Source organism: Deinococcus rubellus (assembly GCF_025244745.1).
Lineage (GTDB): Bacteria > Deinococcota > Deinococci > Deinococcales > Deinococcaceae > Deinococcus > Deinococcus rubellus.
The window spans coordinates 2,855,158-2,910,719 of the sequence record NZ_CP104213.1 but is presented as its reverse complement, the minus strand read 5'-3'; the positions used below and the strand labels follow the sequence as shown (position 1 = coordinate 2,910,719).

Here is a 55,562-nt window from a genome sequence, read left to right as displayed (position 1 = left end):
TCTACCGCCTGAGCGCCGACGAATGGGAAGACCTGGAAGTGGCCGTGAGGTACGCCCGCGAGCGCGGAGCCAAACGGATCGTGCTGATGGGCCTGAGCATGGGCGGCAGCATCACGCTGGCGTTCATGCGGCGCAGCCCACTCGCCCAGCACATCACTGCGGTGGTGCTCGACTCGCCGGCGCTGGAGTGGCGCGAGCTGGTGCGCCACCACGCCCTGCGTTACCGGCTGCCGGTGTTTCTGGCTCCCATCGTGGTGCGCCTGACCACCCTCAAGAGCGGGCAGGACTTCGACGCGGTCGACCACTACCAGCACGCGCACGTGTACGAGCGCCACATGCTGATCTTTCACGGCAGCGCCGACAACACCGTGCCGGTGGCGCAGCTTGACCGCTTGTTCGAGGACCGGCCCGATCTGATCGAGTACGTGCGCGTCGAGGGCGGCGAGCACCTGCGCAACTGGAATATGGACCCGGAGCGCTACGAGCGCCACCTGCGCCAGTACCTCTGGCGAATGCTGGGGCCACCCGAACAGCAGCAGCCCGACGTTTCCCTGCCTTCTCTCAAGGAGAATCCCAATGTCTGATCCCACCCCCAACCCCCGTGAAGCTGTCATCGTCTCCGCCGTTCGTACCGCCGTGGGGCGCGGCGTCAAAGGTACGCTCGCCAACACCCGCCCCGACGATCTGGCCGCGCTGGTCATGAAAGAAGCCCTGGCCCGCGTCGGCGTCGATGCGGCCATCGTCGAGGACGTCATCTTCGGCTGCGCCATTCCCGAGGCCGAGCAGGGCCTCAACATCGCCCGCCTGGCCGCGCTGCAAGCCGGATTCCCTGACTCGGTGGGCGGCGTGACCGTCAACCGCTTTTGCTCGTCGGGCCTGCAAACCGTGGCGATGGCGGCGGCGGCGATTCAGGCCGGCCACTTCGACGTGATTCTGGCGGGCGGCGTGGAGAGCATGAGCATGGTGCCGATGAGCGGCCACAACCCCAGCCCCAACCTGAGCCTCGTCGACAAGCGCCCGGAAGCCTACATCAACATGGGCCTGACCGCCGAGAACGTCGCCGCCCAGTACGGCGTGAGCAAGGCCGACCAGGACGCCTTCGCGGTGCGGAGCCACCAGCGGGCCGCCGCCGCCCAGGACGCGGGCAGATTCAAAGACGAGATCGTGCCAGTTCCGGTGCGGGTGGACAAGGTCAAAGGTACCAAGATCACTTCCGAAACCGTGATGTACAAAGACGACGAACTGATTCGCCGTGACACCACGCTGGAAGGCCTCGCCAAGCTGAGACCCGCCTTCAAGATGGGCGGCTCGGTGACGGCGGGCAACGCCTCGCCCTTCTCGGACGGAGCCTCGGCACTGCTGCTGATGAGCCGCGAGAAGGCCGACGAGCTGGGCCTGAAGCCGCTCGCCAGGTTCATCGGCTTCACGGTGGCGGGTGTGGGGCCGGAGGTCATGGGCATCGGGCCGGTGGAGGCCGTGCCAAAGGTGCTCAAGCAAAACAACCTGACGCTGGCCGACATGGACTTGATCGAACTTAACGAGGCGTTCGCCGCGCAGAGTCTGGCCGTCATTCGCACGCTGGGTATGAACGAGGAGATCACCAACGTCAACGGCGGGGCCATCGCGCTGGGCCACCCGCTGGGCTGCTCGGGGGCCAAGCTGATCACCACCGCCATTCACGAGTTGCGGCGGCGCGGCGGCGGCAAAGCGCTGATCACCATGTGCATCGGCGGCGGCATGGGCGCAGCGGGCATCATTGAGGTCTACCCGGCGCACGAGCAGGCGGCGGACTGAGAACGGGCCCCAGCCTCCAACAACAAAAACGTGTCCCCAGCCTTTACCGGGGGACACGTTTTTGTTGCCGCTCAATAGGAAAAGAACTTCACGCCAGGCTGACCAGCACGGGAGTATAAAAGAGAGATGAAACCTTTGCTCTTCCTAACCCTGGCCCTCGGCAGCTTTGTCAGCGCCCAGAACGTCGGTCCCGCGCCTGCTGTCGAGCTGCGGATTCTGGAAACCACTGACCTGCACACCTCTGCGCTCGGCTACGACTACTACCAGGACAAGCCCACCGGCGAGTTCGGCTTCGAGTACACCGCCACGCTGATTGAGAACGCCAAGAAAGAGAAGCGAAACACGCTGCTCTACGACAACGGCGATCTGATTCAGGGCAACCCGTTGGGCGATTATGTGGCCCGCGTCAATCCCCTCAAGCCCGGCGAAATGCACCCGATGCACGCGGCCATGAAGTTGCTCGGCTATGATGCGGGTAATCTCGGCAATCATGAATTCAATTACGGCCTGCCCTTCCTCCAGCAGGTGATGGCGGCGGCTCCCATGCCGATGGTCAACGCCAACGTCTACATCGATGACGGCGACAATAACCCCGATAACGACAAGAACGCCTTCACGCCCTACCTGATTCAGCGCAAGATCGTCTATGACGCCCAGGGCCGCCCCCAAATATTGAACGTGGGCGTGATCGGTTTCCTGCCGCCGCAGATCATGCAGTGGGACAAGACCAACCTCGACGGCAAGGTCACGACCCGCGACATCGTGGAAACGGCCAGAAAATTCGTGCCGATGATGAAAGCCCAGGGTGCCGACATCATCATCGCGATTGCCCACAGCGGCATCAGCGCCGACTACGTGCCGGGCCAGGAAAATGCGGCCACCGAACTCACCAAGGTCGGCGGCATCGACGTGGTGCTTAGCGGCCACAGCCACCAGGAATTTCCAGGGCCGGTGTACAAGGATCTTCCCGGCGCGGACATCACCAAGGGCACCATCAACGGCAAGCCGGTGGTGATGGCCGGATTCTGGGGCAACGATCTGGGCATCATCGATCTCAAGCTGCAAAAAGTTGGGCAAGTCTGGAAGGTGCAGGACTCCTCGTCGGCGCTGCGTGCGATCTGGGACAAAACGGCCAAGGCCAGCTTGGTCAAACCCGATCCCCGCATCGCCCGCGCCGTCAAGGTGGCCAACGACGGCACGCTGGCCTACGTGCGCGGCAAGGTGGCCGATCTGGCGACGCCGATCAATTCCTACTGGGCGCTGGTGCAGGACGATCCGAGTGTGCAGCTTGTCGCCAGCGCCCAGATCGCTTACGTCAAGGCGGCGCTGGCCGTTGGCAAATACGCTGACCTGCCGGTGCTCTCGGCGGCGGCTCCCTTCAAAGCGGGCGGACGCGCCGGGGCGAGCTACTACACCGACATTCCGGCGGGCACGCTGGCGATCAAGAACGTGGCCGATTTGTACGTGTATCCCAACACCGTGCAGGCCGTGCTGGTCACGGGAGCGCAGGTGCAGGAGTGGCTGGAGCGCTCGGCGGCCCAGTTCAAGCAGATCGACCCCAGGAACACCGCCCCGCAGGACCTGATCGAGACCAGCTTTCCCACCTACAACTTCGACATCATCGACGGCGTGACCTACCAGATCGACGTGAGCCAGCCCAACCGCTACGACGTGGGCGGCAAGCTGGCCGACCCCGGCGCGCACCGCATCAAGGACCTGATGTTCGGCGGCAAGCCGATTGACCCCGCCGCGCAGTTCGTAGTCGCCACCAACAACTACCGCGCTTCCGGCGGCGGCAACTTCCCCGGCCTCGACGGCAAGAACATCATCTTGCAGGCTCCTGACGAGACCCGTGAAGCCCTGGTCGCCTACTTCAAAGACCAGAAAACCGTCAACCCGGCGGCCGATAACAACTGGAAGCTGACGCCGCTGCCGGGTGTGAGCCTGCTTTACGCCACTGGCCCGAATGCCCAGAATTTCCTGCCCGCCAACGCCACCTTGCAGAAAATGCAGGACGACGGCTTCGCCCAGTACGTGATCAAGTTCTGAGCTTTTAGCACAAAGAAAAACGGCTACTCCAAAGCAAGGGGTGGCCGGTTTCTTTTGTTGCTGTTAAGCCAGCGTTTCTTCGGCCACCCTCGCTCCGCTGAGCTTGCGGTGTGCCGTCAGCGCCTGGGCCACGACCTGATCCATGTTGTAGTACTTGTAAGTCGCCAGCCGCCCCACGAACATCACGTTCGGCGTCGCCTGGGCCAGCGCCTCGTACTTTTTGTACAGCAGGGCATTTTCTGGCCTCGGTACCGGGTAGTACGGATCGCCCTCGGCGCGGGGCAGCTCGTAGACCACGCTGGTCTGGGCGTGCGTCTGCCCGGTGATGTGCTTGAACTCGCTGACGCGCGTGTAGGCGTAGTCGTTGGGATAATTGACCGTACCCACCGGCAGCAGTTGTTCCTGCGCGTGCGTCTCGTGAACAAATTCCAGGCTGCGGTAAGGCAGTTTGCCGAAACGGTAGTCGAAATAGGCGTCCACCGGGCCGGTGTAGATCATCTGGCCGAACGGCACGAAGTCGGCAATCTCCCGGTAATCGGTGTTGGTCATCACCTTGATGTTGGGGTGCGCCAGCATCCGCTCGAACATCCGGGTATAGCCGTGCAGCGGCATCACCTGATAGGTATCGGCAAAATAGCGGTCGTCGCGGTTGGTGCGGGTCGGCACGCGGGCCGTCACCGAGGCGTCGAGTTCGCTGGGGTCCAGGCCCCACTGCTTGCGGGTGTAGCCCCGGAAGAACTTGTTGTAGAGGTCGCGCCCGACCTTGCTGACCACCACGTCCTCGCTGGTGTGAATCTTCTCGACAGGTTCGGCCACTGAGGCGAAGAATTCTTCGACCTGAAAGGCGGTCAGATTCAGGCCGTACAGCTGATTGACGGTATCGAGGTTGATCGGAATGGGGAGCAATTGCCCGTCCACGCTGGCCTTGACCCGGTGCTGGTAGGGCCGCCACTCGGTGAAGCGCGAGAGATACTCGAAGACCTCGCGGCTGTTGGTGTGGAAGATGTGCGGGCCGTAGGGGTGAATCAGGATGCCCGCGTCGTCGTAGCGGTCGTAAGCGTTGCCGCCGATGTGCGCTCTCTTGTCCACGATCAGCACCGACTTGCCTTCTGAGGCCAGCCGCTCGGCCAGCACCGACCCGGCAAAGCCCGCTCCCACGATCAGGTAATCGAAGCCGCCGGACACCGGGTGACGCAGCAGCTCAGTCATCTGCCGCCTCGGTTTTTGCGGCTTTCCGGCCTCTTGCTTCATTCATCAATGTCTCCATCTCGGCCCAAGTCTGCGACCACGACAGCCCGGCCAAGTAGGCGTCAGCGCGGGCTTGGCGCTCCCGACTTTCCGGCTGGTGGCGTTCGGCAAGAGCGGCTTCACAGGCCGCCTCAAAGTCATCGGCGCGGTTGGCAATTCGCACTAAATCTTGCTCGCCGTAGGGCCGCACCACGTCGCGGATTTCGGTAGACACCACCGGCACGCCTGCTGCCAGGTATTCCGGCGTCTTGGTGGGCGAGATGAACTCGGTGGCCTCGTTGCGCGCGAACGGCATGAGCGCCACGTCCCAGTGCGCCAGATACGCAGGCAGCTCGGCGTAACTCTTCATGCCCAGATAATGAATATTGGCGGCGCGGGGCAGCTCGCTTTCCTCCAGCTTGACCACTGGCCCCAGCAGCACGAATTCCCAGTCGGGGCGGCAGCGGGCCAGCTCGGTGATCAGGGCAGTATCAAAGCGCTCGTCAATGACGCCGTAGAAGCCCAACCGGGGACGGCCCAGTGGGGCCTGATCGGCGGGGTCATTCAGCCCGGCGCGGGCCTGAGCGAAGTGGGCCTTCTCCACACTGGAGGGAAACGGGTAGACGTGCGGGTGCTGCCCTCGCTTGGCTTCCCACAGCCGGTGGCCGCCCGTGAAGACCAGGTCGGCCTGCCTGAAGAGTTGCTGCTCGCGGGGACGCAGTTCTGGCGGCGCGAAGCGGAAGTTGGCGAGTTCGTCCATGCAGTCGTACACCGTCAGGGCGGGGCGAAGCTGGGCGGCGACGGGCAGCTCCATTGGGGTGTAAACCCACAAGGTGAGGTCGCGCAGGTGTTCTCGCTCGGCCAATTCGGCCAGCAGTGCTGCCGTGCGGGCCTGCGACTCGGCGGCATCAAACCCGGTGCGGATATACGGCACGGCCACCTGCACGCTGCCGCCCACCGTTCGGATGTCCAGATGATCGTCCCAGTCGCCGAACATCGGCAGCTCGACGTAGTAGACCCGCCGGGTCAGCGCCGCCTGGATCATCAGATGCTGCGGGCGCTGGAACACGAAGTCCCACCTGAGATGCGACAGGCAGATCAGCGCCGCGTTGGTGTCCGAATAATGATCCATGCCTTTCTCCTCGATTCTCGCCCCTCATTGGAATGAAAGAGAGACAAGACAGTTCTTTTTTGCTTCTAATCTCAAAAAGACTCATTTAAGCTTTATCAATATGGAAAGAAGATCTTAAGAAGCTGGCCAATGAGAATATTGAGATGCCAGATGTAGATATTGACGAACAGTGGTTCAGATTCATGCCCAGATCACCCAAGTTCAAACAGACTAACTGCCGATGCCGCCCTGAACTAGGGGAGTTGGCACAGAGCAGCTTTAGTGGACATTTATCTGACAGTCGAATTCGATCAGGGTTTATTTAGATTGTAAGCGATGATACGGGATAGTCGAATACAGGAGGACAAAAGAATACTTTGAAGTCATATTACCATCTCAGAGAACGACATTCTTTCAAATGTCGGGCAAAAAATTTCGTATTTATGTCACTTTTTTGATGGTTACGGGCAAGCTGATTTTAAAGATGTGCCTTTTATCTCGTCTGATTGCCAGACCACGACACGGTGACCTGTCCCACTTTCATCTGAATGCCGGATTGCCAGCCCAGACTTGGGAAGCGCCGCCTGGACCCGTAAGGAGCCTTGTCCGCGCTTCTCGGAGGCACATCATGATGGGTATTCTCGAACCCGGCCATTTACTGCTCATTCTGCTCGCCGCCCTGCTGATTTTCGGTCCGCGCAAGCTGCCCGAACTCGGCAAGACCCTGGGCCAGACCCTGCGCGAGTTTCGCCAGCATACCAGCGGACTGTCTGCTGAGCTCTCAGGCAGCCTGGACACCCCCCAGATCGGTGCCCAGAGCTTACCTGCCGCCGCAACTGTGCCAGTAGAAAGAGTTGCAGCAGAGACGGTGCAACTGGTGGCGACCACGCCCGTGCCCGTTGCTGAGCACGCGCCGATCAAAGAGTAGGCCGTCAGCTCAAGGCTCGACCCGGCCCGGCAGTTCCTGCAAGGCGCGGACCGGCAGGGAGCTCTCGCCCTGTTTGAAGGCTGCCAGATAGCCGTGAACCGTGCCGCCGGAGCGCTCGACCAGGCGGGCCAGTGCTGTCGCCATCGCGCCGGTGGCGATCACGTCCTGCACGATGACCACTTTCTTGCCGCCCAGTCGCCTGGCATGCAGGCCGTCGAGCCACAGCGTTTCCGAGACGCCCAGGGTCAGGCCCGGCACTTCCTGAATCAGCGGAGCCTGCATGTAGGTGCGGCGTTTCTTGCGCGCCACCTCGTAGGGCAGCCCCGAGAGGTCGCTGAGTTCGTGGGCCAGCGGCAGGGCGTTGGTCACCACCGTCAGCAGCGCCTCGGTCCCTTCCGGGATCAGCGGCAGCAGTGCCTGGGCCACCGCGCGGGTGAGTTCGCTGTCGCCCAGAAACTCGACCAGTGGCACGAAGCCCATCTGGCCCACCGGCACCAGGCGCAACGAGCGGGTGACATTGCCGACGGTGATCTCAAACGGCTGGCTGGGCTGATTGGGCTGGCTCATGCCCTGAGCTTAACCCCAGATCGGGGAATTGGACGCTCGGATCCACCAACCGGCCTGGCTGCGTTCGTGCTAAAACAGAACCCAGCCCCGAAAAATTGTTCCTGAAAGAACTGGGGCGGGAGGCGCGGGCATGATGACGCAGGGCGATCTGAGTTTGAAAGGCGGGCGCACGCTCCATTTCTACGATCACTTCCACGGTGCGGGCGGGCTGGGCCGGACGGACTTGCTGGCGGTGTTCTGGCAGCATGGCACGCCCAACATCGGTGCACCGCCCGCGCCCCTGTTTGCCGCTGCCGAGCGCCTCGGCCTGCGCCTCGTCGGTCATGACCGGCCCGGTTACGGCGGCTCGTCACCCCTGCCGGGCCGGGACATAGCCTCAGCTGCCGCCGACGTGGCGGGCCTGGCCGACGCGCTGGGCATTGCCCGGTTCGCCGTGATGGGCCATTCCGGCGGCGGCCCGCACGCGCTGGCCTGCGCCGCCCTGCTGCCCGAGCGGGTCGTGGGGACCATCAGCGTGGCGGGCCTGGCTCCCTTCGGCGCTCCGGGGCTGGACTGGTATGCGGGCATGTACCCTGGCGGGGCAGCGGAGTTGCGGGCGGCCCAGGCGGGCCGGGAAGCGCTCGCCACCCGCCTGGCCACAGACCTCTTCGACCCGGAGATGTTCACCCCGGCGGATCACGCCGCCCTGTCCGGCGACTGGGCCTGGCTGCACAGCGTCGTGGGACCGGCTGCGGCGGCCGGCCCCGGCCCGATGATCGACGACGACCTGGCCTACGTGGCGGCCTGGGGTTTCGACCCGGCCCAGATCACCTGCCCAGTACTGCTGCTGCACGGCGGGCAGGACCGGATCGTACCCAGTTCGCACAGTCGGTGGCTGGCAGGCCAGTGCGCCTCGGCAGAACTGCGCCTGCGCCCGGACGACGGCCACCTGTCGGTGCTGCATGGTGCCGAAACGGCGCTGGAATGGCTGAGCGCCTGAGTAATTTGAACAGCCGCGCTAAGCGTCCAGCCGCTGCACACTGCTGCCTGCCACGCTCTTGCTCACCAGCAGGCGGCTGGGCAGCCGTTCCGACAGGCTCTCGACGTGGGTGATGACGCCCACCATGCGGCCCTGGGTCCGCAGGTTTTCCAGCGCGCCCGCCACCGAGTCGAGTGCCTGGGGATCGAGCGTGCCGAAGCCCTCGTCGAGAAAGAGCGCGCCCAGAATGCGGTTTCCGGCCAGGTAATCGCTGAGGGCAATGGCGAGTGACAGGCTCGCCAGGAAGGTCTCGCCGCCCGACAAGGTCTTGACGCCGCGCGTTTCGCCCGCGTTCCAGAGGTCTTGCACCAGGTAGTCGCCGCCGCCGTCGCCCAGGGCCAGCCGGTAGCGCCCGTCGCTGATCTCGTAGAGCAGTTCGCCCGCCCCGGCCAGCAAGCGGCTCTCGACGTCGTGGAGGAGGTACTGCTGAAACTCGCCCGCCCGCAGCGAGTTGGCCAGGGTGCTCCACAGATCCAGGGTGCTGGAGAGCCGCCCGGCGCTGGCTTCCAACTCGCTCTTGCGCCCCAGGCGCTCGGCCCCGGCACGCAGCGACTCGGCCAGCTCCCCGATGCGCCCGCGCGCCGCTGCCAGCGCCGACTCCGCTGCGTGGAGGTCGCGCTGGGCCTGACTGAGCCGGGCCTGACTGAGCCGGGCCGGGTCGAACGCTGCGCCGCCGAGTTTGGCTTCCAGGGCGGCCCGCTCGGCCAGCAGTTGCTCGCGCCCGGCGAGGTGGCTTCGCAGCGCCGCTTCCAGGGCACGAATCTCGGCTTCCGGCAGGGCGGCGGCCCGCACCTGCCCGGCGCTCAGCGCCAGGGAATCCAGCAGTATGCTCAGCGACAGCTCGGCCTGCTCGGCCTCGGCTCCTCGCTCGCTGGCCCGCTCGCTGGCGGCCTGGGCGGTGGCGGCGGCGGCAGCCCGGTCAGCCTGGGCCTGGGCCACTGCCTGGCGGGCTGCCTCGGCAGCGTCGGCCAGCAACTTGAGCTGCTGCTGGGCGGCGCGGCGCTCATCTGCCGGATCGCCTGACTGCTGCACCTGCCCGGCGCTCAAATCGAGGTGTTCCAGCGCCGTTTGCAGCACCTGCCTGGCCCGCTCAGCCTCAGCCCCGCGTTCGGTCAGGGTCTGCTGGGCCGCGTCCAGCCGGGCGGCGGCAGCGGCGCGGCCTGCCTGGGCGTCGGCCAGCGCCGCCCGGGCCGTGTCCAACCCCCTCTTGAGGTTCGTCACCTCGGTCAGCACCCGTTGCCGCTCGCCCGCCGGATCGCGGCCCGCCAGTTGCACCCGCGCTGCCAGACCCGCCAGCAAGCGCCGTGCCCGTTCCGGTTCCTCGCCCGTATAGCGGGCCTGCCCAGCGCGCAGATCGGCCTCGCGGTCTCGCAGCGCGGCTTCCCAGTCATTGAGTTCGCTGGCCTTTTCTTCTAATTGTTTGGCCCGCACGGTGCTGGAGGCGCGCAGGTTCTTGAAGCGGTCGCGCCGCTCCTCCAGCCGCTGATTCAGGGCGTCCACCGCCGCCGTCAGCGCGTCCACGTCGGCCACTGGGCCGCCCGGTAGGGTCGTCACGGGCTGCTCGCACAGCGGGCACGGCTGGCCCAGGTGCAGGTGCGCGCGGTAGGCGCTCAGACCCGCTTGCTCCCTGGCCGCTCTCAGCGCCGCCTCAGCCCGCTCGAAGTCGGCCTTGAGGACCCGCCCGTCTTGCTCGATCTGGTCCATCTCGATTTTTTCCTGGCGCTGCACTTGCTCCTGCTCGGTCTGCCGGGCGCGTCCGGCACTCAGCCCGGCCTTCTCGGACTCCAGCTTGACGCCCTCGGCCCTGAGCTGCTCTAACTTCTGGGCGGCCTCGCGGGCGGCGAAATGGGCGTCCTCGTCCCAGGGCAGCGGGTCGGGGTGGCTGGCCTGGAGGCTGCCCCCGGCCCTCTTGAGGCGGGCCAGATCGGTTTCGGCGCTCCTGAGCAGTTCGGCGTGGGCCTCCAGGTCGGGGATGCGCTGGGTCTGAATCTGGGCGGCCTGCTCGGTCTGGGCGGCGGCCAGTTGAGCGGCCTGGGCCTGGTCGAAGCTGGTCTGGGCGCTGCGGGCGGCCTGCCCGGCCCGCGCCCGCTGCTCGTCGGCCTGCGCCGCGCTTCTGAGCAAAGGCAGTGCCTCGGCCATCTTCTCGGCCCGCTCCAGGCGCGCGTTGGCTGCCGCGTTGCCGCTCTCCTGGGCATCCAGGGCGGCCTGCTCACGCCCGGCAGCCTGGCCGAGCGTGGTTTGCGCGCTTTCCAGCATGGCGTGTGCCCGGTCCGCGTCCTGCCCGGCCCGCGAGGCGGCTGAGCGCGCCGTGCTGGCCGCCTCCAGCAGTGGCAGCGCACCTGCCACCAGCCGGGCCCGCTCGGCCCGCTCGGCCCCGGCCCGCACGCCCGCCGCCTGAGTGTCTGTCTCCGTGAGCCTGCGCTGTGCGTCCTCGAACTCGTGGTGCAGGCTTTCCTGGGCGCGCAGGCGGGTCAGCTCGGCTTGCAGGGAGTCGCGGTCGTCGGTGAGGGTCTGGGCGTCGGTCTCGGTGCGGCCCTGCTCGGCCCGCAAGTCGCTGAGCCAGCTTTCCGAGACACCCGCGTACTCGCCTTCCAGCAGGTGATGCACGCCCGCCAGCTCGAACTTGAAGGTCTTGGCGCGCTCGGCGGCGTGCGAGTGCATCTCGGCCACGTGGCCGATGTTGGTCAGTTCGCCCAGCAGCTTCTGGCGCTCAGCCTTGGAGCCGCGCAGCAGGGCGTCGAACTTGCCCTGCGGCAGCATCACGGCGCGGGTAAAACTCTTGAAATCCAGCCCCAGCAGTTTGCTGATGCGGCTCTGGGTGGCGCGGGTGGTGTTGTCCGAGAGGTTGAGCCACCGACTCCCCGCGTCCGGCCCGGCGGCGTGCTGCTCGATCCGGACCTGGTTCTCGGCCTGCTTGCGGCCCTTGGTGCGCGTCACCCGGTAGGTCTGCTGGCCGCTCTCGAAGGTGAGACTCACCGAGAAGGCTTTCTCGCCGGTCGAGATCAGCGCGTCCAGGCCGGTCTGCCCCAGCCTATCGGTTTCGCCGTAGAGGGCGTAGGTGATGGCGTCGAGCAGACTGCTCTTGCCGCTGCCAGTGGCTCCCTGAATGGCGAAGAGTTGCAGGTCGGTGAAATCGACTTCGGTGTGCTCCCGAAACGGCATGAAGCCCTGCACGCTGAGATGCAGAGGTTTCATAAGACCTCCCATTGAACTGGTTCATGGAAGCGGTGAAATCCGAGCGCAGCGGGTAGGAGAAAGATACGGGTTTCGCGGTATGGAGCAACATCCGGTGTTTTTCTGAATGTTGAGGAATTGAGTGAAATCCCTATCACGCGCCCTCCCCGGCAGCCTCGCGCACCGCCAGATCGCTTTCCTTGAAGACCCCCCGCAAAGCTGGGGACAGTTCGCCGCGTTTTTCCTGATGGAACCGCTCGTAAAGCTGCTCCAGGCTCAGGCCCTCGCGGCTGCCCGCCTGCACAGTGGCCTCGTCCTTCACGGGGTCGAGTTCCACACCCAGGGCATTGGGAAACTGCCGCAGCACCCGGTCCTTGAGACCTGGCAGCGCTGTGCCGCTGGGTGCGCGCACGACCACCTTCAGCAGTCCGTCAAAGCCAGAGAGGGCGCTCAGGCGGGCGTCGAGCGTATCCAGATCGGCGCGCACCGTCCTGAGTTCCTTGCCGCTGACGAGCGGAATGGCGTGGACGCGTGCGGGCCGCCCGGCCTCCACCTCCACCAGATTGACCTGCTTTTTCTCGCCGCCCTCGCCGAAATCGAGCTGGATGATGCTGCCGGGGTAGCAGGCCAGCGGCGACGCGCCGAGTTGCTGCGGCTTGTGAACGTGGCCCAGCGCGGCGTACTGGGCGGCGGCGGGCAGTTGCAGCGGCGAGACCGTATATGAGTTGGTCAGGTCAAACTGCATGCCCCGGTCCGAGCCGCTGGCGACTGCGCCGTCGAGGGTGGCGTGCAGCATCAGCATGTTCACCGCGCCGGGTTCGAAGCCCTCGGCCAATTTCCGCAAAAAGAAATTCATGCCCTCGCGGTACTTCTGCCGCCAGCGTCCCACGTCGGCCCCCAGCACGTCGGCGGCCTTGACCAGTCGGCGCTCGGAAAGGTAGGGGAGTGCGCCCACCACCAGTTTCTCGCCGCCTTTCGTCTCGACGAATCTCAGCATCTGCCGGGGGTCGGCGGTGGGCTGGGCCACCACCTGCACGCCGACCCAGCCGAGCAGACCGCTGAGGCCACCGAGCCGCGAGGCACTGTCGTGGTTCCCGGCGATGACGATGCTGGGAATTCCGGCGTCGCGCAGCGAGAGGAAAAAGGCGAAGATGGTCGCCTCAGCGTCGGCGGGCGGGTTGACCGTATCGAAGAGGTCGCCCGCCACCAGCACGGCGTCCACCTTCTCGCTGCGGGCCAGTCCGGCGATCTCGGTGAGCGCCTCACGGATTTCGGGGGTGCGGTCATAGCCGCGCAGGGTGCGTCCAGCGTGGAAGTCGGCGGTGTGAAGTACGCGCATCACGTAAAAGTTAGCACGGGGGGGCAAACTTCAGCCGGACACGCTGACGCAGATTCCCCATCCTCAAGTCCTCCGTTGAGGACGCCGCACAGCCCCGCCGGTTCCCCGGTCCCGCTGCCTTGGGCCTGAACCGCGCGGGAGAGCCGCACGACCGCCTTGCTGGTTTCCGCTTCCGGCAGGAGAAAAGGCAGCCGCAGGTGGCGCTTGCACCAGCCGCCCGTCCCGAAACTGGCTCTAGAAAAACAGGCCAGTTTGAATGATGCTGAGGAATGATGCTGAGCAGTATGATGCCCCGCCGCCTGATTCAGCTTCTGCTTGGCCTGTCCCTCTACGGCGTTTCGCTGGCCCTGATGGTGCGGGCCAACCTCGGCCTGGACCCTTGGGACGTGTTTCACCAGGGCCTCGCGCAGCGCCTGGGCTGGAGCCTGGGCACGGTGGTCAACGTGGTGGGCGCGCTGGTGCTGCTGTGGATCTTTCTGCGCCAGCGGCCCGGCGTCGGCACTGTCGCCAATATCTTCGTGCTGGGTACGGTGGCCGACGCCGTGCTGGGGCTGCTGCCGCCCGTCACGGCCCTGCCGCTGAGGGCGCTGCTGCTCATCAGCGGCGTGCTGCTCAACGCGCTGGCGACAGCAGCCTACATCGGCGCAGGGCTGGGGCCGGGGCCACGCGACGGCCTGATGACCGGGCTGGTCCGGCGCACGGGTCGCCCGGTCGGCTGGGTCAGAACCAGTATCGAGGTGACGGTGCTGGCGGTTGGCTGGCTGCTGGGCGGCTCGGTGGGCCTGGGCACGCTGGCCTACGCGCTAATGATCGGGCCGCTGGTGCAGGTGCTGCTCCCGCTGCTGACAGTGCCGGAGGCGCAGCCCACCGCACAGACGGCCCGCTCAGACGGCTGACGCCTGAGTGCCCGGTTTTACCCGCCCAGCAAGCTGCCCACCGACTTCGAGGCCAGCCAGGCCGCTGCCGCCAGCACCAGGAGCAGCGCCAGCGGGTACAGCACGCCGCGCCAGGCTTTGTTCTGATTGCCGGTCAGCACCCGGAAGCCGACGAAGGCCAGCGCGAACTGCCACAGGTACACGGCGTAGCCGAGCCAGGTGGTCACCTTATTGACCGGGTTGCCGCCCGACACTTCCTGCACCTTGAGGATGTAGGTCTGTAAGGCTTTTTGCAGTGCCGCGCCGCTCAGGCCGCTGAGGTCCGGCGCGGCCACTGCCACCTGCGGCGCGAAGAGAAGCGCCACCGGCAGCAGCACAGCCGCCCAGATCAGGGTGGGCAAAAAGGCGGCTCCGTAGACCTCGGCGGCGCGGCCTGCCGGACCCGCCCCCAGTGCCCCCAGCCCCCACAGTGCCAGCCACAGCAGCACTGTGACGAAGACGCTGGCAAAAGCCGCCGATCCGTAGTTGAACAGCGGCGAGATGGCGCTGCCGCCCGCCGCGCCTGACAGAATGGACGACTGCGCTCCCAGCACATGCCGGGCCAGCAGGGTGGTCGAAATTCCGCTGGTGGCGCTGGCCAGCGCCACCAGCCACAGGTAACGGCCCGCGCTGGGCGGCAGGCGGTGAAGGGCTTCAAAGAAAACGGCAGGCCGGGTGAGCAGGTCGGCAGGTCGGGGCGCAGGCGGCGCAATGGGTGTGGGGGGCAGTTTGGTCATGAAGTGGCCTTTGCAGGAATTGGGGAGGAGAAAACGGGGCGCATCGTCATCACAGGCCCTTGAAGTCCATGCCCTTGAGAAACAGCGGCGCGCTGGAGAGGGCCACCGCCGCCAGCACCAGCACGCCCAGCAGCACGGTGCTCAATGTCCAGACGGGCCACTGCGGTGAGCGGGCCTCGGGGACGGGTGACGTGCGCGGGGTGAGCCACAGCGTGCCGATGACCAGCGCGGCCACGCCGATGAGCAGGCTGGCCAGGCCCAGGCTCAGCGGAATTTTGACGCCCGTGATATCACCGCCCAGCGCGCTGAGGTCCTTGCCCTGGAGAAAGGCGCTGAGGCCCACCGCCAGTGAGTTGTTGAGAACATGAATGCTGATGCTGGTCCACAGGGAGCCGCTGTACTGCACGCTGCGGGCCAGGAACCAGGCCAGCGGCAGGATGGCGATGACCTGGGCCGGTGCCCCGTGCGCCAGCCCGAACAGCAAGCTGGAGAGCAGCGCGGCGAACAGCGGCCCCCGCGCCCACTCGAAGCCGCGCATCAGCAGGCCCCGGAAGGCCACCTCCTCGGCCACCGGAATAAGGAAGCCCGCCACCAGCAGCAGCACCCACACGTCCGTGCCCTTTGACAGAAATTCCGGCACTGTCTGCGCGCCAGCAGGCCAAAGGCTCAGCACGAACAGCAGCAGCGCCCGCGACGCCACGAAGGCCAGCGCGAAACTGCCCAGCACGACGCCGACACGGGGCCGGGTGCGCCAGCGAGGGTCGTGCAATAAGGCCAGCGCGGTGCGGCGCATGGTCAGGCTGAAGATCAGCACCACGCCGAGAAACGACAGCAGCAGCGCCGTGCCCAGCGGTAGGCCGCGCGCCAGGGCGATGGCCGAGACGGCATTCTGCGTCACCAGCACGATGATGGCCGCCCAGCCGCCCTCGGCGGCGGTGATCGGCGGCGGTGTTATGGGAGACTGGCTTACCGGTGGCGCGGGAGACTGACTGTCGGCGAACAGCTCGGCGGCGGCGTGCGGAAGCTTGGTGGGCGGCAGCTCGGACATGGCTTCAGGGTAGCCTGTACGGAGAAGGGAAAGTGGGCCAGATCGCTCAAGCCCGGCCCGCTCAGCCGGGGGGCAGCCCAGTCGAAGATCGGTTCAGGCCGTCAGCACCTGGGTGGCCCGCGCGAGCATCTGGTCGTCAATCTGGTAATGCAGCACGAAGCGCACGCTGTCCACATCCAGGGCGCTGGCCAGCACACCCTGCTCAGCCCACTGTTCCACCTTCTGCTGGGCGTCGGGGATGGTCGCGTAGATGATGTTGGTCTGCACGGCGTCCAGGTTGACGGCGTACCCGGCTTCCACGAGGGCCTCAGCCAGTTGGCGGGCGCGGGCGTGGTCGGCGCTGAGGCGCGCAGGGCCGTCGCGCAGGGCGATCAGGCCCGCCGCCGCCAGGATTCCAGCCTGGCGCATCCCGCCGCCCAGCATCTTGCGGTAGCGGTGCGCCCGCACCAGATCGGCCTTCGATCCGGCCAGCACGCTGCCCACCGGCGCGCCCAGCCCCTTACTCAGACACAGCGACACACTGTGAAAGGGAGCGGCCACAGCTTTGAGGCTCACGCCCAGCGCCGCCGCCGCGTTGGCCATCCGCGCGCCGTCGAGGTGCAGCGGCAGGCCCTCCTCGTCGGCCACTGCCCGGACGGCCTGCATCACGTCCAGCGGAATGACGGTGCCGCCCATCTTGTTGTGGGTGTTTTCCAGGCTGATCAGGCCAGTGGGCGACTGGTGAATGCTGTGGCGCACTGCCCGGCGCACCTGCTGCGGGTCGGGAACGCCCAGCGGCGCGGGCACGAAGCGCGGCACCACCCCCGAGAAGGCCGCCATCATGCCGAGTTCCCACTCGTAGATGTGTGACCCCTCGGCGCAGATGACTTCCTGGCCGCGCGAAGTGTGCATGGCGATGGCCGCCTGGTTGGTCATGCTCCCCGAGGGCATGAACAGCGCCGCCTCCTTGCCCAGCAGCTCGGCCACCGTCTGCTGCAAGGTGTTGACGGTGGGGTCTTCGCCGTACACGTCGTCGCCGACCACTGCCTCGGCCATTGCCTGGCGCATCTCGGGGGTGGGCAGCGTGACGGTATCGGAGCGCAGGTCGATGCGGGCGGTGGGTACCGGCTGGACGGATTCGGTGATCGAAGCTTCGGCAGTCATGGGCCGATGCTAGCGCCGAACGAACGTCACGGCCAACCTGAACAGCCGTCTGCCGTTCCCGCTGCGTCGACACGGCTTCATCTGATTCAGAGTTGCCCTATGCAGGGTTGCGGTGGGTGTGCAGAACAATGAGGTAAAGCTCTGGTCAATCTCAGTTGCCAGCCCGGCTCCAGGCGCAGCATGGTGAGGGGACGCCGTCGGCCTCTTTCCAGCACAAGCTGCCCTGACCTACAGCCGCAGAAAACGACTGGCCGAGCGCGCAGCGTCACGCTTCCCCGCCACAAGGAGAAAGGTATGATTTATCCACTCAAAGTCGGTTTGATGTTGGCCGCTTTTCTGGGGGGCAGCACCCTCGCCGCCAAGGGCGCAGATGTTTACGGTGCCAATTGCGCGGCCTGCCACCAGCCCACTGGCAAGGGTGTGCCCGGCGCATTTCCTCCGCTGGCCGGGCACTTTAGCGCGCTGCTGGCCACCGGGACGGCGGGCCGGACGTATGTCGAGCATGTGGTCCTCTACGGTCTGGCAGGCAAAATCGTGGTCGGCGGCATGACCTACAACGGTGCGATGCCCGCCCAGAAACAGCTCAGCGACGCCGATCTGGCCGCCGTGCTCAATTATGTGGCGACCAGTTGGGGCAACAAGCTGCCGAAAGGGCAAAAGCCGGTTGCTGCCGCCGAACTCACCAAATTGCGTGCCAAAGCACTTACGGCGGCAGCGGTGTACAAGACCCGTCCGGCGGTCAAGTAACCAGCCGTCGAGGAACCAGTCTCAACGTTCTGGCCCGGCGATAGGAAAAAGGTCGCCGGGCCAGTTGCACAGAATCCAGGGAATCGGAGATCAATGCCGTTGGTGGCGACAACTTATTTCCCGTCCGTCGCTTCCTCCTGAATCTCCACGCTCTCGATGCGGTCGGGCTTGAGCGAGGCATCGGGTTTCTGAGGATCGATCTTTTGCAGGGCGTCCACGACGTTCTGTCCGTCCACGACCTTGCCGAAGACGGTGTACTGCCCGTTGAGAAAGGTCGCCGGGGCCAGCGTGATGAAGAACTGGCTGCCCTGCGAGGACAGGCTCTGGGCGCGGGCCATGCCCAGCACGCCCGCCGAGTCGAAGCCCAGCGCCTTGTCGATCTCCACCGAGAAACTGTAGCCGGGGCCGCCCGTGCCCGTGCCGGTGGGGTCGCCGCCCTGGGCCATGAAGCCGTCCAGCACCCGGTGAAACGGCGTGTCGTCGTAAAAGTGATTGAGCGCCAGAAATACGAAACTGTTGACCGTTTTGGGGGCCTGTCTGGCGTACAGTTCCAGCGTGATATCGCCGCGCGTGGTCTTGACGACGGCCTGGTATTGCTTGGCTGGGTCGGTGACCTGCTGCGGCGCGTCGAATTTCAGGACCGGCGTCTCGGAGACCGGCTTGAGCGTGACCCAGGCGGCCTGGGCCGAGGTGGCGAGCAGCGGCGCAGTCAGGAGCGAAACGGTCAGAAGCGAAACGGTCATCGGTGAAACAGTCACCCGCGAAAGGAAGCGCATGCCGCCAAGCTAGCAGCGGCGCGTGAGTGCTGTCACCTCAGGAGTCTGGTGAGAATGCCGCCGTCCGTGACAGGCGAGGGTTTCGGGATAAGATACCGGGCGATGGTGAGCGAGCGAGTGGGGCCGACATGGGGACGGGTGATGCTCAAACCGCTCCTCGATATGAACAACGCCGAGTGGCGCACCCTCTACAGCTATTTTCGGGACCGCGAACTGGCCGACTGGAACGGCGCGCAACCGATCCGGCTGCCGGAGTGGCTGTTTCGCAAGGTGATGCAGGACGAGGAGCGCAGCGGCGAGCGCCACGGCTTCGGCATCATGAATGAAGAACTGCACCTGATCGGCAGCATCGAACTCTACGACCTGCGCCCCTCACCGCCCGCCCGCCCGACGACGGCCACCCTCGGCGTCATGATCGGTGAGCGGCGGCTGTGGGGCGAGGGCTACGGGCGCGAGGCGGTGCAGGCCACCTTGCAGTGGGCTTTTCAGGTGTGCGACCCGGCGCTGAGGCGCGTTCGCCTGACCACCTTCTCGCACAACCGCCGTGCCCAGCGGGCCTTTGCCGCTTCGGGCTTTCGTGAAGTGAGCCGCAGTGAGCGCCCTGGCCGCACAGACGTGCATATGGAAGTGACCTCGGAGGACTGGCATGCGCGTACTGATTCCTGATCTGCCTGAATTTCGCGACATCAAGATACCGGGCATCGAACCGGCCTATTACCGCGCTGACCACCTGCCGGACGGCGACTTCGTGGGGGTGGTGGCCTGGGGCCTGCCCAGAGCGCTGCGCTCGCGGGTGCTGGCCCGCCCCGGCCTGAAGTGGGTACTGACCCTCACCGCCGGAATCGACGGCTGGCCCGACGTGCTGCCGCCGGGCACGGCCCTCTACAACGCCCACGAACTGCACGACGCGGCGGTGGCCCAGCACGCGGCGGCGACGCTGCTGGCGGCCGGGCGCGGGCTGATCCGCTTTGCCCAGGCCCGGCACTGGGAGCGCCGCACCGCTGAGAGCAGACCGCTGTGGACCTTGAAAGGCAGGCAGGTGGTGGTGTGGGGGTACGGCCATATCGGGCGCGAGCTGGACCGCCTGTTGGCCCCCTTCGGCGCGCACCTGACCGGGCTGCGCTCCCACTCCACGCCGCAGGAAATTGGGGCCGCACTCAAGGAGGCTGACGATCTGGTGCTGTTGCTGCCGCTGACTGGGGCCACCCGGCAGATCGTGGACCATGACGTGTTGCAGCAGCTCAAGCCCGGCGCGTGGCTCTACAACCTGGGGCGCGGCGAACTGGTCGATCCAGCGGCACTGCTGGCGGCCCTCGACAGCAACCACCTGGGCGGCGCGGTGCTCGACGTGACCGACCCGGAGCCGCTGCCAGACGGCGATCCGCTGTGGGGCCGCCCAAATGTGCTGATCACGCCGCACATCGCCAGCACCACCGACGACATGTCGCAGCGGGCCGCCGATTACGCCGCCGGGGTGCTGGCCCAGCTTGCGCGCGGCGAGGAGCCGCAGAATAAAGTCGAGCTGGGGAAGGGCTACTAGCGTGGGGTACTGGGCCGGAACGCCCGCGTGATCGTGGCCATCGGGCATGATCTGGTGGAAGTGGAGCGCATCCGGGGCTTACTGACGCGCGAAGGCCACCGCCTCGGCAAGCTGTTCACCGAGACCGAACTCGATTATTGCCAGTCACTCGCCGACCCGGTGCCGAGTTTCGCCGCCCGCTTCGCTGCCAAGGAAGCCTTCCAGAAGGTCTGGCCGCGCCCGCACGGCTGGCGCGACGTGTGGGTGGAGCGCCCCCGCACGCCCGGCGGTCCCTTTCCCTACGCACCGCCGCTGCTGGGCTTTGCGCCGGGCATCGCTTCTGAGATGCAGCGCCTCGGCTGGGTGGCCCACCTGACCCTGACCCACACCCGGGAGCACGCCTCAGCCGTGGTGCTGCTGGAAGCCCGCTGATGTTCCGACTGGTTGCCACCGATCTGGACGGCACGCTGCTGAGTAGCGCGGGCGAGGTCAGTGGGCGCAGCCGCACTGCGCTTTTGGGCGTGCAGGCGGCGGGCGGCGTGGTGGTGCTGATCACCGGGCGGCCCTCGCGGACGGTGTTGCCGCTGGCGGGCGAACTCGGCCTGAGTGGTCACGTCATTTGCAGCAACGGCGCGGCCATCCACCGCCTCTCCGACGGCGGCGTGGAGGTGCTCTGGGCGTTGTCGCCCGAAGTCTTGCGCCGCGCCGTGCCGGTGCTGCGCGCCGCCTGTCCCGACCTCGGCCTGGCACTGGAATGGGGAACAGACATGCAGGCCGAAGTCGCCTACCGCGCCGCGCCGGACAGTGTGGGCGACGTGCTGGACGTGCTGGACGACGGTCCTCCGGTGCTGAAGGTGATCGCCTGCTCGGCCACCCTGTCCCCCCTGGAACTCTGCGACCTGATCAATGACCGCTGCGGCCAGGATGTACACGCCTCCACCAGCGGTGCACCCTTCGCTGAGATCGCGGCGCGGGGCGTGCATAAAAGTGCGGCGCTCTCGCGGCTGTGTGCTGCGCTGGGCATTCAGGCCACCGAGGTGATTGCCTTTGGGGACGCGCCCAACGATCTGCCGCTGCTGGCCTGGGCCGGGCGCGGGGTGGCCGTCGCCAATGCCGACGCCGAGGTCAAGGCGCTGGCGCAAGAGCTGACCCTCAGCAATGACCAGGACGGCGTGGCGGCGGTGCTGGAGCGCTTGCTGGCGGCAGGAGAATTCAGCGCCGGGTCAGGCGGCTGATCACCTCCACGTGGCTGGTCTGGGGGTAGAAATCGTGCGGCACGACCTCGCCGAGTTGCCAGCCCCGGTTCACCAGATCACCCACGTCGCGCGCCCAGGTGGCCGGATCGCACGACACATACACCAGCGTCCGGGCGGCGTTGGCGTCGATGGCGTGGCGGGCTTCCGGGCTCAGCCCCGCGCGTGGAGGATCGACCACGATCACGTCGGCGTCGGGAAGTGAGTCGCCGGGAGCGAAGTCGGCGTCAGTGCGGCGAAACACCACGTTACGCTCACCGCTGCGCTGCACGTCGCGCTGACCGCGCTTGAGGGCCTCGGTAGCGGTATCGAGCACCACCACCTGAGTGAATGTGCGCGCCAGGTGGCGGCCAATCGCGCCGCTGCCGCCGTAGAGGTCGGTGGCCCGCTCGCCGCTGCCAGCCAGTTGCGCCGCCAGCCGGTAGGCCAGCCCCGCCGCCTCGGGGTTGACCTGCGCGAAGCCGGAGGCCGACAGACCCACCCGCACGTCGCCGAGCTGCTCCAGGGTGACGCCCTCCCCGGCGATCAGCTTGACGCCCGCCGAGAAGCGCCGCCCCGCTGGTTGGGTGGCCGGGCTGGCCAGCGACACCCCGACCACGCCCGCGTCGAGCAGACGGTCTGAGGCCCGCAGGTACTGGCGCGGCTCGCCGGGGCCGATCAGGGTGACGACCACCTCACCGCTCAGGCGGCTGCCCCGGAAGGCGATTTCCTGGGCCGGGTCGAGGAACTGGGGATCGAGCCGCGCCATGACCGCCTGCACCGCGTCCATGATCAGCGGGTCGGGGCCGCTGAGCCGCCAGATGCCTGGCCCGCTGCGCTCGCGGTAGGCCAGGCCGCTGGGAGTGATCAGGTACTGCGCGCCGTTGCGGTAGCCCCACTGCCGGGGACTCGCCACCGTCTCGGCCACCGGATGTTCCAGCTTGGCGATGCGCGCCAGAGCCTCCTCGACGAGTTCGCGCTTGATGCGGAGCTGGGCCGGGTAGCTGGCGTGGGCCAGGTCAGCGGTGGGCAACCCGGGGGCCTCGACCCGGTCAGGGCTGGGCTTCAGCACCCGAATGAGGCGGCCCTGGCGCACTCCCCGCGCTGTCCTGACCTGGGCCTCGACCTGCTCGCCGCCCAGCGCGCCGCGCACCAGCACCACGCCGCCCGCGTGCCGGGCCAGGCCCAGGCCGCCCGCCACGACCTTCTCGACATCGAGAATGAGGACTTCGGGGGTGGGCGGGGTGCGGCGCGGGGCTGGCCCGGCTGAGGGAGTGGGTGGAGTCTGGTGGCTAAGCTGATGGCGGCTGGGGTGACGCTTCATGGCGGTTCAGGCTAGCGTAAGCGGGCGCGGGTGAATGGCGGGTGGGGACATTCGGGCGCTTCTCTCAGCCCCCGGTCAGCTCGCCAGAGCTAAAATGAAGCATGAGCCGCACTGCATTTCTGCTTTCCCTGGCGTCGGTCAGTTTGCTGGCAGCCTGCGCGCCAACGATTACCGACACGGCGGGTCGCCTCGTCAATACCGTCAGCGGTCAGGAAGGCCGGGTGGTGTTCCTGGGCGGCTTCCAGACCAGGGCCGCCGTTCCCGGCACGCCCGACAATGTGACGGTGCAACTCGGCCAGGATTTTTACAGCGGCCAGTACAGCGTGATCGGTAACGATGGCCCGGTGAATCTGCGTTTTGGCCTGAGCGGCGGCTTCAGTTCCGGCGACGGCTTTTTCCGTCATGGTTACGACGCGGGCCTGCGAGCGCCTGCCATCCGCAACGTGGCCCGGCCAGGCAACCTGATCGTCAAGACCCTCAAGCTCGATACTGCGGCCGTCAAAACGCTCATCTGCACCTTCCAGGCCGATTCCAGCGGGCACGGCGTGGGCGATTGCCGGGGGAGCAACGGCGCGACCTACGCCCTGCAGTTCTGATGTGCTGCGGAGCTGTCGAAACGGAGCCTCACTGAGCGGCAGTATTAATGGGCTGAAAGCTTCATATTACGTCTCTTCCGAGAGTCAGTTAAATCTGACTTCATCCAATGTGAGAGAAGAGCCGCCGCGCCGCGATTTTCATTTGAGCGGCGCTTTATCTTGTGAGCCAGTCTGATCCTCGTCTAACAACGGAGATTTATAACCCTCTGAATGACTGCCGCGCGAAACATTCGGCGCGGTCATCTGCGAGGGGGAGCATATGAAGGACGATCACAGGAAGCAGCACGGGGCCCAGCCCAGCAAAGCCCAACCCAGCGACAAGTTGCCGACCATTCAGGAGGCCACCCAGCCGTCCGGCACCCGTTTGACCGACAACCTCGGCCACGCCATCAGCGACGACCAGAACTCGCTCAGGGCGGGTGTGCGCGGCCCCAGCTTGCTGGAAGACTTTCTGCTGCGCGAGAAGATCAGCCACTTCGACCACGAGCGCATCCCCGAACGGGTGGTCCACGCGCGCGGCGCGGGGGCCCACGGCACCTTCAGGGTCTATGACAACTCGCTTTCCGAATTTACGGTGGCGAAGGTGCTGACCGATCCCAGCCGTGAGACGCCGGTGTTCGTGCGCTTTTCCACAGTGGCCGGGTCGCGCGGCTCGGCCGACACCGCCCGCGACGTGCACGGTTTTGCGGTCAAGTTTTATACCCAGGAAGGCAACTGGGACCTGGTGGGCAACAACATTCCGCCGTTTTTCATTCAGGACGCCATCAAGTTTCCCGACCTGATCCATGCTGTCAAGCCCGAGCCGCACCGCGAGATTCCGCAGGCGGCCAGTGCCCACGACACCTTTTACGATTTCGTGTCGTTGACGCCCGAAACGCTCCACACGCTGATGTGGGTAATGAGCGACCGGGGCATTCCGCGCTCGTTTGCCAACATGGAGGGTTTTGGCGTTCACACCTTCCGGCTCGTCAACGCCGAGGGCCAGTCGCACTTCGTCAAGTTCCACTGGAAGCCGCTGGCGGGCATTCACTCGCTGGTCTGGGACGAGGCGCAGGAACTGGCTGGGCGCGACGCTGACTTTCACCGCCGCAACATGTGGGACAGTATCGAGATGGGGCAGCCGCTGGAGTGGGAACTCGGCTTGCAGATTTTCAGTGAGGCCCAGGCCGCCCAGTTCGACTTCGATGTGCTCGACGCCACCAAGCTGGTTCCCGAAAATCTGGTGCCGGTCAAGCGGGTCGGCAAGATGACGCTGGACCGCAACCCCGACAACTACTTCTCCGAGACTGAGCAGGTCGCCTTCATGCCCACCAATCTGGTGCCGGGAATGGATTTCAGTGACGACCCCCTCTTGCAGGGTCGGCTGTTCTCGTACCTCGACACCCAGATCAGCCGCCTGGGTACGCCCAACTGGACCGAGCTGCCGATCAACCGCCCGCTCGCGCCGGTCTCGAATCATCAGCGCGACGGCCAGATGCGCCGGGCCGTCAATCCGGGCCGGGTCGCCTACGAACCCAACTCGCTGGGCGGTGGGCAACCGGCTGAAGTTCCGGCGGCCCAGGGCGGCTTCGTCACTTATCCGGAAGCGCTCACGGGCGTCAAGATTCGTCAGCGGGCCGAGAGCTTCGCCGACCACTACGGGCAGGCCCAACTGTTCTGGAATTCGATGTCGTCTGTCGAGAAGATGCACATCGTGAGGGCACAGCAGTTCGAGCTGGGCAAGGTCGAGACCCGCGAGATCCGGGTGAAGATGATCGGGCACCTGCGGCGCATCAACGCGGTGCTGGGCGATCAGGTGGCCGCCGGGCTGGGCGAGCTGGAGCTGGCCGGGCCGCTGCCCACCGACGCTGAGCTGACCAAGCTGCTCGCCGGGGCGACTTCCCAGACCACCGCTTCGGGCGGCGTGCAGCAGGACGCGGCCCTGGGCATGGTGGAACACAACACCGCGCCGCCCTCCATCAAGGGCCGTAAGGTGGCGATTCTGGCCGCTGACGGCGTGAAGGCCGCCGACATTGAGGCCATGAAAGCGGTGCTGAAGGCCCAGGGCGCGGTGGCCGAGGTGGTCGGCCCACACCTGGGAAGCCTGAAAGGAGAGGGAGGGGCGGTCGCGGTGGACAAGACCGTGTTGACTACACCCTCCGCCGTGTACGACGCGGTGTACCTGCCAGGCGGCGCGGCCAGCCTCAAGGTGCTGGGTGGCATGGGTGACGCCGTGCGCTTCGTGGCTCAGGCGTACAAGCACGGCAAGCCGGTGGCGGCCAGTCCTGACGCGGCGGCGCTACTCCAGCGGGCGGGCCTGCCGACCAGCGCCGAGCAGGGTGTCTTCGAGCTGTCCGGGGCGTCCACCGACGGGTTCCTGGCCGGGCTGGCCCAGCACCGCTTCTGGAACCGTTCCGGCGACCTTATTCCTGCTTAAGTGGGTCCTCGCTCGCTCCGCTCGGTAAAGCTTTAGCTTTACCAGGAAAGACCTGGAGGGTTCCTGCCTGAATCCAAAAGTCAGCGCTTACCCGTCTTTTCAAATAAAAGGCCCGGCCAGCAAGTCTGGTCGGGCCTTTCGTTGGCGTCTGCTGAACCGCTTCCAGCTCTAGCGATTTCGGGCTTAGAGGCTGTTTGAAGCCTACGGGATAGCAAATTCGCTAAGCTGCCCTGATGGATCGTCCGCTTTATCCCAGCGACCTCACAGATGCCCAGTGGAAACTCATTGAACCACTTTTGCCGCCGATAGGCGAGAGCACCTTCTGTGAAACCGTTCCCAGACGGGAAATCGTCAACGGGATTCGGTACGTTCTGCGAGGCGGCGTCCAGTGGCGAATGATGCCCCACGATCTGCCCAAGTGGGAAACGGTGTACTACCACCACAATCTCTGGTCGAAAACAGGCGTGTGGAAGGCCATCAATGCAGCGTTGGTGAAGATCGAGCGTGAACGCAAAGGGCGGAAGGCTCAGCCTTCCGCCGCTGTCGGTGATTCCCAGAGCGTCAAGACGACGCAAAAAAAGGGGATCGCGGCTGGGACGGCAACAAAAAGGTCAAAGGCCGCAAGCGCCACATCACGACGGATACGGACGGCAACCTGCTCGGTTGCCGCGTGACGACCGCGAACGTTGATGACCGTGAAGGTCTCAAGCTCGTCCTCAATACGTTCAAAGCGGACGCACCCTTCGTCAAAAAGCTCTACCTGGACGGAGGATACGGGGGTGGGCCTTTTAAAGCCTGGGCGAAAACCACCACTGGGATTGAGGTTGAAGTGGTTCGTCGCCCCGATGAGGGCATCACCCTCATCGGGGGCATCGCCCAGTTGCCCACCAACACACCGACTGAAGAGCAGTTTCGATTGGCTGCGGAGATGGCACGGCGAGGCGAGAAGGGGTTCAAGGTGGTTCGCAAACGCTGGGTGGTGGAGCGAACCTTTGCCTGGCTCCTCACCTTCAGACGACTGAAGGTGGATTACGAGGAGTGTATGCCAATCTCCGAGGGCTTCATTTATGCGGCTGGGAGCTGTATTTTACTGAATAGGTTGTGCGCTTGATGACGGGCGACGCACACGGTCATACCCCTAGAATCGGGCTTCAAACAGCCTCTTAGGGTCTGTCTGGCTAAGTTTGATAGAGTCGTCTGTCATGGGCAGAACAGATCTCACGCCGGAACAATGGGCAAAACTGGAGCCTGAATGGCCAGGTAACTCCCGGCACGGACATGCCTACAAGCCGCATCTGCCGGTCATCAATGGCATTCTCTGGCGGCTGAAGACGGGAGCACCGTGGCGGGACATCCCAGAACGGTATGGCCCCTGGGAAACGTGTTGGGATCGCTTCACCCGCTGGTCACGCGATGGCACCTGGAAACGCGTCCTCGTGGCCCTCCAGGTCAAGGAAGATGCTCAGGGAAAGATTGATTGGGACGGCGCGTCCCTGGATAGCACCAGTTGTAAAGCCCACCGCGCTGCGGTGGGCGCACGAAAACAGCCAGCTAAGCTGGAAAAAAGGGGCACTCAACGATGAGTGGCTCGGCATCAGCCGTGGAGGACGAAACAGCAAGATCCACGTGCTGACCGAGGGAAAACGCCGCCCGTTGGCCGTGCTGGTGTCGGAGGGTCAGGCCAGCGACCCGACCTACCTGCTTCCCCTCCTTGACGAGGTCTGCATCCGGCGGCCCGGTCCGGGCCGCCCTCGGAAGCGTCCGCCGATGGTGCGCGTAGATCGTGCGTACGGTGCACGGAAGTACCGTCAGCAACTGCGGAGCCGCAAGATCGTCTGTGTTTGTCCTGAACGCAAGGATGCCAAGAAAGCGCGGTTGAAGAAGGGCAGTCGTGGAGGTCGGCCCCTGAAATTCGACGCTGAAGCCGACAAGGGCCGCCAGGTGGTGGAATGCAACATCAATCGGCTCAAGGATTTTAGAGCACTCGCCACCCGCTACGAAAAACGTGGACATCAGTTTTTAGCCGTTGTACACGTTGCGTGCATTGTCCTCTGGCTCTGAAAACTCAGCCAGACAGACCCTAGTGAAAAGACTCAGTCAGCCGCTTGATGGTGGCCCGCAGGCTGGTGCTGGAGCGCGTGCCGGACGGCGCTGAGGCTGTCGCCGATTGATCTGCCGGTCCGGCCTGGAGGCGTGCGGCGAACTGGTGCCGGAGTACCAGGTGGCGCTGGGGTACGACCAGCCCGACGGCGCGCAGATCGCGCAGCATCAGCCGCACCTCGCGCTCGCTGTAGGGCAGATGCTGGGCCACGTCTGTGGCGCTCGCCCCGGCGCGCAGCAGCGGCTGAAGCTGTTGCCAGCAAGCGCTCAGCGTGTCCGGCACCCGGCGCGTCAGCGGCTCGGCGACGAATTTCTCATGGCCTGCCGGGAGCTGGTCTTCGGGAATCTGGGCGCTCTGGACCACCTTGTCCAGCAGTTCTCCCAGGTCCATGTCCAGCCACAGCGTCTCGGACGGCTGCACCTTGCGGTTGTCGAACTCGAAAGCGCTGATCGGCTGCGTGACCAGGTGGTAGATGACCTCGCGCACCCGCAACCGCTCCTGAATCTGAAAGCCGTCGGCGTAGAGGGCGCGTAGCATACCCGCTTCCAGGTAGAGTTCCAGCGTGCGGTCCTGGTAGGCCCCGTGCAGGAGCAAGACGCCGCTCTGGTGGCGGATGAACTTGAAGAGATCGATGAACGCGAATTGTTCAAGTTTGCCGAGCAGGGTCATGGGGTCTCCGGGGGGCAGCGCCAGATTGGTTGGGGTCGTGCGGCGCGGTCGGCCGGAACACGGAAGTCATCCGGAGTTCTGTGATCAAAAGCTTGAAGCGGACTGAACAATTGTTCAGAGTCTAACCATCCGCCAATGACAGAAATCTCACACCCTGACAGCGCTGTCACGGCGTCCCCATGAACTCAGGTTAACGGCGGCTCAGGCAGGCTTCTCCGTTTTTTCGCGCGAGTACGGCAGGTAGTGGCCCGGCGTGTCGCGGCTGCCGTCGAACAAAGGCGTGGTCAGGTAACGTGCCCCGGAGTCGCAGGCAATTGTGGCGATCCGTTTCCCCGGCCCCAGGCGGCGGGCGAGTTCCAGCGCTGCCCAGACGATGCCGCCGCTGGACATCCCTACGAACAGCCCTTCCTCGCGTGCCAGGCGGCGGGCCAGCGGGTAGGCGTCCTCCTCCCAGACCTGAATCACCTCGTCGATCAGCGAGCGGTCGAGGTTGCCCGGAATAAACCCCGGTCCCATGCCCTGAAAGCCATGCTCGCCGCGCTCGCCGCCCGACAAGACGTTGCTGCGGGCCGGTTCGACGGCGTAGATTTTGACATCGGGGTTCATTTTCCGCAGGTACCTGCCGACGCCGGTGATGGTGCCGCCGGTACCGGAGCCGTAGACGAAGGCGTCGATGCGGCCTTCCATCTGCTGCCACAGTTCCGGGCCGGTGGTGGCCTCGTGGACGGCAGGGTTGGCGGGGTTCTCGAACTGGTTGGGCATCCAGCCGCCGCGCTCTGCGGCGATCTTCTCGGCTTCTTCGATGGCAGCCAGCATCCGCCGTTTGGGGTCGGTCAGGACCAGTTCGGCTCCGTAGGCGGCCAGGGTACGTTTGCGCTCCTCGCTCATCGAGGCGGGCATGCACAAAATGAGGCGGTAACCGCGTGCCGCCGCCACCTGCGCCAGCCCGATACCGGTGTTGCCGCTGGTCGGCTCCACGATCAATCCGCCAGGTTTGAGCCAGCCGCGTGCCTCGGCGTCTTCAATCAGGCCCAGCGCGGTGCGGTCCTTGATACTGCCGCCGGGGTTCTGGCCTTCGAGTTTCACGAATACGTCACTCAAACCAGGTTCGGGAATACTTTGCAATTTGACGACGGGCGTGTGTCCTATCAGTGCGTCCACCATGCCCCCCACTCTACGGCGGTGCGGGTAAGGCAACTGGGCGACGGATTCCGCTGAGCATGCCAGCAGCGCTAGACTGCGCGCTATGAGTCATCTGTCACGCACGCTGCCGATCAAGCGTGCGGCCCACGTCTACCTGGTCAACGACAACCACCTTTTACTGGTCGCCGAACGCATGGATGACGGCAGCATCTTTTACGGTCTGCCCGGTGGCAAGGCGCACCCCGGCGAGAGCCTGTCCACCGCCGCTGTGCGCCAGGTGCGCTATGAGACGGGCCTGAGCGTGACCGACTTGCAGTTCGTCAGTTTGCTGGAAGGCGAGATGCTGACCGGCACCCGCAACGAGTGTTACGCCAACTTCGGGCGCTTCACGGCCAACTTTACCGGCGACCTGTCGCCTACCGACCCGGAAGTGGTGGGCACCCAGTGGGTGCCGTTTGGGCAGGTGCTGAGTCTGGTGAAATTCGGCCCGCCGCCGGAAGTCGAGGAGCGCAACCCGCTGATCTGGATTCCCACCCGCGATTTCCTGAACGGTGAGGCCCGGACGTACTACCCGATCTGAAGCCCGCGCCGGATGGTCGTCCTGACGTGTGCCGCGCCGCAAGGGCCAACCGGCGTTCAGGTGTCGTCATTGGCACTGGGCTGATTGAGAGGTGAACATTGAGAAAGGCGCTTCGACCGGATTCGTTGACCGAAAGTCCCTAGCCCCAATCCGCTTTTGCGGCGGCACAGGGGCTTTTTTGCGTTCAGGCGTCAGGTTGAATGGCCGGGCCGCCTTGCACCTTCTCGTCCCAGGTAATGACCACCTTGCCGGTTTTGCCGGTGTCGAAGAGTTCATAAGCGTCCTGGGCCTGGGCCAGACTGAAGTGGTGCGTTACGGTGGTTTCGGGATGGAGTTGCCAGCGCTCCAGCAGTTCCACCAAGCGCATCATCTCGCCGAGGCTGCACACCCACGAGCCGTGCAGGGTCAGTTGCTTGTGAATCAGCAGCGGGCTGGGCGCGAACGAAGCGGTGCCGCCCTCGCCCACGAAGACCACCCGGCCCCACTCGCGGGCAGCTTCCAGGCACAGGTGGCGGGCGGCCTCGGCCCCGGAGCAGTCAATCGCCACCTCGAAGCCGTGACCGCCGCTGAGGTCCAGCAGTTCGTCCAGTGCCGTCTCCGAGGGTGAGACGAGGTCGGTGAAGCCCAGCGAGTGGGCCAGTTCGCGCCGCTCTGGAACACTCTCGACGCCCACCACCTGTGCGCCCATCGCGCGGGCCAGCAGGGCGGTGCCCAGGCCCACCGGTCCCAGGCCCGTCACCAGCACCCGGTCGCAGCCCGACACGGCAGCGCGCAGGCAGGCCGAATACGCAGTGCCAAAGCCGCAGGCCACGATTGCGCCGTCCACGTAGCTCAGTGCGTTGGGCAGCTTCACCAGATTGGCGGCGTCTGCAAGCATGTAAGGCGCGTGCCCACCGTCGCGCTGCCAGCCGTAGGCCCGCCGCCGAACCGGGTCGCTGCACGAGATCATGTAGCCCCGGCGGCACTCGAGGCACACCCCGCAGCCGCCGATGTGGTAGACCACCACCCGGTCACCGACCTTGAACACCGGCACATCTGGCCCAGCCGCCTCGATGATCCCGCACGGCTCGTGTCCGGCGATGACGCCCCGGTACGCCTCGGGGCCGTGTCCCTGGTCGCTGGGGCGGTAGATGGCCCGCAGATCGCTGCCGCACAGGCTCGACGCCTTCATCTTGATCAGTACCTGCTGGCCCGTCGGCACGGGAATGTCGTACTCGCGCCACTCCAGGCCCCGGTTGCCAGGCAGCACGACGCCCTTCATCTTGCCGCTGAGGGAATGGGTTTCTTGGGTCATTGGGACTCCTGATGGGGCCGCTGGCGGGCTGAGCGCCGGGGGCCAGGGGAGAGGGCGGTGCGGAAGGGGGACGGACTTGAAAGCTGCCCTCAGCCTACACGCCCGCTGCCGGGTTGATCTGGAGATCACGCGAGCGGCGACTGTAATCTGCCCATCATCTGCCCCCGACCTGTCTGACAGGTGCGCCGCGTCTGCGCTAGAGTGAGGGCGCTTAAAATCCCTCAACCGCTTTCCGCGCTCACGCTCGTCAGGAGGACTCTTCAGGTGGCCCCATTTCTTTCCAAACGCGATCTGCAATTTCAGCTCTATGAGGTGCTCGACACCGCTTCTCTGCCCAGCCGCCCGCGCTTCGCCGAGCATTCCCGCGAAGTCTACGACGATGTGCTGACGCTCGCCTACAACGTGGCCGACAAGTATTTTGCCAACCACGCCCGCGAGGCCGACCTCAACGAGCCTCACATCGTGGACGGCAAAGTGCAGCTCGTGCCCGGTGTGCAGGCGGCAGTCAACGCCTTCCGGGACGCCGGTTTCTTCAGCGCCCACCATGACGAGGCGCTGGGTGGTCTGCAACTGCCCTGGGTGGTGCTTCAGGCGGTACAGGCCCACTTTCAGGCGGCCAATGTGGGCAGCAGCGGTTACGCTTTTCTGACCATCGGCAACGCCAATTTGCAGCGCGAGTTCGCTTCCGGGGTGCAGCAAGCCAAATACATGATGCCGATGCTGGAAGGCCGCTGGTTCGGGACGATGGCCCTCAGCGAGCCGCATGCCGGAAGCGGGCTGGCCGACATCACGACTTCCGCCACGCCCAGAGATGACGGCCAGTACAATATCTCCGGCAGCAAGATGTGGATTTCCGGCGGTGAGCACGAACTCTCGGAGAACATCGTTCATCTGGTGCTGGCCCGCATCAAGGGCGCTCCGGCAGGCGTCAAGGGAATTAGTCTGTTTATCGTGCCGCGCTACCGGGTCGGCGAGGACGGCAGCGTGGGCGAACCAAACAATGTCGTGCTGGCGGGCCTCAATCACAAAATGGGCTACCGGGGCACCACCAATACGCTGCTCAACTTCGGCGAGGGCGGCGAGACGGTGGGCGAACTGGTGGGCGAGGTGGGGCGCGGGCTGGCCTACATGTTCCGGATGATGAACGAGGCCCGCATCGGCGTGGGCATGGGCGCGGTGATGCTGGGTTACGCGGGCTACCTCGCCAGCCTGGAGTATGCCCGTGACCGTAAGCAGGGCCGCCACGCCAGCAACAAAGACCCGCTCAGCGGCATGGTGTCCATCATCGAGCACGCCGACGTGAAGCGGTTGCTGCTGCGCCAGAAGTCAATCGTGGAGGGCGGGTTGGCGCTGGGGCTATACGCCTCGGCCATCGTGGACGACATTCAGACCGGGCCGGAAGACCAGAAAGCCGACAACGAACTCCTGCTCGATCTGCTGACCCCGCTGGTCAAATCGTGGCCCAGCAAGTACAGCCAGGAAGCCCTCTCCGACGCGATTCAGGTTATGGGCGGTGCAGGTTATACCCGCGATTATCCGGTGGAGATGTACTACCGCGACAACCGTCTCAACCCCATCCACGAGGGCACCGAGGGCATTCAGGGCAATGACCTGCTGGGCCGCAAGCTCTCGCAGGCGGGTGGGCGCGGCTGGCAGGTGCTGCTGGACAAAATGAAAGCTGACCTCACCGCATCTGAAGGTCTGGACGGGCTTCGCGCCGCGCTGCGAACCGCCATTGATGAATGCCAGAGCGCTTTCCAGACGATTCTCGGCAAAGCGCCCCAGCTCGGCCCGGACGTGTTTCTGGCAAACGCCAACAGCGCCCTGGAAATTCTCGGCCACACGGTCATCGGCTGGATGTGGCTGCGGCAGGCGGCGGCGGCGGCCAGGGCCTTGCCGGGGGCCAGGGGCGACGACGCTGACTTTTACCGTGGCAAAATCCAGGCTGCCCACTTCTTCGCTGTCTATGAGTTGCCCAAGGTGAAGTGGCAGGCCGACTTGTTGGCGAGCGCCGACACCACCACCCACGACATGCAGGGGGCGTGGTTCTGATGAAATTTATCCAAGTTGCTGGCCGAAACACTGCCTACACCGAAGTTGCTCCACCTTTCCCCCGCGCCACCGTCCTCTTTCTGGCGTGGTTGGGCGGCTCGCGCCTCGGCTGGCAAAATGTGGTGGACGAGACCGGAAAGGACTACCGGGCCCTGGCCCCCGATCACCGCGACACCGGCGATTCTTCGGTCTTCGAGGACGCCTACAGCCTGAGCGATCTGGCCGATGACGCGGCCGGGTTTTTGCGGGCGCTCGACACTGGCCCCGCCTTCGTGGTGGGCCTCAGCATGGGCGGGATGGTGGCTCAGTACCTGGCCCTGCGTCACCCGGAGCTGGTGCGCGGTCTGGTGCTGGTGTCCACCACGCCCGGCGGCGCAGCCAGCACCCCGGCCACCGAACGCGGGCGCAACGCCCTGTTTTTGTCTACTGAAATAGAAGCGGGCGAACGGGCGCGGCAGGCCCTCGCGCTGATGGCCGCTGACGGTTTCCAGGAGCGCGACCCCGCCGCCTTTGATGTGGCCGAGCAGAATGCCCGCACCCATCCGCAGAGCGCCGACAGCTACAAGCGCCAGTTTCGGGCCATCCGCTCGCACGACACCACCGCTGACCTCGATCAGATCAAGGTGCCGACGCTGATTCTGCACGGCGAAACCGATGATCTGATTCCGCTACACAACGCCCAGCGCCTCACTGACAGGGTTCCTGGCGCACAGCTCAAGGCCTACCCGCAGACCGGCCACATGCCGCAGCTTGAGCGGCGCGCCGAGTTTCTGGCTGACCTGCGCGGTTTCCTGGAAGCGAACGCATGAAGTCACTGCTGCTCCTGGGATTGCTGGGATTCGGCGTTGCCTCAGCGCAAGCTCTGACGCTGGACGAAGGATTCTCACTGCCGTCCAAACGGCTGCAATGCCAGTTCGCCCCCGACGGCCCCGCCTTCACGTTGCGCTGCGACGTGCTGGGGCCGACGTTCAAAGCGCCGCGTCAGCCCGCCGACTGCCCACTGGCCTGGGGCGATTCGCTGGGCCTGGACGACAACGGCAAGCCCTACTTCACCTGTCACGGCGACACCGTCATGGACCCGGTGCGGCCTGTGCTGGCCTACGGTCAAATCTGGCAGCGCGGCGGCATCAACTGCGCGTCCAGCACGGCGGGCGTGCGCTGCTCCAACCGCGACGGCCACGGCTTCGAGCTGGCCCGCACCCGTTACCGATTGTTTTAGTTTCGTTCAAAGGAGAACCCCTATGCCCCTCAAATCTCTGTTCGACCTCAGAGGCTGTTTGAAGCCCGATTCTAGGGGTATGACCGTGTGCGTCGCCCGTCATCAAGCGCACAACCTATTCAGTAAAATACAGCTCCCAGCCGCATAAATGAAGCCCTCGGAGATTGGCATACACTCCTCGTAATCCACCTTCAGTCGTCTGAAGGTGAGGAGCCAGGCAAAGGTTCGCTCCACCACCCAGCGTTTGCGAACCACCTTGAACCCCTTCTCGCCTCGCCGTGCCATCTCCGCAGCCAATCGAAACTGCTCTTCAGTCGGTGTGTTGGTGGGCAACTGGGCGATGCCCCCGATGAGGGTGATGCCCTCATCGGGGCGACGAACCACTTCAACCTCAATCCCAGTGGTGGTTTTCGCCCAGGCTTTAAAAGGCCCACCCCCGTATCCTCCGTCCAGGTAGAGCTTTTTGACGAAGGGTGCGTCCGCTTTGAACGTATTGAGGACGAGCTTGAGACCTTCACGGTCATCAACGTTCGCGGTCGTCACGCGGCAACCGAGCAGGTTGCCGTCCGTATCCGTCGTGATGTGGCGCTTGCGGCCTTTGACCTTTTTGTTGCCGTCCCAGCCGCGATCCCCTTTTTTTGCGTCGTCTTGACGCTCTGGGAATCACCGACAGCGGCGGAAGGCTGAGCCTTCCGCCCTTTGCGTTCACGCTCGATCTTCACCAACGCTGCATTGATGGCCTTCCACACGCCTGTTTTCGACCAGAGATTGTGGTGGTAGTACACCGTTTCCCACTTGGGCAGATCGTGGGGCATCATTCGCCACTGGACGCCGCCTCGCAGAACGTACCGAATCCCGTTGACGATTTCCCGTCTGGGAACGGTTTCACAGAAGGTGCTCTCGCCTATCGGCGGCAAAAGTGGTTCAATGAGTTTCCACTGGGCATCTGTGAGGTCGCTGGGATAAAGCGGACGATCCATCAGGGCAGCTTAGCGAATTTGCTATCCCGTAGGCTTCAAACAGCCTCTCAGCGGCAAAGTCGCCCTCATCACTGGAGGCTCGCGCGGTCTGGGCCTGCAAATCGCTGAGGCGCTGGGCGAGTACGGTGCGAAGGTGGTGCTGACCGCCCGCAAGCAAAACGAACTCGATGAGGCCAAGGCCCACCTGGAGGCGCTGGGCGTCGAGACCATGATCATCCGTAACGACCTGACCGAGTACGACACGGTGGAGCCGATGGTGCAGCAGATTGTGGACGCCTGGGGTCAGATTGACATTCTGGTGAACAACGCCGGAACCACCTGGGGTGCAAAGACCGAGGATCACCCGCTGGAAGCGTGGCAAAAAGTTATCAATCTCAACCTCAATGGGCTGTTTCTGGTGACGCAGGCAGTGGGCAAGCTGTCCATGCTGCCTCGCAAGTCCGGGCGCATCGTCAACGTGGCCTCGGTGGCAGGACTTCAGGGCAACGGCATGGGCATGATTCCCACACTGGCCTACAACACGTCCAAGGGCGGCGTCGTCAACCTGACCCGCACGCTGGCTGCCGAGTGGGCACCGCACGGCATCACGGTCAACAGCATCTGCCCCGGCTACTTTCCCACCAAGATGACAAAAGGCACCCTCGACTACGGCATGGAGCGGATTCTGGCGGCCACCCCGCTGCACCGCATCGGCAACGACCAGGACCTCAAGGGGCTGGCCCTGCTGCTGAGCAGCGACGCCTCGGCCTTCATGACCGGCCAGAATATCGCTGTAGACGGTGGAGCAATGCTGATATGAGTGGGCTGAGATGAGCGCCGAAGCGAGGTTGCCCGGCCAGCTTCAGGATCTGATCGGCCAGCAGATCGCCCTCTCCGGGTGGGTGCCGATCACCCAGGAGCGCGTGAACGCTTTTGCCGACGCCACCGGAGACCACCAGTTCATTCACATTGACCCTCAAAAGGCCGCCCAGACACCCTTTGGCGGCCCGATTGCCCACGGTTTTCTGACCTTGTCCCTGCTGGCAGGCGAGTTCGCCAACAGCGGGGGCAGCCTGCCACTGAACGGCGCGAAGATGGTCGTCAATTACGGCCTCAACCGGGTGCGTTTCATCGCTCCGGTGCGGGTCGGCAGCCGCCTGCGCAGCCGGGGCGTGTTGCAGTCGGTCGAACAGGGCGCGGGCTACTGGCAACTGACCATCCTCAACACCATCGAAATTGAGGGGCAGGACAAACCGGCCATGACGGCGGAAACGGTGTCGCGGGTGTACGTGTAGGACTGAAAGTGGCGCTCAGTCCAGACCCAGGGCCAGCAATTCGCTCCGCACCTGGGCGGCGTCGCCGGGCCTGCTCGCCGGGTCGGGGTCGAGCAGGCGGCGGCACAGCCTGCCCAGCGGCCCGGCACTGAAATGGGGGTGGGGACCGTCGGGCAGCGCCCCGCACAGGCCCCAGTAGAGCAGCACGCCCATGCTGTAGAGATCGCTCTGCGGTCCCAGCGACTCGCCGCGCTGGGCTTCGGGCGACTGAAAGGCTGCCGTGCCGATGCGCAGCGGCGCGTCGAACTGTTCATAGAGCGGCCCCGAGAGGTCGTAGTCGAGAAGTTGCGCCTCGCCGCTGGGCTGCACCAGGATGTTGTCGGCCTTGACGTCGCGGTGCAGCCAGCCGCCCGAGTGCATGGCTGCCAGGGCTTCGAGTACGTCGCTGAGGGTTCGCAGGTAGGCCTGGTGCTCGTGGGTCAGGGCCGGGCGGGCACGGTAGCGCCTGAACAGCTCGCTTCCCCGGCTGAAGCGCAGGACCACGGCAGACTGGCCTGCGACCTCGCCCAGTGCCACCACCTCGGCCAGATGCGGCGCGCGCACCTTCATGCGCGCCTCGCGCTCGGCGTGGGCCGAGAGTCCGGCAGTAAACAGCTTGACGGTGTAGGCCCGGCCGTCGTCGCCCACCGCCAGATACACCCGGCTCGACGCCCCCTGCCCCAGCGGGCGCAGCAAGGTGTAATGTCCGGCCACTCGGGTCCCTGCAAGCGACATTCTTCACCTTACCCTGCTGCTTCTGACAGAGAACATTCCAGCCCGTACAATCTGATTGGCCGGTCAGTTTACCTGTAGTTGTCGGTATGCCCCAGCGAGTAGCGCCCCGGCTGCGGAAAATAGGTCAGGCCGTGCGGTCCCTTGCCCACCTTGATGATCTTGAGAACTTTGCCACTCCGGGTATCGAACACGTACACCACGTCACTGTAGCGTCCCGAGAGCCAGAGTTGCTTGCCGTCCGGCGAGACGCTGCCCATGTCGGGACTGCCGCCGCCGGGAATCTTCCACTTGGCGATCAATTTCCGGGTGGCAAAGTCCAGCACGCTGACGCTGCCCTCGCCCCGGTTGGAGATAAACAGCCGGGTGGCGTCGCGGCTGGGATACAGCCCATGCGCCCCTTTGCCAGTGGCGATGAAGCCGAGCTTTTTCGGCACCGGGCCGCTGGCGTCGATCAGGTACACCCCGTTGGCCATCATGTCGGCCACGTAGTACACCTGGCCGTCGGGCGAGAGCTTCACGTCCTGGGGCATGCCGCCGATGTGCAGTGACCCCATCACCTTGCGTCCGGCAAAATCGATGTGCAGCAGGTCGCCGCTGAATTCGCAGGCCGCCAGCACCGATTGCCCGCTGGGGCTGAAATCCATGTGGTTGATGCCCTTGCACGGCACCTTGAGGCTGAACTGCGGTTTGATGGTGTGTGGATCGACGAAATCCAGCTTCTGCTCGTTCTCGGCCACCACCACCGCGTGCCGACCGTCGGGCGTGAAATACAGGTTGTACGGATCGAGCGTGGGTACCGCCTGGCCGGGCCGACTGGTCGCCGGGTCAATCGGCGTCAACGACTGCCGCCCCTGGTCACTGGCGACCCACAGGCGCTTGAGGTCATGTGACGGGACGACGTGCTGCGGCTCCTTGTCCACCTTGAAGGTCCACAGCACCTTGAAGGTGTGCGGGTCGATCACGCTGACGGTGTTGTCCTTGCCGTTGGGCACGTACACCCGCGTCAGCGCGCCCTTCACGGCGGGGCTGAACATCCCGGCCCTGGCGTGGGCGTAGATGTTGAGCGGCCCGGTTGGTCTGGGCGCAGTCGGCTTTGGTGTGGGGCGTTTGGCAGTGGTGCTGGCCGGAGGCTTCGCGCTGGAGGTCGCCAGACTGCCGGGCAATCCCCCGATCAGCAGTCCCCCGGCCAGCAACAGGGCAGCCGCCCTCACTTGAGCGGCCAACTCAGGTGGGCCTTGGTTTCCAGCAGCTTGTGGCGCTTGATGGCGGCATGAACCTGCTGCAAGGGCGCTCCGGCAGGCAGGTTCAGCGAGGCTGTGTCGATGGCGTAGAAGTCAATGTAGATGTCGTGCTGGCCTCGGCTGCAAATCGCGCTGTAGCCTGCCTGCCCCGCCTCGTTGGTGGCCGCCTTGCCGCCCGCCACGTTGAGCTGGGCAGCGGGCATGGGCGTCAGGCTCTTGGTGCTCAGCGGCAGATCGAACACCAGCCACCTGCCGCTGAGCGCCCTGGGCATCTGGTCCCAGAAGATGGCGGCGTAGCGCTTGGTACCGCTGGGCGGTGTGCCGGAAAAGGTCAGGGTCGGGGTCGTCTTCGCGCCGCACTTGAGGGCCGGGTCGGTGCTGGACAGGGCAACACTGAGCGGCGCGGCCAGCGCGGGTGCGGCGCTGAGGAGGGCGGTGGCAACCAGGGTCAGGAGCTTCATCTGACGCGAGTGTAGCGTCGGCGGATAAAATAAAGCAGGGGCAGGGGAGTGGCAGACCCCCGTGCGTCTTTCAGCCTGCCCCCTCGCCCACTGAAAGCGTGTGGGCATGACCCAGATTCAGCTTGAGTGTCAGCGCGTCACCGACCTTGCCGCTGCCCGCGCTCTGCGCCAGGACAGTGATTTTCTGTCCCGCTTCACTCAGCCTGCCCAGTGACGTGGCTCCGCGCCAGCAGCTCAGCCGCAATCAGGACAGCTTCCTGGGCTGGCCGGAGGTGCCTGCCAGAACCATAGATAGGGTTTCATAGGGCTGCTGTCAAGTCCCGCATTGGCGTTGGGCCAGCACCGACGCGGGGAAGAAGAAACCCGTCATCGTACGGCTGTCCGGATCGTATGACCGCCAATCCGATACACAGCAGTTTGCGCCCCAGGGCGATCAAAGCCACTTTGGCGGGCTTCCCCGAATCCCTCATCCCGCGGTAATACGTCCGTAAGCGGCTATGCGATTTTGATGCGCCCAGGGCGGAAAGATATGCAATCCGCCGCAGTCTGGCATTCCCTGTTTTGGAAATCCTACCTCGACCCTGACGTGCGCCCGACTGCTGCGGCGCTGGAGCCATTCCTGCTGCCGCTGAAATTTCCTTCCCGGTCGTCAACCGGGCAAAGCCCTCTGTTTCCGCGATGACCGTGATGGCCGAGATCAACGCGAATCCAGGAACACTCCGCAGCAACTTCAGTTGCTGCGTCAGATGAACATCCTGCTGGACAAGCGCTTTCAAGGCTGCTTCAATTTCATTGACCTGGCGCTGGAGCAGTTCCAGGCGCCCCTGAGACAGAGAAAGAGCCACTGGCGAGGCGTGCTCCGCATCTCTCAAAGCGATCAGGTGGTTGTTCTCCTGAGTCCGTCGGGCCAGCACCGTCTCCCGTTCTCGCGTCAATTGTTTGAGCTCGATCATGACCTGAGCCGGGGGCGTCCAAGTTGTTGGCCGCATCACGAGGCCGTACCGCGCGATGATTTCAGCATCCATGGCGTCGGTCTTGCCACGGCGCAAGACCGACCGGGCAAAATATTTGATCTGAGCAGGGTTGACCACGCTCACCTGGAAACCGACACGGTGAAAATGATGCGCTGAACGCTCCCAGTACACGTTGGTCGCTTCCATGACCACCTGTACTCTGTCTCCTTTGGCTTGCTTCTCCACCCAAGTCGCCAGCTGCGCCAATCCGGCAGCTGTATTGGCGACTGGACCTCGACGGCCGAGGATAGCGGGTGGTGACGTTGATCCATTCTGCAGACAGGCAAACAGCTCACGTTTTCCAACATCAATTCCGAGAACCAACATGACGTACCTCCTGGGCGATATCGTCAGGCGCAGCTTTCTCAGCACTCTTCTTGTGGTCCAGGCCTGGTGCCTCGGATAGGGTTCAGTGTCAAGAGAAAGGCCCCAGGTCGGCCAGATCTAGGATTCGGTCTTGGGTGGACCTGAAAAAAGCACTGGCTTGGTGACCTGGGTTGGACCTGACGCTCCGTATTGTGCCGGAGCTGGCCCAATACACAAGAAAAAAGCGGCCCCCACCCACAGGCGGAGACCGATCGAGTCAAACTGAGTTTTACGCCGTCGCCAGGTCCTTTTCCACGCCGAACATGCCCAAATCCACGTCCAGCGACTCGCCGCCTGCCTTGATGGTGGCCGAGAGCATCTTGGTTTCGGGGAACAGCTTGTCGAAGTAGAAGCGGGCGGTCTGGAGCTTGGCCTTGTAGAAGCCGTCCTTGTCCTGGCCCGCCTTCACGGCGTCGAGCGCGACCTTGGCCATCTTGACCCACAGGAACGCGTAGGTCACGTGGCCCACGTAGCGCAGGTAATCGACGGCGGCGGCGTTGGCCTCGTCGGGGTTTTGCATGGCTTTCTGTCCCACCACCATCGTCAGGGTAGCGAGCTGCCCGGCGGCCTTGCCGAGCTGATCGGCGTAGCCCTGCAACTCATCGTCGTCCGCCACTTCACTGACGAGCGCCTCGACCTGCGCGGCCAACCGCTGCAACTTCTTGCCGCCGTCCATCAGCACCTTGCGGCCCAGCAGATCGAGCGCCTGGATGCTGTTGGTGCCCTCGTAAATCATGCCGATGCGGGCGTCGCGTACGAACTGCTCCATGCCCCACTCGCGGATGTAGCCGTGCCCACCGAAGACCTGCTGGCTCTGCACCGCGATGTTGAAACCGTTGTCGGTCATGAAGGCCTTGGCGACAGGCGTCAGCAGCGCGACCAGATCGGCGGCCTCGTTGCGTTTGGCCTCGTCGGGGTGGTGGTGCTCAGTGTCGAGGCTGAGTGCCAACCACAGCGCCAGGGCGCGGCCCGCTTCCGAGTAGGCCCGGCCCGTCAGCAGCATCCGGCGCACGTCGGGGTAGCTGATGATCGGGTCGGCCTTCTCGCTCGGCATGGTGCGCGGCTCGTGGCGCATCTGGAGGCGGTCTTTGGCGTAGGCCACCGCGTTCTGGTAAGCCACCTCACCCAGGCCCAGCCCCTGCATGCCGGTGCCGAGGCGGGCGGCGTTCATCATGGTGAACATGTTGTTCATGCCCTTGTTGATCTGGCCCACCAGATAACCCGCCGCGCCGTCGAAGTTGAGCAGGGCGGTGGCGTTGCCGTGAATGCCCATCTTGTGCTCCAGCGAGCCGCAGACCACGCCGTTGCGCGCGCCCAGACTGCCGTCGGCATTCACCAGGAACTTGGGCACCAGAAACAGCGAGATCCCCTTGGTGCCTTCCGGGCTGCCTTCCAGTCGGGCCAATACCAGATGGACGATGTTGTCGGTGAAATCGTGCTCGCCGGCAGAGATGAAGATCTTGGTGCCGCTGATGGCGTAGCTGCCGTCACCATTGTCGGTGGCCTTGGTGCGGATGATGCCGAGGTCGGTTCCGGCGTGCGGCTCGGTCAGGCACATGGTGCCGGTCCACTCGCCCGACACGATCTTGGGCAGGTAAATGGCCTGAAGCTCGTCGCTGCCGTGCGCGACCAGCGCGCTGTAGGCTCCGTGGGACAAGCCGGGGTACATGCTCCATGCCGTGTTGGCCGAGATGTTCATTTCGGAGGTGGCGATGTTGACCACGTGCGGCATACCCTGACCGCCCCACTTCGGGTCGGCGTCCAGCCCGGTCCAGCCCGCCTGCCGGAATTTGGTGTAGGCGGCCTTGAATCCGGTGGGCGTCTTGACGTTGCCGTCGGCGTCGCGCACGCAGCCTTCCTGATCGCCCACCGCATTGAGCGGCACGAGTTCGTTCTCGGCGAAGCGGGCGGCCTCCTCCATCACCTGATCCATCAGGTCGCTGTCGGCGGTGTCGTTGTCGGCGTAGTAGGGCATCTGCTTGAGGGCGTCGGCGGCCCCCAGCACCTCGTGCATCACGAAGCGAAGGTCGCGGAGCGGCGCTTTGTAGCTGGGCATGGGTAAATCCTCCTGGGCTGAGTGGGGCGGAAGCTGAACGGGGAAGAGAACGGGGCGAATTGTGGCGTGGTTGCTTGTACTCAGTCTAAAACTTTTCCGGGCAGATTGCTAGCAGCTTTTTCCTTAAGTGCGCCCTTAATTCCTTCTCTCCAGCTTCGGCGACTACATGGTAAATCCGGCGGGGTTTTGCCGCGTCCGGCCCGAGCCAGCTCTCCAGCCGTCGCAGCCCGGTGGGTGACCAGACTGCGCCAGGGCTGCTTCCACCACTTCGGCGGGTCAGCGATCTGGCCAGGCACAATTCTTCGCTGGCGTTCTGGTTGGCTGATCGCCTGACCGCCAGGATTCCTACCGCCGCCGCCCAGCAAAAAGCCTTCGCGCTCAGGGGCAGCGAAGGCTCGTGTGTAGGTGGCGCAGGCTTAGAGAAAAGGGCGTCATCCCCCGTCCTTCAGGGCGGGGATATAAGCCCTCGGCACCGCAGGTGCCGCAAAGCTAAAGCACCGCACGGGCTAGAAATCTAGTGGTTTATCTGCTACCATGTGCATATGGTCGGAGAGCGTTCAACACGACATGCACACTTCAATTTGAACTACCATCTGGTGTTCACGCCGAAATACCGCCGTCGTTCGTTCTTCGGCCCGTCCCGTGACCGCCTGATGGAGATTTTCACGGCTACCTGCGCTGAACGGGATTGGCTCATCCGGGGCATGGAGGTCATGCCGGACCACGTGCATGTGTTCGTGTCCTGCCCACCGAAATGGGCACCGTCCGACATCGCCAAGATTCTGAAGGGCGTCTCAGCTCGGCTTCTCCTTCAGGAGTTCCCCGAGGTGATTCAGCGGTACATCGAAGGGCAGCGCAAAGGGCAGGTGGAAGACGATGGGGTTTAAGGCCATGAAATATAGGCTGTTCCCGAACGTCACGCAGGAGAAGGCGTTGGATACCACGCTGTACCTGTGCCGCCAGTTGTACAACGCGGCCCTTGAGGAACGCAGGGGAGCCTACAAGAAAAGCGGCGTCTCGGTCCGCTACTACGAACAGAAACGCGCCCTGACTGAAATCAAGGCCGACCTGCCGGAGTACAAGGGAATCCACTCCCAGGTGTTGCAGGACGTCATAGAGCGGCTGGACAAATCCTTCAAGGGATTCTTTCGGCGGGTCAAGGCAAAACAGACTGCCGGGTATCCGAGGTTCAAAGGGCGCAACCACTACGACTCCTTTACTTACCCGCAAGCGGGTAAGACGGGGGCGATGCCCCTGGAAGATTCTGGGAAGGTCGACCTCTCCAAGATTGGGAACGTGCGCTGCACGTTCCACCGTCCGCTTGAAGGGCAGGTCAAGACGGCCACCGTCAAGCGGGAGGGTGACAAGTGGTTCATCGTGTTTGCCTGCGAGGTCGAAGCTGCACCCCTCCCCGCGACGGGTGACGTGATTGGGATTGACCTCGGCACGAATCCAAACTTCCTCATCACGTCGGACGGCGAGTTCGTTCCGGCTCCCCGTCACTTCAAGAAGTCGGAGCGCAAAATTGGCCTGCTTCAGCGGGCCGCCAGCAAGAGGAAGCGGGGCAGCCGCCGCCACAAGGCGCTGAAGCGTCAGGTCGCTGCTGAGCATCGCCGGGTCGCCAATCGTCGCCGGGACTTCCACCACAAGACGGCCCGCACTCTGGTGAATCACCACGACACCGTGTTTCACGAAGACCTCAACATCATCGGGCTGGCCCGTTCCCGTACCGCCAAAGGTGTACTGGACGCGGGTTGGGCCAGCTTCATCAACATCCTCTCCCTCAAAGCTGCGAACGCTGGTCGGAGAGTTCTCGGGGTTGACCCGAAATATACGAGTCAGGACTGTCACCAGTGTGGGCATCGCCAGAAAATTAAAATCGGCCATGCCTACCTGTGTGCCAACTGCGGACTGGACATGCACCGCGATGTCCATGCCGCTTTGAATATCCTGAATCGGGGCAGGGATGCTGCCTTCTGCGAGAGCGTGCAATCTCCGGCGCTTGCTGACCAGAGAAGCCTCGCCCTTTAGGGCGGGGAGTCATCACGAACAGAGGTGGAAGCGGGGTTCAGCGCCGGGCGGACATTCCCGGCTGGTTCGGCACCGTTATGGTCTGGGCGCGGCCCTGAAAGTAAGCGCTGGCCCCGGTGTTGCTGTCACGCTCGCGCCGCGAGAAGCGCCAGACCAGCTTGCCCACCTGGGTATTGACTTCCACTCTGGGATCGAGATCCGTCAGTGCGGCGGTCAGGACCGCGATGTCGGCCCGCCAGGCGTCCTGGCTGACGGTGGCGCGGTGGTGACCGTAGTCCTCCAGAATCTTGATGAAGTACCCGCCGTTGCGCTGTTCTGCCGCGTAGCGGCCCTGAAGGAGATGCATACCCCAGTTTACACCAAAAGCAAAAAACCCGTACTGGACAGTATTTTCCGAAACCTTCAGACGGTTCAGGCGCTCCACTCGCGGCGGCACAGCACCAGCCGGTAGCCGTCGGGGTCAGCCAGCGTCACGCCCCAGTCGTCCCAGTAGGGATTGAGCGCCGCCACCCGCACGCCGCCGCAGGCTTCCAGGTGCTTGACGGTGATTTCCGAGACCACTTCGCCCAGATACAGCACCAGCAGGTCGTCGGCGCTGGGCGTGGGCTGAACGCGGTGCAGGGCCGAGTGGGTCAGCTCCAGGTGCCAGGTCGCTCCCGGCAGGCCCAGCATCAGCAGCGAGAATTCGGTGTCGCTGGTGGCCTCGTACTGGTTCAGCACCTCCAGGCCCAGGCCCCGCCCATAAAAGCGCTCGGCGGCAGCCAGGTCGAGACTGGGCCGTGCCAGACGAATCCGGGTCTGCGCCGTGAGGGACAGCACCGCTTACTTCTGTGGCTCGATGGTGACTTTGCCGGTGGTCTTGCGGTCTAGGATGTCCTGAAACGCCTGCGCCGACTCGGCGAGTGGGTAGCGCGGCCCCACCTGCGGGCGCAGTTTGCCTGCTGCCACCAGCGGATTAAAGAACGCCAGTGCGTCCCGAACCATGCCCGGATCGCCCAGCATCGGGGTCAGCCACACGCCGGTCACGCTCAGGTTTTTCTTCATGAGCAGACCAGGGTTGATGGTGGCCTGCTCGCCGCTGGCCGCGCCCACGATCATCAGGCGGCCCATGTTGGCGAGCATCTTGAGGCTACGCTGCACCATTTCGCCGCCAGTGATCTCCACCAGAATGTTGACGCCGTGACCGCCCGTCGCCTCTTTCACCGCGTCGACGATGTCCTCACGCTCGGAGTTGAGGGTCATCTGTGCGCCCAGATCAGCGGCCATTTTCAGCTTGGCGTCGGTGCTGGCAATGGCGATGATGTTGAGTTCCAGCGCCCTGGCGACCTGAATCAGCGCCGTGCCGAGTGCACCTGCCGCGCCCTGAATCAGGACCGTCTCGCCTTTCTGGGCACGGCCCAGGGTGATCAGGGTGACGAAGGCGGTGTAATAGCTTACCGGAAAGGCGGCGGCCTCGGCAGCGTCCAGGCCGTCTGGCACGGGAATGATGCCGCGCAGGGGCACGATGGCGTATTCCTGCAAGGCCCCCTGCCCGGTCAGTGCGGCGACCTGCTGACCGACCTCGAAGCCGGTGACGCCCTCGCCCAGTGCGTCAACCGTTCCGGCAAACTCGCCGCCGGGAATCAGTGGCAGCTTGGTGGGCGTCAGGTACTGGCCCTTGACCGCCAGTACGTCGGCGAAGTTGATGCCCGCCGCCTCCACCTTGAGGCGCACCTGGCCTGCGCGGGGTTCGGGTCTGGCAACTTCACGGAGCTGCATCACGTCGGGGTTCCCGGTCTGCTCAACGAGGATCTGGCGCATGGTCTGGGCTTGGGTCATGGATCTACTTTAAGCGCCAACTGGGCGCTGGGGTGAAGGTGAAAGCACGTTGCACAATTGCTGCCGAGCATTGCACCTTCCGGGTTGACCCGCCCGCCTCCCGCGTGAAACCATGGGCGGGCCAAGACAACCTGTCTGACACGTTGAGCGTTTCAGCCTTCTTCATCCACACCGCACCCCGGAGGTAGCACCGTGAGCATCGTAGACCAGATTCGCCAGGGCAACGTTCTCGTTTTAACCATCAACAATCCGCCTGTCAACGCCTTCTCGCCGGGCGTGCCGGAAGGCCTTCACGCAGGTTTGGACGCTGCCGAGCAGGACAGCAGTGTCAAGGCGGTCATCATCATCGGCGGCGGGCGCACCTTCATCGCTGGGGCCGACATCAAGACCTTCGACCTGCCGCGTGAACAGGCCCCCGATCTGCGCGGCTTCATCGTGCGGCTGGACGCTTTCAGCAAGCCGACAGTGGCCGCCATTCACGGCACGGCCCTCGGCGGCGGCCTGGAAGTGGCGCTGGCCTGCACTTACCGGGTGGCCGTCAAGGACGCCATGCTGGGACTCCCGGAGGTCAAACTCGGCGTGCTGCCGGGCGCGGGCGGCACCCAGCGTTTGCCGCGTGTGGTGGGTGCTCAGAAGGCGCTGGAGATGATGCTGTCGGGCACTCCGATCAAGGCCAGCGAGGCGGCGCAACTGGGCCTGGTCGACGAAATTGTGGACGGCGATCTGCTGACGGGTGCGGTGAAGTTTGCTGAAACGCACGCTGACGCCCGCCCACTGCCGCGCATCAGTGCACGCACGGCGGAAGGCAGCCCCGAAGTGTTTGCCGCCGCCCGCGAGGGCATCAAGAAGACCCACCGGGGCCAGCTCGCGCCTGGCTTGATCATCGATCTGGCGGAAAAGGCCACCACCACGCCGTTTCAGGAAGGCTGGGACGCCGAGGCCAGCTTATTCATGCAGGCCAAGGACTCGCCGCAGTCGCGCGGGCTGCGCCACATCTTCTTCGCCGAGCGCGAGGCGGGCAAGATCGCGGGCCTCGGCAAGGACACGCCGCAAAGCGAGATCAAGTCGGTGGGCATCATTGGCGCGGGCACGATGGGCGGCGGCATCGCCATGAACTTCCTGAATGCGGGACTGCCAGTGATGATCGTGGAAACCGCTCAGGACGCCCTGGACCGGGGCCTGGCGACCATTCGCAAGAACTACGAGAACACCGCCAAGAAAGGCCGCATGACCCAGGATGACGTCGAGAAGCGGATGGGTCTGCTGACGCCCACTCTGAACATGGCCGATCTCAAGGACGCCGACATCATCATCGAAGCGGTCTTCGAGAACATGGACGTCAAGAAGGACATCTTCACCAAGCTGGACGGCATTGCCAAGCCCGGCGCGATTCTGGCATCCAACACGTCAACCTTGGACGTGAACGAGATCGCCAGCGTGACCAAGCGCCCCGAAAGCGTGATCGGATTGCACTTCTTCAGTCCGGCCAACGTGATGAAGCTGCTGGAGATCGTGCGGGCCGACAAGACTTCGGCTTCAGTGCTGGCGACCAGTATGGCGCTGGCCAAGAAGATCAAGAAAGTCGGTGTGGTGGTGGGCGTCTGTGACGGCTTCGTCGGCAACCGGATGATTCACCGCTATAGCGACGAGGCCCGGCAACTGGTGGAAGCCGGAGCCGCGCCGCAGGACGTGGACGCCGCCATGAACGGGCTGGGCCTGCCGATGGGGCCGTTCCAGATGGGCGATATGGCCGGGCTGGACATCGGTTACGCCATTCGCCAGCACCAGGCCAAGGTTGCGGGTCAGCCCAAGCCGGACGGCTGGTTGGACCGCATCGTGGAAAAGGGCCGCAAAGGTCAAAAAACGGCGGCGGGTATCTACGACTACGGCGAAGACCGCAAGCCCAGGCCGAATGCCGAAGTCACGCAGATGCTGGCCGATTACCGCGCCGAGCAGGGCATTACGCCCCGCGAAGTTGGGCAGGAGGAAGCCGCCAAACGCCTGACCTATAGCCTGGTCAACGAGGGCGCGAAGATTCTGGAAGAGGGCATTGCCCAGCGGGCGGGCGATATCGACGTGATCTACATTTACGGCTACGGCTTCCCGGCTTACCGGGGCGGCCCGATGCAGTACGCCGACGAGCAGGGACTCAAGAACGTGGTGGCCGATCTGGAGCAGTACGGTCAGACGCCCGCACCGTTGCTCAAGCAGTTGGCGGAGACAGGGGGAACGTTCGCGGGGTGGGACAAGGGGGCGGGGCGGGGGTGAGTGCAAAAATATCGGTAGCCATCGCTCGGCGGTCAGTCGCTTGACCCGTCCTTTTTATTGGGAACACTCGCTGGAAGTGCTGTGGCGGGTGTTCGGGTCGCTGGATGCTCAACTTCAAGTCAAATTCACTGCTCAAGCCTTATGACCATTCAAGTCCGAATCCTCAACCTCAACGAGGCCCATATTCTCAATCATCTCGCCCCAGACGTGTTTGACAATCCGCCTGACCTGCGCTGGACGGCGGAGTTTTTCGCAGATGCCCGTCACCATCTGGCCGCCGCGCTGGACGGGGAAACGGTGGTGGGCATGGCGTCTGGCGTCCACTATGTCCACCCTGACAAGCCGCCGGAACTGTTCATTAACGAGGTGGGCGTATCGGAGTCCTATCAGGGACAAGGGCTGGGGCGGCGGCTGATGGACGTTTTGCTGGAGCATGGTCGCACACTCGGTTGCGTGGCGGCCTGGACGCTGACCGAGCCGGACAATATGGCCGCCCGCCGCCTCTATTCGGCAGTGGGCGGCGAGGAAGACGCTTGCCAGATCTTCGTCATGCCGCTGGGTGAACATTCCTGATGCTCAGGGTCGCCTTTCTCACCGACGCGCCGCGTGTGGCGGGCAGCGAAGTGTGGCTGCTCAGCGTGCTGCCGCAGTTGCCCGCGCTGGGCATTACTCCGGCAGTGTTCGTGCCGGTGGGAACGGCGCTGGACGCCTTCGCCGAGCGGTTGATAGAGGCGGACCTCCCCGTGACCCGGTTCAAGCGCCTCAGCGATTTACCCGTCCTGACCCGCGACTTCGACCTGCGGGTGATGCACGCCTGGGGGCTGCTCACCTACGCCCGGCTTTTCCCGCAGCTGGCCGAGCCGCGCTGGGTGGTCATTCATGACCAGCTGGAGTTCTTTTACCCCCTGGGCCTGCGGGCCTTTTACCGGCTGGGCTTTCGGCTGACCAAAGGCTGGGGCATGCGCTCTGCCGGCGGCGTGCTGACCGTTTCCGAGTGGGCTGACGGGTGGCTACGCCGCTTTAAGCTTCCCATTTCCGGCTTCGTCAGGAACGGGGTCAACGTGGAGCGTTTCCGGCCTGCTGCTGAGCAGGAACGCGCCGCTTTGCGTACCAAGTTCGGCTTCACCCGTTTCACGGTGCTGGTGCCGGGCCGCTTCGTTCTGGAAAAAAACCAGTGGGCGGCGCTGCGCTCGGCCCGGCACGCCCGCGAGCTTGATTTTGTATTCGTGGGCGATATGGATTCGGCTCTGGGCAAGCTGGCGGTGCGGTTCAAGCACCTCGCCCACCTGAGCAACGTCCGCTTTCTGGGCCGCCGCCATGACATGCCCGCCCTCTACCGCGCCGCCGACGCCCTGCTCCAGCCCACGCTGGCCGAGAATCAGTCGCTGGTGACATTGGAGGCAATGGCCTCGGGCCTGCCGATTATCACCACGCCGATTCCCGCGCAGGCCGAACTCGTCGAGGACGGCGTGTCGGGTCTGCTGGTGCCGCCTGCCCCGCACTTGCTGGCGCTGGCGCTACGACGCCTGTCGGCCAATCCCGAACGCGCCCGCCAGATGGGAGAAGCGGCGCGGGCGCGGGTGCTGGCTGCGCACACGCTGGATGGCGCGGCGGCGCGATTGGCGGGGATGTTGCGAACAGCGCACAGCATTCCCGCTGATCATGACGTTCGCCTTCCCATCCATCAGCCAGCCGCCTCTGTTCAGTTCCTTCCAGCCAAGCCCTGAACTCTTGTTCACCGTCCGCAACACCACCCAAGCCCCTCAACCAAAGGAGTTCCACCATGCTTGAAGCTGTCATCGTCTCCACCGCCCGCACCCCCATCGGTAAGGCTTACCGGGGCTACCTCAACGACACCCACGGCTCCGACATGGGCGCACATGCCGTCACCCACGCCGTTCAGCGGGCGGGCGTCGACCCGTCCGAGATTGAAGACGTGATCATGGGCGCGGGCAACCCGGAAGGCGCAACCGGCAGCAACATTGCCCGCCAGATCGCACTCCGGGCCGGATTCCCGGTCAGCGTGGCGGGTGTGACCGTCAATAGGTTCTGCTCCAGCGGTCTGAACACCATCGCCATGGCGGCCAACAGCGTCATGGCCGGGCAGGGTGACATCATCGTGGCGGGCGGGCTGGAGAGCATCAGCCTGACCCAGAACGAGCATTCCAACAAGTACCGGCTGCGCGGCGAGTGGCTGATGGAGCACAAACCGGCCATCTACATGTCGATGCTGGAAACGGCGGAAATCGTCTCCAAGCGCTACGGCATTTCCCGTGAGGCACAGGACGAGTACGCCCTGAGAAGCCAGCAGCGCACGGCTGCCGCGCAACAAGCGGGCAAGTTTGATGACGAGATCGTGCCTTACACTGCCAGCATGAAGGTGCAGGACAAGGCCACCGGAGAAATTTCCGATAGGGAAGTGACCCTCAAGCTCGACGAGGGCAACCGCCCCGACACCACGCTGGAAGGGTTGCAGAAGCTCAAGCCCGTCTTCGAGGGCGGCGTCATCACGGCGGGCAATGCCTCGCAACTCAGTGACGGTGCGTCGGCCTGCGTGGTCATGAGCGCCGACCTCGCCCGTGAGCGCGGCCTCGCGCCCCTTGGCCTGTTCAAAGGTTTCGCTGTTCACGGCTGCGAACCCGACGAGATGGGCATCGGGCCAATTTTCGCCGTGCCCCGCCTACTCAAGCGGCACGGCCTGACCGTGGACGACATCGATTTGTGGGAACTCAACGAGGCGTTCGCGGTGCAGGCGCTTTACTGCCGCGACAAACTCGGCATTGACCCCGAGAAGTACAACGTCAACGGCGGCAGCATCAGCATCGGCCACCCTTACGGCATGAGCGGCGCTCGCCTGACCGGACACGCCCTCTTGGAAGGCAAACGCCGGGGCGCAAAGCATGTGGTCGTGACCATGTGCGTCGGCGGCGGCATGGGCGCAGCGGGGTTGTTCGAGGTGTTGTAATCGTGGATCAACAAATGGCCCAGGAGTGGATAACGCATCGCGTTGCGCCTGCTTTTGAGCTGTTTGTCGAACACCACGACGCCTCTCTTTTGGAGTTTAATTTTGCCCTGCTTGCATGTTAGTGCTGCTGAGAGCTTTCCCAACACCTTTGACTGGCCGGATGATGTTGAGTTAAAACTCACCTACTCAACTCCGCTTCTGGTATCACACCCACTGGGATGATCACGCGGCAGATTTACGAAAGCACCTCACTTGGCTTCTGAACAAATAATGGAGACCCTACATGCCCCTAGACCCAGCCCTTAAAGAAGTCCTCCTTCAATTCGCCGCCGCGCCGCAGCCGAATGGCCTCGACGAGATGCGCCAGATGGTGATCGCCAGCGCCGAGCGCACGCCCAAGCGTCCGGCCAAGATTGCTGGAACCCGTGACCTGCTCATTCCCGGCCCCGCCTCCGAGCTGCCCGTCCGCCTGTACCTGCCGCTGGGCGCAAAGCCTGAAGGTGGCTGGCCGCTGACAGTCTTCTACCACGGTGGCGGCTTCGTCGCTTACAGCATCGAAACGCACGATCAGGTCTGCCGTGAGCTGTGCGAGGGCGCGAACACGGCGGTGCTGAGCGTGGATTACCGCCTCGCGCCCGAATACAAATTCCCTGCTCCAGTGGACGACGCTTACGCCGCCTTTGTCTGGGCTGCTGAGCACGCTGCCGAACTGGGCGTGGACGCTTCCAAACTGGCCGTATCGGGCGACAGCGCAGGCGGCAGCCTCAGCATCGCCGTGACCCAGCGGGCCCGCGACGAGAACGGTCCGGCCATCAAAGCGCAATTGCTGATCTATCCGGCCACCGATTTTGGCAACACGGAACGCTACCCCTCGCGCCAAGAGAATGGCAAGGACTACTTTCTGACCGAGGAGCGCATGAAGTTCTTCGGGGAAATGTACCTGGCCGACGCCCAGCACGCCTTTCATCCGCATGTCAGCCCGATCAATGCCGACCTGGGGAACCTGCCGCCCGCCCTGGTGCTCACCGCCGAGTTCGACCCGCTGCGCGACGAGGGTGCGGCCTACGCCGAAGCTCTCAAGGCAGCGGGCAACCGTGCCGAGCAGCAGAGCGGCCCCGGCATGATTCACGGTTTTGCCAACATGACCGGCATCTCTCAGGCAGCGGCAGAGCTGATGGACACGGCGGCAGCCTGGCTGGGACGCGAACTCAGCGCTTAAGGATCAGCCCGCACCCCGCCCGACCCAACTTCCCACACCCGTGTCGCCACCCGCTCGCGCAGCCGCCGGTCATGCGTTGCCAGCAGCAACGTGCCGGGAAAGCGGTGCAGCAGGCCCTCCAGCGCCTCAATCGCCCTGACGTCGAGGTGGTTGGTGGGTTCGTCCAGCACCAGTAGCCCGGCGCGGGTCACGCCCAACCGCGCCAGGGTCAGTCGGGTGCGCTGCCCGCCGGAGAGGTCGGCCACCCGGAAAGCCGGGTCGGGCGGCAGGCCCACCTGGGCGGCGATCTCGTAGAGCTGATGCGGGGTCAGCCAGGGGTTGGCATCCAGCAGGGCGTCTTTGAGGGTGGGCAGGTTAGAGATTTCCTCGCCGCCCTGCCCGGCGAAATACACCTGCAAGCCTGCGCCCAGCCGCATGCGGCCCGAATGCGGCAGGCGGCCCAGCAGCGCCAGCAGCAGCGTGCTCTTGCCGCCGCCGTTGGGCCCCACCAGCGCGATCTTCTCGCCCCGGCGCACGTCCAGATTCACCCCGCTCAGCACCGTCGCCTCGCCCCGGCACACGCTCAGGTCGCGCACCGTCAGCACTTCGGCAGGGCCAGTCGGAGCGGCGGGCAGATCGAGGGACAGGCGGCGGCGGTCGTTATAAGGCTTGTCAGTGGCTGCCGCGTCCAGTTGCATCAGGCGGTGCTCCAGGGCCTTCGCGCGGCCCGCCAGCGTGTTGGAGACGCCCTCGGCCTTGTTTTTGGCGGCCAGCAGCGGTTTGTTTCCGGCGCGGCGGTGGCTGAACTTCCCGGCGCTGTGGGCCTGGCTGCTGAGCCGGGATTGTTCCTGGGTCAGGGCGCGGCGCTGGCGTTGCTGCGCTCGGTGGTCGCGCCCCTGCGCTTCCCGCAGCGTGATTTTGAGAGTCATCGCCGCCGAGTAGTTGCCGGGATAGGATGTCAGTCGCCCGCGTTCCAGTTCGGCGGTGCGCGTCGCCACGGCGTCCAGAAAAGCCCGGTCATGCGAGGCCAGCACGAAGGTGGCGCGGCTGTGGGCGATCCAGTCTTCCAGCCAGCGGAGCGAAGCCTCGTCGAGGTGGTTGGTGGGTTCGTCGAGCAGGTACACCTCGGCGGGCGAGAGCAGCAGCCGGGCCAGCAGCACGCGCCGGGTCTGCCCGCCTGAGAGCTGATCTGTCAAGGCGTCCGGAGGCAGATCCAGGCCGCCCAGCACGGCCCGCGCCTGCGTCTCAAAGTCGTAGCCGCCCAGTGCGCGGTAAGTCTCCTCGGCAGCGCTGAAGGCGTCCAGGGCGTTCGGGGCCGCGCTGCTCAGGGCATCGCTGGCGGCAGCGAGCGTTTGGGCAGCGGTTCTCAGCTCCGGCGGCGTCACCGCCTCCAGCACCTCGCCGGACGGTTGCGGCGCGTGCTGGGGCAGGTAGACCAGGGTGCCAGGGCGTTCGATCTGGCCGCTGTCGGGCTGTTCCAATCCAGCGATCAGGCGCAGCAGGGTCGTCTTGCCGCTGCCGTTCTCGCCTATCAAGGCCAGGCGTTCGGCCGGCAGCAGGGTCAGGGAGACGTCTTCGAAAATCAATTGGTCGCCGTAGGTGCGGGCGACGTGGCTCAGCTTGAGCAGCATCTTCCCTCGGTATTGAGTGTGGCAGGGCGGCCCCACAGCAAAGCGGGGCACACGCCAGGGCGCTCAGACAACGGGTGTCGTCTTCAGTCAGCGGACTGGTGGGCGCTTCTCACGAATCAAAACCTCTCACGGGCGGGAAGGAAAGCCGGACCTCAGGGAACCTGAGCGGGTCAAGGAGAGTTTAGCGCAGGTTCGGCGTGGGTAAGCCAATTGGCGCAGCCGCTCTAGACTCAGCCGTGCCCCGCGCCTTCACGCCCTTCCTCCATGCTGCCTACACCGATGCGCCGCCGCCCCGCAGGCAGTTTCTGCCACGCGAGTTCCTGCCGACTCTGTTGGCCGGGGCCGCCGAGCGCCTGCCGCTGCTGGCGGCCCCCGATCTGCCCTGGGCACTGGCCGAGCGCGTTCACGACGCGGCTTACCTGGCCAGGTGGCGGCGCGGCGAGGTCACGCGCCAGGAGGAGCGGGCGCTGGGTTTCGCCTGGCATCCGGCGGTGGTCGAGCGCGGCCTGGCGTCGTGCGGCGCGACTCTCAGCGCCACCTGGGACGCCCTCAGCACCGGCCTGGGTCTCAATCTGGGCGGCGGCACCCATCACGCCTACGCCGACCATGCCGAGGGTTTTTCCTTCCTCAATGACGTGGCGATCGCGGCCCGGCACGTCCTCGACGCCGGACTCGTCAAGAGGGTGCTGATTCTCGATCTGGACGTGCACCAGGGCAACGGCACGGCCAGCATTTTCAGAGACGAAGCGCGGGTGTTTACCCTCAGCCTTCACGCCGAGCACAATTACCC

General features: G+C 64.9%; 54 protein-coding genes (2 of these 54 only partly in view). 30 read left to right on the top strand and 24 right to left on the bottom strand.

Annotated features, from left to right (window positions below; all coding sequences use genetic code 11):
* The 3 genes from N0D28_RS14860 to cpdB all read left to right on the top strand — a co-directional run.
* A protein-coding gene (locus tag N0D28_RS14860; protein ID WP_260560255.1) for an alpha/beta hydrolase crosses the window boundary here: on the top strand, window positions 1–584 show its 3' portion. 640 nt of this gene lie to the left of the window's left edge; the window shows 584 of its 1,224 coding nt (coding positions 641–1,224); the start codon falls outside the window, past its left edge; the stop codon is at window positions 582–584.
* Window positions 577–1,794 (top strand): thiolase family protein, encoded by a 1,218-nt coding sequence (locus tag N0D28_RS14855; protein WP_260560254.1) that lies wholly within the window; start codon window positions 577–579, stop codon window positions 1,792–1,794. Before N0D28_RS14860 ends, N0D28_RS14855 begins: the two co-directional genes overlap by 8 nt.
* 126 nt (window positions 1,795–1,920) lie before the next feature.
* Entirely contained in the window at window positions 1,921–3,843 is a 1,923-nt protein-coding gene (gene cpdB / locus N0D28_RS14850; protein WP_260560253.1) for a 2',3'-cyclic-nucleotide 2'-phosphodiesterase, read from the top strand.
* A gap of 63 nt (window positions 3,844–3,906) precedes the next feature.
* Here cpdB and glf read toward each other — a convergent pair whose 3' ends face one another.
* Both glf and N0D28_RS14840 read right to left on the bottom strand, forming a co-directional pair.
* Window positions 3,907–5,052: a UDP-galactopyranose mutase gene (gene glf / locus N0D28_RS14845; protein ID WP_260560252.1), complete on the bottom strand. Its 1,146-nt coding sequence runs from the start codon at window positions 5,050–5,052 to the stop codon at window positions 3,907–3,909.
* Window positions 5,045–6,202: a glycosyltransferase family 1 protein gene (locus tag N0D28_RS14840; RefSeq protein ID WP_260560251.1), complete on the bottom strand. Its 1,158-nt coding sequence runs from the start codon at window positions 6,200–6,202 to the stop codon at window positions 5,045–5,047. Before N0D28_RS14840 ends, glf begins: the two co-directional genes overlap by 8 nt.
* A gap of 607 nt (window positions 6,203–6,809) precedes the next feature.
* Here N0D28_RS14840 and N0D28_RS14835 point away from each other — a divergent pair.
* On the top strand, window positions 6,810–7,109 hold the full coding sequence (locus N0D28_RS14835) for a twin-arginine translocase TatA/TatE family subunit (RefSeq protein WP_312846415.1): 300 nt from the start codon (window positions 6,810–6,812) through the stop codon (window positions 7,107–7,109).
* A 9-nt stretch (window positions 7,110–7,118) separates the two neighbouring features.
* Here the strand turns inward: N0D28_RS14835 and N0D28_RS14830 are convergent, their stop codons facing one another.
* The gene (locus tag N0D28_RS14830; protein WP_260560250.1) at window positions 7,119–7,676 is read right to left on the bottom strand and encodes a type I phosphoribosyltransferase; all 558 of its coding nucleotides are present in this window, start codon (window positions 7,674–7,676) and stop codon (window positions 7,119–7,121) included.
* 130 nt (window positions 7,677–7,806) lie between these two features.
* Here N0D28_RS14830 and N0D28_RS14825 point away from each other — a divergent pair, with 130 nt between their 5' ends.
* A complete protein-coding gene (locus N0D28_RS14825) occupies window positions 7,807–8,655 on the top strand; it encodes an alpha/beta fold hydrolase (protein ID WP_260560249.1) in 849 nt (282 codons plus the stop codon).
* An 18-nt stretch (window positions 8,656–8,673) separates the two neighbouring features.
* Here the strand turns inward: N0D28_RS14825 and N0D28_RS14820 are convergent, their stop codons facing one another.
* Window positions 8,674–11,889 (bottom strand): AAA family ATPase, encoded by a 3,216-nt coding sequence (locus N0D28_RS14820; RefSeq protein ID WP_260560248.1) that lies wholly within the window; start codon window positions 11,887–11,889, stop codon window positions 8,674–8,676.
* A 133-nt stretch (window positions 11,890–12,022) separates the two neighbouring features.
* On the bottom strand, window positions 12,023–13,207 hold the full coding sequence (locus tag N0D28_RS14815) for a metallophosphoesterase family protein (protein WP_260560247.1): 1,185 nt from the start codon (window positions 13,205–13,207) through the stop codon (window positions 12,023–12,025).
* Window positions 13,208–13,494: 287 nt separating this feature from the next.
* Here N0D28_RS14815 and yczE point away from each other — a divergent pair, with 287 nt between their 5' ends.
* Window positions 13,495–14,103 carry a membrane protein YczE gene (gene yczE, locus N0D28_RS14810; RefSeq protein ID WP_260560246.1) on the top strand — a complete coding sequence of 203 codons (609 nt, stop codon included), beginning with the start codon at window positions 13,495–13,497 and terminating at the stop codon, window positions 14,101–14,103.
* A gap of 17 nt (window positions 14,104–14,120) precedes the next feature.
* Here the strand turns inward: yczE and N0D28_RS14805 are convergent, their stop codons facing one another.
* From N0D28_RS14805 to N0D28_RS14795, 3 genes are all read right to left on the bottom strand, one after another.
* Complete coding sequence (locus N0D28_RS14805) at window positions 14,121–14,858, bottom strand: YIP1 family protein (RefSeq protein WP_260560245.1); 738 nt, start codon at window positions 14,856–14,858, stop codon at window positions 14,121–14,123.
* Between the two features lie 49 nt (window positions 14,859–14,907).
* Complete coding sequence (locus N0D28_RS14800; RefSeq protein WP_260560244.1) at window positions 14,908–15,906, bottom strand: CPBP family intramembrane glutamic endopeptidase; 999 nt, start codon at window positions 15,904–15,906, stop codon at window positions 14,908–14,910.
* 93 nt (window positions 15,907–15,999) lie between these two features.
* Entirely contained in the window at window positions 16,000–17,049 is a 1,050-nt protein-coding gene (locus tag N0D28_RS14795; protein ID WP_260560243.1) for a threonine aldolase family protein, read from the bottom strand.
* A 294-nt stretch (window positions 17,050–17,343) separates the two neighbouring features.
* On the opposite strand from N0D28_RS14795, the gene N0D28_RS14790 reads away from it, so the two are divergent.
* Window positions 17,344–17,796, top strand: coding sequence for a c-type cytochrome (locus N0D28_RS14790; protein ID WP_260560242.1), 453 nt, complete (start codon window positions 17,344–17,346; stop codon window positions 17,794–17,796).
* Between the two features lie 113 nt (window positions 17,797–17,909).
* On the opposite strand, the gene N0D28_RS14785 is transcribed toward N0D28_RS14790, so the two are convergent.
* Entirely contained in the window at window positions 17,910–18,539 is a 630-nt protein-coding gene (locus N0D28_RS14785; protein WP_260560241.1) for a peptidylprolyl isomerase, read from the bottom strand.
* 135 nt (window positions 18,540–18,674) lie between these two features.
* Here N0D28_RS14785 and N0D28_RS14780 point away from each other — a divergent pair, with 135 nt between their 5' ends.
* The 4 genes from N0D28_RS14780 to N0D28_RS14765 are packed head-to-tail and all read left to right on the top strand — an operon-like array spanning window position 18,675 to window position 21,326.
* Window positions 18,675–19,238 (top strand): GNAT family N-acetyltransferase, encoded by a 564-nt coding sequence (locus N0D28_RS14780; RefSeq protein ID WP_260560240.1) that lies wholly within the window; start codon window positions 18,675–18,677, stop codon window positions 19,236–19,238.
* On the top strand, window positions 19,219–20,112 hold the full coding sequence (locus tag N0D28_RS14775) for an NAD(P)-dependent oxidoreductase (protein WP_260560239.1): 894 nt from the start codon (window positions 19,219–19,221) through the stop codon (window positions 20,110–20,112). The genes N0D28_RS14780 and N0D28_RS14775 overlap by 20 nt, the downstream gene beginning before the upstream one ends.
* A gap of 27 nt (window positions 20,113–20,139) precedes the next feature.
* A complete protein-coding gene (locus N0D28_RS14770) occupies window positions 20,140–20,523 on the top strand; it encodes a 4'-phosphopantetheinyl transferase superfamily protein (RefSeq protein WP_260560238.1) in 384 nt (127 codons plus the stop codon).
* Window positions 20,523–21,326 (top strand): Cof-type HAD-IIB family hydrolase, encoded by an 804-nt coding sequence (locus tag N0D28_RS14765; RefSeq protein ID WP_260560237.1) that lies wholly within the window; start codon window positions 20,523–20,525, stop codon window positions 21,324–21,326. The genes N0D28_RS14770 and N0D28_RS14765 overlap by 1 nt, the downstream gene beginning before the upstream one ends.
* Here the strand turns inward: N0D28_RS14765 and N0D28_RS14760 are convergent.
* Window positions 21,304–22,647 carry a class I SAM-dependent RNA methyltransferase gene (locus N0D28_RS14760; protein WP_260560236.1) on the bottom strand — a complete coding sequence of 448 codons (1,344 nt, stop codon included), beginning with the start codon at window positions 22,645–22,647 and terminating at the stop codon, window positions 21,304–21,306. The two genes, N0D28_RS14765 and N0D28_RS14760, sit on opposite strands and share 23 nt — an antisense overlap.
* Window positions 22,648–22,748: 101 nt before the next feature.
* Here N0D28_RS14760 and N0D28_RS14755 point away from each other — a divergent pair, with 101 nt between their 5' ends.
* The 5 genes from N0D28_RS14755 (at window position 22,749) to N0D28_RS14730 (ending at window position 27,720) form a co-directional block, all read left to right on the top strand.
* Window positions 22,749–23,243: a hypothetical protein gene (locus N0D28_RS14755; protein ID WP_260560235.1), complete on the top strand. Its 495-nt coding sequence runs from the start codon at window positions 22,749–22,751 to the stop codon at window positions 23,241–23,243.
* Between the two features lie 259 nt (window positions 23,244–23,502).
* Window positions 23,503–25,659: a catalase gene (locus N0D28_RS14750; protein WP_260560234.1), complete on the top strand. Its 2,157-nt coding sequence runs from the start codon at window positions 23,503–23,505 to the stop codon at window positions 25,657–25,659.
* Window positions 25,660–25,892: 233 nt separating this feature from the next.
* Entirely contained in the window at window positions 25,893–26,333 is a 441-nt protein-coding gene (locus N0D28_RS14745; RefSeq protein ID WP_260559548.1) for an IS5 family transposase, read from the top strand.
* Window positions 26,291–26,770 (top strand): transposase, encoded by a 480-nt coding sequence (locus N0D28_RS14740; RefSeq protein ID WP_260561831.1) that lies wholly within the window; start codon window positions 26,291–26,293, stop codon window positions 26,768–26,770. The genes N0D28_RS14745 and N0D28_RS14740 overlap by 43 nt, the downstream gene beginning before the upstream one ends.
* Window positions 26,771–26,861: 91 nt before the next feature.
* Window positions 26,862–27,720 (top strand): IS5 family transposase gene (locus tag N0D28_RS14730; protein WP_376777635.1). Its coding sequence is split into 2 segments (ribosomal slippage): window positions 26,862–27,220 and window positions 27,219–27,720, totalling 861 coding nucleotides; the frame shifts between segments, so codons are not numbered across the junction.
* A 19-nt stretch (window positions 27,721–27,739) separates the two neighbouring features.
* Here the strand turns inward: N0D28_RS14730 and N0D28_RS14725 are convergent.
* Complete coding sequence (locus N0D28_RS14725; RefSeq protein WP_260560231.1) at window positions 27,740–28,429, bottom strand: DUF4388 domain-containing protein; 690 nt, start codon at window positions 28,427–28,429, stop codon at window positions 27,740–27,742.
* A gap of 201 nt (window positions 28,430–28,630) precedes the next feature.
* The gene (gene cysK / locus N0D28_RS14720) at window positions 28,631–29,593 is read right to left on the bottom strand and encodes a cysteine synthase A (protein WP_260560230.1); all 963 of its coding nucleotides are present in this window, start codon (window positions 29,591–29,593) and stop codon (window positions 28,631–28,633) included.
* A gap of 82 nt (window positions 29,594–29,675) precedes the next feature.
* On the opposite strand from cysK, the gene N0D28_RS14715 reads away from it, so the two are divergent.
* Entirely contained in the window at window positions 29,676–30,152 is a 477-nt protein-coding gene (locus tag N0D28_RS14715) for an NUDIX hydrolase (protein WP_260560229.1), read from the top strand.
* 184 nt (window positions 30,153–30,336) lie between these two features.
* Here the strand turns inward: N0D28_RS14715 and N0D28_RS14710 are convergent, their stop codons facing one another.
* A complete protein-coding gene (locus N0D28_RS14710; RefSeq protein ID WP_260560228.1) occupies window positions 30,337–31,446 on the bottom strand; it encodes a zinc-dependent alcohol dehydrogenase family protein in 1,110 nt (369 codons plus the stop codon).
* A gap of 264 nt (window positions 31,447–31,710) precedes the next feature.
* Between N0D28_RS14710 and N0D28_RS14705 the strand changes: the two genes are divergently transcribed.
* The 3 genes from N0D28_RS14705 to N0D28_RS14695 are packed head-to-tail and all read left to right on the top strand — an operon-like array spanning window position 31,711 to window position 34,717.
* Window positions 31,711–33,498 (top strand): acyl-CoA dehydrogenase, encoded by a 1,788-nt coding sequence (locus N0D28_RS14705; protein WP_260560227.1) that lies wholly within the window; start codon window positions 31,711–31,713, stop codon window positions 33,496–33,498.
* The gene (locus tag N0D28_RS14700; RefSeq protein ID WP_260560226.1) at window positions 33,498–34,307 is read left to right on the top strand and encodes an alpha/beta hydrolase; all 810 of its coding nucleotides are present in this window, start codon (window positions 33,498–33,500) and stop codon (window positions 34,305–34,307) included. The genes N0D28_RS14705 and N0D28_RS14700 overlap by 1 nt, the downstream gene beginning before the upstream one ends.
* Window positions 34,304–34,717: a DUF6636 domain-containing protein gene (locus N0D28_RS14695; RefSeq protein ID WP_260560225.1), complete on the top strand. Its 414-nt coding sequence runs from the start codon at window positions 34,304–34,306 to the stop codon at window positions 34,715–34,717. Before N0D28_RS14700 ends, N0D28_RS14695 begins: the two co-directional genes overlap by 4 nt.
* A gap of 102 nt (window positions 34,718–34,819) precedes the next feature.
* Here the strand turns inward: N0D28_RS14695 and N0D28_RS14690 are convergent, their stop codons facing one another.
* Complete coding sequence (locus N0D28_RS14690; RefSeq protein ID WP_260561831.1) at window positions 34,820–35,299, bottom strand: transposase; 480 nt, start codon at window positions 35,297–35,299, stop codon at window positions 34,820–34,822.
* A complete protein-coding gene (locus N0D28_RS14685; RefSeq protein WP_260559548.1) occupies window positions 35,257–35,697 on the bottom strand; it encodes an IS5 family transposase in 441 nt (146 codons plus the stop codon). The genes N0D28_RS14690 and N0D28_RS14685 overlap by 43 nt, the downstream gene beginning before the upstream one ends.
* A gap of 16 nt (window positions 35,698–35,713) precedes the next feature.
* Here N0D28_RS14685 and N0D28_RS14680 point away from each other — a divergent pair, with 16 nt between their 5' ends.
* Window positions 35,714–36,496 carry an SDR family oxidoreductase gene (locus N0D28_RS14680; RefSeq protein ID WP_260561927.1) on the top strand — a complete coding sequence of 261 codons (783 nt, stop codon included), beginning with the start codon at window positions 35,714–35,716 and terminating at the stop codon, window positions 36,494–36,496.
* A gap of 10 nt (window positions 36,497–36,506) precedes the next feature.
* Window positions 36,507–36,971 (top strand): MaoC family dehydratase, encoded by a 465-nt coding sequence (locus tag N0D28_RS14675; RefSeq protein WP_260560224.1) that lies wholly within the window; start codon window positions 36,507–36,509, stop codon window positions 36,969–36,971.
* Window positions 36,972–36,986: 15 nt separating this feature from the next.
* On the opposite strand, the gene N0D28_RS14670 is transcribed toward N0D28_RS14675, so the two are convergent.
* From N0D28_RS14670 to N0D28_RS14650, 5 genes are all read right to left on the bottom strand, one after another.
* Window positions 36,987–37,703 (bottom strand): serine/threonine-protein kinase, encoded by a 717-nt coding sequence (locus N0D28_RS14670; protein WP_260560223.1) that lies wholly within the window; start codon window positions 37,701–37,703, stop codon window positions 36,987–36,989.
* 89 nt (window positions 37,704–37,792) lie between these two features.
* Window positions 37,793–38,935, bottom strand: a complete 1,143-nt coding sequence (locus tag N0D28_RS14665) for a YVTN family beta-propeller repeat protein (protein ID WP_260560222.1) — start codon at window positions 38,933–38,935, stop codon at window positions 37,793–37,795.
* Complete coding sequence (locus N0D28_RS14660; RefSeq protein ID WP_260560221.1) at window positions 38,932–39,426, bottom strand: YbhB/YbcL family Raf kinase inhibitor-like protein; 495 nt, start codon at window positions 39,424–39,426, stop codon at window positions 38,932–38,934. The genes N0D28_RS14665 and N0D28_RS14660 overlap by 4 nt, the downstream gene beginning before the upstream one ends.
* A gap of 299 nt (window positions 39,427–39,725) precedes the next feature.
* The gene (locus tag N0D28_RS14655; RefSeq protein ID WP_260560220.1) at window positions 39,726–40,766 is read right to left on the bottom strand and encodes an IS110 family RNA-guided transposase; all 1,041 of its coding nucleotides are present in this window, start codon (window positions 40,764–40,766) and stop codon (window positions 39,726–39,728) included.
* A 268-nt stretch (window positions 40,767–41,034) separates the two neighbouring features.
* Window positions 41,035–42,861 carry an acyl-CoA dehydrogenase C-terminal domain-containing protein gene (locus N0D28_RS14650; RefSeq protein ID WP_260560219.1) on the bottom strand — a complete coding sequence of 609 codons (1,827 nt, stop codon included), beginning with the start codon at window positions 42,859–42,861 and terminating at the stop codon, window positions 41,035–41,037.
* A gap of 536 nt (window positions 42,862–43,397) precedes the next feature.
* Here N0D28_RS14650 and tnpA point away from each other — a divergent pair.
* Both tnpA and N0D28_RS14640 read left to right on the top strand, forming a co-directional pair.
* Complete coding sequence (gene tnpA, locus N0D28_RS14645; protein WP_425556239.1) at window positions 43,398–43,748, top strand: IS200/IS605 family transposase; 351 nt, start codon at window positions 43,398–43,400, stop codon at window positions 43,746–43,748.
* Between the two features lie 4 nt (window positions 43,749–43,752).
* Window positions 43,753–44,892, top strand: a complete 1,140-nt coding sequence (locus N0D28_RS14640; RefSeq protein ID WP_260559597.1) for an RNA-guided endonuclease InsQ/TnpB family protein — start codon at window positions 43,753–43,755, stop codon at window positions 44,890–44,892.
* A 37-nt stretch (window positions 44,893–44,929) separates the two neighbouring features.
* Here the strand turns inward: N0D28_RS14640 and N0D28_RS14635 are convergent, their stop codons facing one another.
* From N0D28_RS14635 to N0D28_RS14625, 3 genes are all read right to left on the bottom strand, one after another.
* On the bottom strand, window positions 44,930–45,238 hold the full coding sequence (locus N0D28_RS14635; protein WP_260560217.1) for a hypothetical protein: 309 nt from the start codon (window positions 45,236–45,238) through the stop codon (window positions 44,930–44,932).
* A 65-nt stretch (window positions 45,239–45,303) separates the two neighbouring features.
* A complete protein-coding gene (locus tag N0D28_RS14630) occupies window positions 45,304–45,711 on the bottom strand; it encodes a VOC family protein (protein WP_260560216.1) in 408 nt (135 codons plus the stop codon).
* Window positions 45,712–45,714: 3 nt separating this feature from the next.
* Window positions 45,715–46,710, bottom strand: a complete 996-nt coding sequence (locus N0D28_RS14625) for an NADPH:quinone oxidoreductase family protein (RefSeq protein ID WP_260560215.1) — start codon at window positions 46,708–46,710, stop codon at window positions 45,715–45,717.
* A 192-nt stretch (window positions 46,711–46,902) separates the two neighbouring features.
* Between N0D28_RS14625 and N0D28_RS14620 the strand changes: the two genes are divergently transcribed.
* The 5 genes from N0D28_RS14620 (at window position 46,903) to lipP1 (ending at window position 53,162) form a co-directional block, all read left to right on the top strand.
* The gene (locus N0D28_RS14620; RefSeq protein WP_260560214.1) at window positions 46,903–48,978 is read left to right on the top strand and encodes a 3-hydroxyacyl-CoA dehydrogenase NAD-binding domain-containing protein; all 2,076 of its coding nucleotides are present in this window, start codon (window positions 46,903–46,905) and stop codon (window positions 48,976–48,978) included.
* A gap of 141 nt (window positions 48,979–49,119) precedes the next feature.
* The gene (locus tag N0D28_RS14615; RefSeq protein ID WP_260560213.1) at window positions 49,120–49,551 is read left to right on the top strand and encodes a GNAT family N-acetyltransferase; all 432 of its coding nucleotides are present in this window, start codon (window positions 49,120–49,122) and stop codon (window positions 49,549–49,551) included.
* Window positions 49,551–50,705 carry a glycosyltransferase family 4 protein gene (locus tag N0D28_RS14610; RefSeq protein WP_260560212.1) on the top strand — a complete coding sequence of 385 codons (1,155 nt, stop codon included), beginning with the start codon at window positions 49,551–49,553 and terminating at the stop codon, window positions 50,703–50,705. Before N0D28_RS14615 ends, N0D28_RS14610 begins: the two co-directional genes overlap by 1 nt.
* Before the next feature lie 56 nt (window positions 50,706–50,761).
* Complete coding sequence (locus N0D28_RS14605; protein WP_260560211.1) at window positions 50,762–51,943, top strand: acetyl-CoA C-acyltransferase; 1,182 nt, start codon at window positions 50,762–50,764, stop codon at window positions 51,941–51,943.
* A 283-nt stretch (window positions 51,944–52,226) separates the two neighbouring features.
* Window positions 52,227–53,162, top strand: a complete 936-nt coding sequence (gene lipP1, locus N0D28_RS14600; protein WP_260560210.1) for a LipP1 family hormone-sensitive lipase — start codon at window positions 52,227–52,229, stop codon at window positions 53,160–53,162.
* On the opposite strand, the gene N0D28_RS14595 is transcribed toward lipP1, so the two are convergent.
* Window positions 53,159–54,772: an ABC-F family ATP-binding cassette domain-containing protein gene (locus tag N0D28_RS14595; protein ID WP_260560209.1), complete on the bottom strand. Its 1,614-nt coding sequence runs from the start codon at window positions 54,770–54,772 to the stop codon at window positions 53,159–53,161. The two genes, lipP1 and N0D28_RS14595, sit on opposite strands and share 4 nt — an antisense overlap.
* A gap of 236 nt (window positions 54,773–55,008) precedes the next feature.
* On the opposite strand from N0D28_RS14595, the gene N0D28_RS14590 reads away from it, so the two are divergent.
* Window positions 55,009–55,562: the 5' portion of a histone deacetylase family protein gene (locus tag N0D28_RS14590; protein ID WP_260560208.1), read on the top strand. Its footprint extends 364 nt past the window's final position; 554 of the gene's 918 nt are visible here — the first part of the coding sequence; it begins with the start codon at window positions 55,009–55,011; its stop codon lies off the right edge, out of view.

Coding starts and splice junctions, on each gene's coding strand:
- cpdB (WP_260560253.1), top strand. CDS start 1,921: ATGAAACCTTTGCTCTTCCTAACCCTGGCCCTCGGCAGCTTTGTCAGC.
- N0D28_RS14785 (WP_260560241.1), bottom strand. CDS start 18,539: ATGACCGTTTCGCTTCTGACCGTTTCGCTCCTGACTGCGCCGCTGCTC.
- N0D28_RS14660 (WP_260560221.1), bottom strand. CDS start 39,426: ATGAAGCTCCTGACCCTGGTTGCCACCGCCCTCCTCAGCGCCGCACCC.
- N0D28_RS14640 (WP_260559597.1), top strand. CDS start 43,753: ATGAAATATAGGCTGTTCCCGAACGTCACGCAGGAGAAGGCGTTGGAT.
- N0D28_RS14790 (WP_260560242.1), top strand. CDS start 17,344: ATGATTTATCCACTCAAAGTCGGTTTGATGTTGGCCGCTTTTCTGGGG.
- N0D28_RS14805 (WP_260560245.1), bottom strand. CDS start 14,858: ATGACCAAACTGCCCCCCACACCCATTGCGCCGCCTGCGCCCCGACCT.
- N0D28_RS14825 (WP_260560249.1), top strand. CDS start 7,807: ATGATGACGCAGGGCGATCTGAGTTTGAAAGGCGGGCGCACGCTCCAT.
- N0D28_RS14800 (WP_260560244.1), bottom strand. CDS start 15,906: ATGTCCGAGCTGCCGCCCACCAAGCTTCCGCACGCCGCCGCCGAGCTG.
- N0D28_RS14775 (WP_260560239.1), top strand. CDS start 19,219: ATGCGCGTACTGATTCCTGATCTGCCTGAATTTCGCGACATCAAGATA.
- N0D28_RS14605 (WP_260560211.1), top strand. CDS start 50,762: ATGCTTGAAGCTGTCATCGTCTCCACCGCCCGCACCCCCATCGGTAAG.
- N0D28_RS14650 (WP_260560219.1), bottom strand. CDS start 42,861: ATGCCCAGCTACAAAGCGCCGCTCCGCGACCTTCGCTTCGTGATGCAC.
- N0D28_RS14625 (WP_260560215.1), bottom strand. CDS start 46,710: ATGACCCAAGCCCAGACCATGCGCCAGATCCTCGTTGAGCAGACCGGG.
- N0D28_RS14815 (WP_260560247.1), bottom strand. CDS start 13,207: ATGCGCGTACTTCACACCGCCGACTTCCACGCTGGACGCACCCTGCGC.
- N0D28_RS14610 (WP_260560212.1), top strand. CDS start 49,551: ATGCTCAGGGTCGCCTTTCTCACCGACGCGCCGCGTGTGGCGGGCAGC.
- N0D28_RS14675 (WP_260560224.1), top strand. CDS start 36,507: ATGAGCGCCGAAGCGAGGTTGCCCGGCCAGCTTCAGGATCTGATCGGC.
- N0D28_RS14830 (WP_260560250.1), bottom strand. CDS start 7,676: ATGAGCCAGCCCAATCAGCCCAGCCAGCCGTTTGAGATCACCGTCGGC.
- yczE (WP_260560246.1), top strand. CDS start 13,495: ATGCCCCGCCGCCTGATTCAGCTTCTGCTTGGCCTGTCCCTCTACGGC.
- glf (WP_260560252.1), bottom strand. CDS start 5,052: ATGACTGAGCTGCTGCGTCACCCGGTGTCCGGCGGCTTCGATTACCTG.
- N0D28_RS14725 (WP_260560231.1), bottom strand. CDS start 28,429: ATGACCCTGCTCGGCAAACTTGAACAATTCGCGTTCATCGATCTCTTC.
- N0D28_RS14760 (WP_260560236.1), bottom strand. CDS start 22,647: ATGAAGCGTCACCCCAGCCGCCATCAGCTTAGCCACCAGACTCCACCC.
- N0D28_RS14615 (WP_260560213.1), top strand. CDS start 49,120: ATGACCATTCAAGTCCGAATCCTCAACCTCAACGAGGCCCATATTCTC.
- N0D28_RS14715 (WP_260560229.1), top strand. CDS start 29,676: ATGAGTCATCTGTCACGCACGCTGCCGATCAAGCGTGCGGCCCACGTC.
- N0D28_RS14780 (WP_260560240.1), top strand. CDS start 18,675: ATGGTGAGCGAGCGAGTGGGGCCGACATGGGGACGGGTGATGCTCAAA.
- N0D28_RS14750 (WP_260560234.1), top strand. CDS start 23,503: ATGAAGGACGATCACAGGAAGCAGCACGGGGCCCAGCCCAGCAAAGCC.
- N0D28_RS14765 (WP_260560237.1), top strand. CDS start 20,523: ATGTTCCGACTGGTTGCCACCGATCTGGACGGCACGCTGCTGAGTAGC.
- N0D28_RS14855 (WP_260560254.1), top strand. CDS start 577: ATGTCTGATCCCACCCCCAACCCCCGTGAAGCTGTCATCGTCTCCGCC.
- N0D28_RS14685 (WP_260559548.1), bottom strand. CDS start 35,697: ATGGATCGTCCGCTTTATCCCAGCGACCTCACAGATGCCCAGTGGAAA.
- N0D28_RS14655 (WP_260560220.1), bottom strand. CDS start 40,766: ATGTTGGTTCTCGGAATTGATGTTGGAAAACGTGAGCTGTTTGCCTGT.
- N0D28_RS14840 (WP_260560251.1), bottom strand. CDS start 6,202: ATGGATCATTATTCGGACACCAACGCGGCGCTGATCTGCCTGTCGCAT.
- lipP1 (WP_260560210.1), top strand. CDS start 52,227: ATGCCCCTAGACCCAGCCCTTAAAGAAGTCCTCCTTCAATTCGCCGCC.
- N0D28_RS14820 (WP_260560248.1), bottom strand. CDS start 11,889: ATGAAACCTCTGCATCTCAGCGTGCAGGGCTTCATGCCGTTTCGGGAG.
- N0D28_RS14835 (WP_312846415.1), top strand. CDS start 6,810: ATGATGGGTATTCTCGAACCCGGCCATTTACTGCTCATTCTGCTCGCC.
- N0D28_RS14795 (WP_260560243.1), bottom strand. CDS start 17,049: ATGACTGCCGAAGCTTCGATCACCGAATCCGTCCAGCCGGTACCCACC.
- N0D28_RS14635 (WP_260560217.1), bottom strand. CDS start 45,238: ATGCATCTCCTTCAGGGCCGCTACGCGGCAGAACAGCGCAACGGCGGG.
- N0D28_RS14745 (WP_260559548.1), top strand. CDS start 25,893: ATGGATCGTCCGCTTTATCCCAGCGACCTCACAGATGCCCAGTGGAAA.
- N0D28_RS14710 (WP_260560228.1), bottom strand. CDS start 31,446: ATGACCCAAGAAACCCATTCCCTCAGCGGCAAGATGAAGGGCGTCGTG.
- N0D28_RS14755 (WP_260560235.1), top strand. CDS start 22,749: ATGAGCCGCACTGCATTTCTGCTTTCCCTGGCGTCGGTCAGTTTGCTG.
- N0D28_RS14700 (WP_260560226.1), top strand. CDS start 33,498: ATGAAATTTATCCAAGTTGCTGGCCGAAACACTGCCTACACCGAAGTT.
- N0D28_RS14595 (WP_260560209.1), bottom strand. CDS start 54,772: ATGCTGCTCAAGCTGAGCCACGTCGCCCGCACCTACGGCGACCAATTG.
- N0D28_RS14695 (WP_260560225.1), top strand. CDS start 34,304: ATGAAGTCACTGCTGCTCCTGGGATTGCTGGGATTCGGCGTTGCCTCA.
- cysK (WP_260560230.1), bottom strand. CDS start 29,593: ATGGTGGACGCACTGATAGGACACACGCCCGTCGTCAAATTGCAAAGT.